53 protein-coding genes (1 of these 53 running past the window's edge) are annotated in these 57671 nt (G+C 57.7%); 31 read left to right on the plus strand and 22 right to left on the minus strand.

The window, feature by feature from the left end:
- Positions 1–302, minus strand: the 5' portion of a protein-coding gene (gene ppx / locus S7A_RS05675) for an exopolyphosphatase (RefSeq protein WP_009088767.1). Its footprint begins 1225 nt before the window's first position; only the first 302 of its 1527 coding nucleotides appear in the window; it begins with the start codon at positions 300–302; its stop codon lies off the left edge, out of view.
- Between the two features lie 5 nt (positions 303–307).
- Entirely contained in the window at positions 308–2368 is a 2061-nt protein-coding gene (gene ppk1, locus S7A_RS05680) for a polyphosphate kinase 1 (RefSeq protein ID WP_009088768.1), read from the minus strand.
- 150 nt (positions 2369–2518) lie between these two features.
- On the opposite strand from ppk1, the gene S7A_RS05685 reads away from it, so the two are divergent.
- The 3 genes from S7A_RS05685 to pstB are packed head-to-tail and all read left to right on the plus strand — an operon-like array spanning position 2519 to position 7017.
- Positions 2519–4606: an ABC transporter permease subunit gene (locus S7A_RS05685; protein ID WP_009088769.1), complete on the plus strand. Its 2088-nt coding sequence runs from the start codon at positions 2519–2521 to the stop codon at positions 4604–4606.
- Positions 4603–6237, plus strand: coding sequence for a phosphate ABC transporter permease PstA (pstA, locus tag S7A_RS05690; RefSeq protein ID WP_009088770.1), 1635 nt, complete (start codon positions 4603–4605; stop codon positions 6235–6237). Before S7A_RS05685 ends, pstA begins: the two co-directional genes overlap by 4 nt.
- A 12-nt stretch (positions 6238–6249) precedes the next feature.
- Positions 6250–7017 (plus strand): phosphate ABC transporter ATP-binding protein PstB, encoded by a 768-nt coding sequence (gene pstB, locus S7A_RS05695; protein ID WP_009088771.1) that lies wholly within the window; start codon positions 6250–6252, stop codon positions 7015–7017.
- Positions 7018–7198: 181 nt separating this feature from the next.
- On the opposite strand, the gene purN is transcribed toward pstB, so the two are convergent.
- Both purN and purM read right to left on the minus strand, forming a co-directional pair.
- The gene (purN, locus tag S7A_RS05700) at positions 7199–7837 is read right to left on the minus strand and encodes a phosphoribosylglycinamide formyltransferase (RefSeq protein ID WP_009088772.1); all 639 of its coding nucleotides are present in this window, start codon (positions 7835–7837) and stop codon (positions 7199–7201) included.
- Positions 7834–8874 (minus strand): phosphoribosylformylglycinamidine cyclo-ligase, encoded by a 1041-nt coding sequence (gene purM / locus S7A_RS05705; RefSeq protein WP_009088773.1) that lies wholly within the window; start codon positions 8872–8874, stop codon positions 7834–7836. Before purM ends, purN begins: the two co-directional genes overlap by 4 nt.
- Positions 8875–9102: 228 nt before the next feature.
- Here purM and upp point away from each other — a divergent pair, with 228 nt between their 5' ends.
- From upp to hda, 3 genes are all read left to right on the plus strand, one after another.
- On the plus strand, positions 9103–9729 hold the full coding sequence (gene upp / locus S7A_RS05710; protein ID WP_009088774.1) for a uracil phosphoribosyltransferase: 627 nt from the start codon (positions 9103–9105) through the stop codon (positions 9727–9729).
- A 143-nt stretch (positions 9730–9872) separates the two neighbouring features.
- Positions 9873–11156 carry a uracil permease gene (gene uraA, locus S7A_RS05715; RefSeq protein WP_009088776.1) on the plus strand — a complete coding sequence of 428 codons (1284 nt, stop codon included), beginning with the start codon at positions 9873–9875 and terminating at the stop codon, positions 11154–11156.
- A 107-nt stretch (positions 11157–11263) separates the two neighbouring features.
- Positions 11264–11965: a DnaA inactivator Hda gene (gene hda, locus S7A_RS05720; RefSeq protein WP_219854829.1), complete on the plus strand. Its 702-nt coding sequence runs from the start codon at positions 11264–11266 to the stop codon at positions 11963–11965.
- Here hda and arsC read toward each other — a convergent pair.
- Together arsC and S7A_RS05730 are read right to left on the minus strand one after the other, a co-directional pair.
- The gene (gene arsC / locus S7A_RS05725; protein WP_009088779.1) at positions 11962–12303 is read right to left on the minus strand and encodes an arsenate reductase (glutaredoxin); all 342 of its coding nucleotides are present in this window, start codon (positions 12301–12303) and stop codon (positions 11962–11964) included. The genes hda and arsC overlap by 4 nt on opposite strands.
- Positions 12304–12332: 29 nt before the next feature.
- Positions 12333–13796, minus strand: coding sequence for a M48 family metallopeptidase (locus tag S7A_RS05730; RefSeq protein WP_009088781.1), 1464 nt, complete (start codon positions 13794–13796; stop codon positions 12333–12335).
- A gap of 756 nt (positions 13797–14552) precedes the next feature.
- Here S7A_RS05730 and S7A_RS05735 point away from each other — a divergent pair.
- From S7A_RS05735 to S7A_RS05745, 3 genes are all read left to right on the plus strand, one after another.
- Entirely contained in the window at positions 14553–15158 is a 606-nt protein-coding gene (locus tag S7A_RS05735; RefSeq protein WP_009088784.1) for a DsrE family protein, read from the plus strand.
- Between the two features lie 31 nt (positions 15159–15189).
- Complete coding sequence (locus S7A_RS05740; RefSeq protein WP_009088786.1) at positions 15190–15798, plus strand: DsrE family protein; 609 nt, start codon at positions 15190–15192, stop codon at positions 15796–15798.
- Between the two features lie 381 nt (positions 15799–16179).
- Positions 16180–17745, plus strand: a complete 1566-nt coding sequence (locus S7A_RS05745) for a sensor domain-containing diguanylate cyclase (protein ID WP_009088788.1) — start codon at positions 16180–16182, stop codon at positions 17743–17745.
- 74 nt (positions 17746–17819) lie between these two features.
- On the opposite strand, the gene bcp is transcribed toward S7A_RS05745, so the two are convergent.
- Both bcp and S7A_RS05755 read right to left on the minus strand, forming a co-directional pair.
- Positions 17820–18287 carry a thioredoxin-dependent thiol peroxidase gene (bcp, locus tag S7A_RS05750; protein ID WP_009088790.1) on the minus strand — a complete coding sequence of 156 codons (468 nt, stop codon included), beginning with the start codon at positions 18285–18287 and terminating at the stop codon, positions 17820–17822.
- Between the two features lie 156 nt (positions 18288–18443).
- A complete protein-coding gene (locus S7A_RS05755) occupies positions 18444–19025 on the minus strand; it encodes a glycine cleavage system transcriptional repressor (protein WP_009088792.1) in 582 nt (193 codons plus the stop codon).
- Positions 19026–19167: 142 nt separating this feature from the next.
- Between S7A_RS05755 and dapA the strand changes: the two genes are divergently transcribed.
- The 6 genes from dapA (at position 19168) to ypfH (ending at position 25681) form a co-directional block, all read left to right on the plus strand.
- Positions 19168–20046 carry a 4-hydroxy-tetrahydrodipicolinate synthase gene (dapA, locus tag S7A_RS05760; protein ID WP_009088794.1) on the plus strand — a complete coding sequence of 293 codons (879 nt, stop codon included), beginning with the start codon at positions 19168–19170 and terminating at the stop codon, positions 20044–20046.
- A gap of 14 nt (positions 20047–20060) precedes the next feature.
- The gene (bamC, locus tag S7A_RS05765) at positions 20061–21092 is read left to right on the plus strand and encodes an outer membrane protein assembly factor BamC (RefSeq protein WP_009088796.1); all 1032 of its coding nucleotides are present in this window, start codon (positions 20061–20063) and stop codon (positions 21090–21092) included.
- Positions 21093–21237: 145 nt separating this feature from the next.
- Positions 21238–21951, plus strand: a complete 714-nt coding sequence (gene purC / locus S7A_RS05770) for a phosphoribosylaminoimidazolesuccinocarboxamide synthase (protein ID WP_009088797.1) — start codon at positions 21238–21240, stop codon at positions 21949–21951.
- 130 nt (positions 21952–22081) lie between these two features.
- Positions 22082–22945 (plus strand): neutral zinc metallopeptidase, encoded by an 864-nt coding sequence (locus S7A_RS05775; RefSeq protein WP_009088799.1) that lies wholly within the window; start codon positions 22082–22084, stop codon positions 22943–22945.
- A complete protein-coding gene (locus S7A_RS05780) occupies positions 22945–24927 on the plus strand; it encodes a tRNA(Met) cytidine acetyltransferase TmcA (RefSeq protein ID WP_009088801.1) in 1983 nt (660 codons plus the stop codon). The genes S7A_RS05775 and S7A_RS05780 overlap by 1 nt, the downstream gene beginning before the upstream one ends.
- Positions 24928–25000: 73 nt before the next feature.
- Entirely contained in the window at positions 25001–25681 is a 681-nt protein-coding gene (ypfH, locus tag S7A_RS05785; protein WP_009088803.1) for an esterase, read from the plus strand.
- Between the two features lie 30 nt (positions 25682–25711).
- On the opposite strand, the gene S7A_RS05790 is transcribed toward ypfH, so the two are convergent.
- The 6 genes from S7A_RS05790 to narQ all read right to left on the minus strand — a co-directional run bounded on the left by S7A_RS05790 (position 25712) and on the right by narQ (position 33669).
- Positions 25712–25900, minus strand: coding sequence for a YpfN family protein (locus tag S7A_RS05790; protein ID WP_009088805.1), 189 nt, complete (start codon positions 25898–25900; stop codon positions 25712–25714).
- A gap of 22 nt (positions 25901–25922) precedes the next feature.
- Complete coding sequence (gene dapE / locus S7A_RS05795) at positions 25923–27050, minus strand: succinyl-diaminopimelate desuccinylase (RefSeq protein WP_009088806.1); 1128 nt, start codon at positions 27048–27050, stop codon at positions 25923–25925.
- 1 nt (position 27051) lies between these two features.
- Complete coding sequence (locus S7A_RS05800) at positions 27052–27420, minus strand: ArsC family reductase (protein ID WP_009088808.1); 369 nt, start codon at positions 27418–27420, stop codon at positions 27052–27054.
- A 578-nt stretch (positions 27421–27998) separates the two neighbouring features.
- Entirely contained in the window at positions 27999–31115 is a 3117-nt protein-coding gene (gene acrD / locus S7A_RS05805; RefSeq protein WP_009088809.1) for a multidrug efflux RND transporter permease AcrD, read from the minus strand.
- A 167-nt stretch (positions 31116–31282) separates the two neighbouring features.
- Complete coding sequence (locus tag S7A_RS05810; RefSeq protein ID WP_009088811.1) at positions 31283–31912, minus strand: response regulator; 630 nt, start codon at positions 31910–31912, stop codon at positions 31283–31285.
- 68 nt (positions 31913–31980) lie between these two features.
- Positions 31981–33669 (minus strand): nitrate/nitrite two-component system sensor histidine kinase NarQ, encoded by a 1689-nt coding sequence (narQ, locus tag S7A_RS05815; protein ID WP_009088812.1) that lies wholly within the window; start codon positions 33667–33669, stop codon positions 31981–31983.
- A gap of 253 nt (positions 33670–33922) precedes the next feature.
- Here narQ and S7A_RS05820 point away from each other — a divergent pair, with 253 nt between their 5' ends.
- The 4 genes from S7A_RS05820 to S7A_RS05835 all read left to right on the plus strand — a co-directional run bounded on the left by S7A_RS05820 (position 33923) and on the right by S7A_RS05835 (position 37941).
- Positions 33923–34195 carry a YdgH/BhsA/McbA-like domain containing protein gene (locus S7A_RS05820; protein ID WP_009088813.1) on the plus strand — a complete coding sequence of 91 codons (273 nt, stop codon included), beginning with the start codon at positions 33923–33925 and terminating at the stop codon, positions 34193–34195.
- 279 nt (positions 34196–34474) lie between these two features.
- Complete coding sequence (gene ansP, locus S7A_RS05825) at positions 34475–35971, plus strand: L-asparagine permease (RefSeq protein ID WP_009088814.1); 1497 nt, start codon at positions 34475–34477, stop codon at positions 35969–35971.
- A gap of 135 nt (positions 35972–36106) precedes the next feature.
- On the plus strand, positions 36107–36685 hold the full coding sequence (nudK, locus tag S7A_RS05830) for a GDP-mannose pyrophosphatase NudK (protein WP_009088816.1): 579 nt from the start codon (positions 36107–36109) through the stop codon (positions 36683–36685).
- 182 nt (positions 36686–36867) lie between these two features.
- Positions 36868–37941: a DUF1176 domain-containing protein gene (locus S7A_RS05835; RefSeq protein WP_033736150.1), complete on the plus strand. Its 1074-nt coding sequence runs from the start codon at positions 36868–36870 to the stop codon at positions 37939–37941.
- On the opposite strand, the gene ampH is transcribed toward S7A_RS05835, so the two are convergent.
- Entirely contained in the window at positions 37938–39101 is a 1164-nt protein-coding gene (gene ampH / locus S7A_RS05840) for a D-alanyl-D-alanine-carboxypeptidase/endopeptidase AmpH (RefSeq protein WP_009088823.1), read from the minus strand. The two genes, S7A_RS05835 and ampH, sit on opposite strands and share 4 nt — an antisense overlap.
- Here ampH and S7A_RS05845 point away from each other — a divergent pair.
- Positions 39100–39279: a hypothetical protein gene (locus S7A_RS05845; RefSeq protein WP_033736151.1), complete on the plus strand. Its 180-nt coding sequence runs from the start codon at positions 39100–39102 to the stop codon at positions 39277–39279. The genes ampH and S7A_RS05845 overlap by 2 nt on opposite strands.
- A gap of 80 nt (positions 39280–39359) precedes the next feature.
- Here S7A_RS05845 and tkt read toward each other — a convergent pair whose 3' ends face one another.
- The 4 genes from tkt to hemF all read right to left on the minus strand — a co-directional run bounded on the left by tkt (position 39360) and on the right by hemF (position 44819).
- The gene (gene tkt, locus S7A_RS05850) at positions 39360–41360 is read right to left on the minus strand and encodes a transketolase (protein WP_009088825.1); all 2001 of its coding nucleotides are present in this window, start codon (positions 41358–41360) and stop codon (positions 39360–39362) included.
- Between the two features lie 57 nt (positions 41361–41417).
- Positions 41418–42368: a transaldolase gene (gene tal, locus S7A_RS05855; RefSeq protein WP_009088826.1), complete on the minus strand. Its 951-nt coding sequence runs from the start codon at positions 42366–42368 to the stop codon at positions 41418–41420.
- 497 nt (positions 42369–42865) lie between these two features.
- Positions 42866–43705 carry a class I SAM-dependent methyltransferase gene (locus tag S7A_RS05860; RefSeq protein ID WP_033736491.1) on the minus strand — a complete coding sequence of 280 codons (840 nt, stop codon included), beginning with the start codon at positions 43703–43705 and terminating at the stop codon, positions 42866–42868.
- Between the two features lie 199 nt (positions 43706–43904).
- A complete protein-coding gene (gene hemF / locus S7A_RS05865) occupies positions 43905–44819 on the minus strand; it encodes an oxygen-dependent coproporphyrinogen oxidase (protein WP_009088828.1) in 915 nt (304 codons plus the stop codon).
- A gap of 249 nt (positions 44820–45068) precedes the next feature.
- On the opposite strand from hemF, the gene S7A_RS05870 reads away from it, so the two are divergent.
- Positions 45069–45212, plus strand: a complete 144-nt coding sequence (locus S7A_RS05870; protein ID WP_237712306.1) for a hypothetical protein — start codon at positions 45069–45071, stop codon at positions 45210–45212.
- Positions 45213–45397: 185 nt separating this feature from the next.
- Here S7A_RS05870 and amiA read toward each other — a convergent pair whose 3' ends face one another.
- A complete protein-coding gene (gene amiA / locus S7A_RS05875; protein WP_009088831.1) occupies positions 45398–46246 on the minus strand; it encodes an N-acetylmuramoyl-L-alanine amidase AmiA in 849 nt (282 codons plus the stop codon).
- 208 nt (positions 46247–46454) lie between these two features.
- On the opposite strand from amiA, the gene S7A_RS05880 reads away from it, so the two are divergent.
- From S7A_RS05880 to S7A_RS05925, 10 genes are all read left to right on the plus strand, one after another.
- The gene (locus tag S7A_RS05880) at positions 46455–46880 is read left to right on the plus strand and encodes a GNAT family acetyltransferase (protein ID WP_009088832.1); all 426 of its coding nucleotides are present in this window, start codon (positions 46455–46457) and stop codon (positions 46878–46880) included.
- Positions 46870–47337: a DUF2919 domain-containing protein gene (locus S7A_RS05885; protein ID WP_009088833.1), complete on the plus strand. Its 468-nt coding sequence runs from the start codon at positions 46870–46872 to the stop codon at positions 47335–47337. The genes S7A_RS05880 and S7A_RS05885 overlap by 11 nt, the downstream gene beginning before the upstream one ends.
- A gap of 64 nt (positions 47338–47401) precedes the next feature.
- The gene (locus S7A_RS05890) at positions 47402–48019 is read left to right on the plus strand and encodes an RpoE-regulated lipoprotein (protein ID WP_009088834.1); all 618 of its coding nucleotides are present in this window, start codon (positions 47402–47404) and stop codon (positions 48017–48019) included.
- Between the two features lie 240 nt (positions 48020–48259).
- On the plus strand, positions 48260–49276 hold the full coding sequence (locus S7A_RS05895) for a sulfate ABC transporter substrate-binding protein (protein ID WP_009088835.1): 1017 nt from the start codon (positions 48260–48262) through the stop codon (positions 49274–49276).
- The gene (gene cysT / locus S7A_RS05900; RefSeq protein ID WP_009088836.1) at positions 49276–50109 is read left to right on the plus strand and encodes a sulfate/thiosulfate ABC transporter permease CysT; all 834 of its coding nucleotides are present in this window, start codon (positions 49276–49278) and stop codon (positions 50107–50109) included. Before S7A_RS05895 ends, cysT begins: the two co-directional genes overlap by 1 nt.
- On the plus strand, positions 50109–50984 hold the full coding sequence (gene cysW / locus S7A_RS05905) for a sulfate/thiosulfate ABC transporter permease CysW (RefSeq protein WP_009088837.1): 876 nt from the start codon (positions 50109–50111) through the stop codon (positions 50982–50984). Before cysT ends, cysW begins: the two co-directional genes overlap by 1 nt.
- A complete protein-coding gene (gene cysA, locus S7A_RS05910; RefSeq protein ID WP_009088838.1) occupies positions 50974–52062 on the plus strand; it encodes a sulfate/thiosulfate ABC transporter ATP-binding protein CysA in 1089 nt (362 codons plus the stop codon). The genes cysW and cysA overlap by 11 nt, the downstream gene beginning before the upstream one ends.
- An 81-nt stretch (positions 52063–52143) precedes the next feature.
- A complete protein-coding gene (gene cysM / locus S7A_RS05915) occupies positions 52144–53028 on the plus strand; it encodes a cysteine synthase CysM (RefSeq protein WP_009088839.1) in 885 nt (294 codons plus the stop codon).
- A 166-nt stretch (positions 53029–53194) separates the two neighbouring features.
- Positions 53195–53875 carry a response regulator transcription factor gene (locus tag S7A_RS05920; protein ID WP_009088840.1) on the plus strand — a complete coding sequence of 227 codons (681 nt, stop codon included), beginning with the start codon at positions 53195–53197 and terminating at the stop codon, positions 53873–53875.
- Positions 53872–55203: an ATP-binding protein gene (locus tag S7A_RS05925; protein ID WP_009088841.1), complete on the plus strand. Its 1332-nt coding sequence runs from the start codon at positions 53872–53874 to the stop codon at positions 55201–55203. The genes S7A_RS05920 and S7A_RS05925 overlap by 4 nt, the downstream gene beginning before the upstream one ends.
- Before the next feature lie 62 nt (positions 55204–55265).
- Here S7A_RS05925 and crr read toward each other — a convergent pair whose 3' ends face one another.
- Positions 55266–55766, minus strand: coding sequence for a PTS glucose transporter subunit IIA (crr, locus tag S7A_RS05930; protein WP_009088842.1), 501 nt, complete (start codon positions 55764–55766; stop codon positions 55266–55268).
- A 42-nt stretch (positions 55767–55808) separates the two neighbouring features.
- Positions 55809–57536: a phosphoenolpyruvate-protein phosphotransferase PtsI gene (gene ptsI / locus S7A_RS05935; protein WP_009088845.1), complete on the minus strand. Its 1728-nt coding sequence runs from the start codon at positions 57534–57536 to the stop codon at positions 55809–55811.
- Positions 57537–57671 lie beyond the last annotated feature (135 nt).

Genomic DNA, 57671 nt, shown 5'->3' on the forward strand with positions numbered 1-57671 from the left:
GTTTCGGCGTTTACCGCCTCACGCAGCGTATGGGTGCCGACAATCGTCACGTTGCTCGGGCTGAACCCCTGCAGGCGCTCGGCGAACAGCGCCAGGCAGGCTAAGCCGCGCTCCATCGCCTCTTCGCTGAGTTTGTGCTGAGCATCCAGCCCGTCAGCCAGATGGACGCGCTGCTTCAGGCGACCCAGCACCTGCATCGCACCGTCGACGACCCGCGCAATCACCATATGGAAACTGTTCGAGCCCAGGTCAATCGCCGCAAACTCCTGGGGTTTAGGCGTACTTTTATGAGAAATTGGCATAGGATTTAGTCAGGTTGTTCCAGTTTCTTGATGTAATCATAGATGGCCAGCTGCGAGCGCACTTTACGGCGATTGCCTCGCTGGACGTAATGGTTACTCAGCTCTTTGTCGACGATGCGGGCTTTCACCGTATCACTCAACTGAATGGCAATAATGTCGAGTATGCGTTGCCGGATGCGTGGATCGAGAATCGCCACCGCCACCTCGATACGGTAATCAATATTACGCGTCATCCAGTCAGCGGAGGAGAGGAACACCTTCTTATCGCCGCCATTCTCAAAAATATAGACGCGATCGTGTTCCAGATAGCGGTCAACAATACTGATGACGCGAATGTTCTCGCTGATCCCCGGCAGATCCGGGATCAGTGAGCACATGCCACGCACCAGCAGATTGACTTTTACCCCTACGCTGGAGGCTGTATAAAGCCGATCAACCAGCCCTTTGTCCACCAGATTGTTTATTTTCAGAGTAATGCCGGAGGACTTCTGCTGCTGGGCATTGGCGATTTCGGTGTCGATCAGTTCATACAGCATCCGGCGTGAGTTCTGCGGAGACACCATCAGGTGATCAAACGTCACGGGCCGGTAGGGGTTCTCAATAAAATTGAACACCCGACGCACTTCGTTGGTGATACGCGCATCGGCGGTCAGCAGGGAGTAGTCCGTGTAGAGCCGGGCGGTCTTCTCGTTAAAGTTGCCGGTGCCGATGTGGGCATAGCGCACAATCTCTTCCCCTTCACGGCGTGAAATCAGGAACAGCTTGGCGTGGATTTTCAGGCCAGGGGCGGAGAAAATCACATGCACACCGGCTTCGGTCAGGCGTTTAGCCCAGTAGATGTTGGCTTCTTCATCGAAGCGCGCCTGCAGCTCAACCACCACCGTGACCTTCTTACCGTTATACGCGGCGTGGATCATCGCATCCATGATGCGCGAGTGTTTGGCGACGCGGTAAATATTGATTTTGATCGCCAGCACGCTCGGGTCAAACGATGCCTGACGCAGCAGCTCCAGCACATGCTCAAAGGTGTGATAAGGATAATAGAGCAGCACGTCGCGGTCGCGGATCGCATCAAAGCCGTTGCGGTAGCCGTCAAAGCCGATGTGGCGGATCTGCGGCAGCGGACGATTTATCAGGTTGTTTTTGCCGACGTTCGGGAAGCCGATGAAATCTTTAAAGTTGTGATAGCGACCGCCGGGCAGAATCGAATCGAAGTTAGAGATAGAGAGCTTGTGGCACAGCAGTTCAACCATCGCCTCCGGCATATCGCGCTGATAGACGAAACGCACCGGCTCTGCCGTCAGTCGCTGCTTCAGGCTGGAGGACATCAGCTCCAGCAGGCTCGACTCCATCTCCGTCACCAGATCGTACTCGGCGTCACGCGTCATTTTCATGGAATAGGCGTTGAGCGCGTCGTAGTCGTAAAAGCCTTTGAAAATATCATCCAGGCAGTAACGTAAAATGTTGTCGAGCAGGATCATCGGCTTACGGCGACGCGGTGGCTCCGCCGGAAGATTGATAAAGCGCGGCACCTTGTCGGACGGGATCTCCAGCAGCGCATAGCGGATGTCGTCACCCCGGATAATCTCGACTGCCAGGTAGGTGTAGTCATCTTTAAGAAACTCGGTCAGGTCGGTTTCATGGGTGATCAGAATCGGCGAGATGTGCTGACGCAGCTCATGCTTAAAGTAGTGACGCAGCCACGCCTGCTGATTGGGCGACAGCTGACGTTCGTTGATCAGGAAGATCTGGTTGCGTGCCATCTCCAGCAGCAGCTCGTTATAGAGGGCATCGAACTCCTGATCGGACTTCATCACCCGCTGCTGAATTTTCTTAAACAGATGACGTGGCGTACTGGCGGAACCCTGCTCTTCACCAATCAGAATACGGCGTTTCAGGTCGGCAAAACGCACTTTATAGAATTCATCGAGGTTGTTGGAGTAGATACCCAGAAAGCGCATCCGCTCAATCAGTGGATTGCTTTTATCTGCCGCTTCCTGCAAAACCCGTTCATTAAAGGATAACCAGCTCAATTCTTTTTCAATATAAAGCTTTACCTGACCCATTCTCACTCCATTTAGCGGTTGCAGGACTGAAGATCCAGTGTCCCTGAACATTATGGCGAGAGTATGGCAGCGTTGTCCAACGCCAGGAGTTGTCTTATCAACCCGCTACGGGCAACATAGCGGCTTATTTCAGCCTGCTGCCGGAACCGCATGAGCGTAAACCACATTCCTGTCCAATTCAGCGATCGTAAGCGTCGTGCCATTGACCGCCTGACGCGGCGGCTGGTCACCTGCTGCGGCGTGGCGATCCTGCTGCTGATGCTGCTGCTGTTCTGCTGGCTGATTGGAGTGGTACTGCCGCTGTTTACGGCGCCGGGTCTGCAAATCGCCTCCAGCCAGCAACTCTGGGATCGTGCGCCTGCATTAGCGATGGGCAATCAGGGCAAGGTCGGCTGGCGTATCAGCGATCGCGGCGCGGCGCGCTTTATTCCGCTGGATGGGCAGCCTGCAGAACCGGCACTGGCGCTGACGCCGCCACCGGGTGCGATTGTGCAGAGTGCCGACGGGCAGACGCTGCTGCTCAATATTGAGGGAGCGCTGACGCTGCTGCAGCCCACAGCCGACCAGCAGTGGCGCTTTCCGCTGGGCGACAAACCCTTTCATTTACCCGCTGGCGCGGTGACGAAGATGGCGCTGGCAACCCGCCATGCCGATCAATGGCGTATCGCGGCGCTCACCCAGGCCGGACTTCAGGTGCTGACGATCGGCACCGATCGTCAGGCTGCTATTCTCTCGCTGCCTCAGCGTCAGCTTGATCTGCTGGCGCTTTCACCGACAGGCGATCTGCTCTACACCACGGAAGGCAATCTGCTGCGCGTCTGGCAGTTGGGTGATGCACAGGCGTCATTACGCGAAACGCACACCCTGCCGCAGCCGCCGCAAAGCCTGCACCTGCTGGTGGGCGGTGCAAGCCTGCTGATTCAGGATCGCAGCGGCGTGACACAGTGGTTTGCTGTGGCCGGCGAGCAGGGGCCGCGCCTGCAGCGCATAAAGACCTTCGCGCAGAGCGACGGTGAGACGCTTCTGGTGACGGAGCCGCACCGTCGCGTGTTCGCCACACTCAGCAGGCAGGGGCTGCTGCGGCTGTTCGCCAGCAAGCAGAGCGGCCCGATACTGGAGCGTCAGCTGGCGCCCGGCATCGTACAGGCGCAGTTTTCACCCCGCGGCGACAGCCTGCTGATTGAGCGGCCCGGACACTGGCAGATGCTGCGGCTCGATAACCCGTGGCCCGACGTCACGTGGCGTAATTTCTGGCAGAAAATCTGGTATGAGAACTATCCCGCGCCGGACTGGGTCTGGCAGTCGACCGCCGCGGGCGACGGCTATCAGGCAAAGTTCAGTCTGGTGCCGATGGTGACGGGCACGCTGAAAGCGGCCGGGTTAGCACTGCTGTTTGCCACGCCGCTGGCGCTGGCCGCCGCCATGTACACCGCGTGGTTTATGGCCCCCGGCCTGCGACGCTGGGTGAAACCGGCGATAGAGATGATGGGGGCGCTGCCGAGTGTGGTGGTCGGGCTGATTGCCGGACTCTGGCTGGCGCCGCACATTGGTCAGGCCCTGCTGGGGGTGCTGCTGCTGCCGCTCACCCTGGCGGGCGCGCTGCTGCTGTGCGGGGTATTCAGCGCCCGCTTACCGCCGCGCTGGCGTCAGCCCGGTCGCGAGGTGCTGATTCTGCTGCCGCTGCTGCTGTCAGTGACGCTGCTGACGCTATGGCTGCCCGCTCGGTTTATGCCGGATGCCGGCGACTGGCTGCCGCATTATGAACAGCGAAATCTGCTGGTGGCCGCGCTGGCGATGGGCTTTGCACTGGTGCCGCTGATCTTTACCCTCTCGGAAGATGCGCTCTTCAGCGTCCCTGCGGCGCTGGGACAGGGCTCGCTGGCGCTGGGCGCGACGCCGTGGCAGACGCTGACCCGCGTGGTGCTGCCCGGTGCCTCTGCCGGTATTTTTGCCGCGCTGATGGTCGGTCTGGGGCGCGCCGTGGGAGAAACCATGATTCTGCTGATGGCGACCGGCAACACGCCGCAAAGTGAAGGGGGCCTGTTCAGCGGCCTGCGTGCGCTGTCCGCCAATATCGCTATCGAGATGCCGGAAGCGGCGGCGGGCAGTGCTCACTACCGGGTGCTGTTTCTCAGCGCTCTGCTGCTGCTGCTGTTTACGCTGGTTATCAACACCATTGCAGAGCTGATCCGTCAGCGGCTGCGTCAGCGATACAGTCAGCAGGAGGAGCAGGCATGAAGGTGATGCGCCAGAACGATCGCTGGCGGTGGTTAACCGCCGGCGCGGTAGCCGTCTGCCTGCTCGCCTTTACGCTGCTGATTGGTTTGCTGGCCTGGCAGGGGGTGCATGCCTTCTGGCCGCAGCGCGTTGACCTTTACAGCTTCAGCCAGCCGGACGGCGGCGAGACGCGCCTGCTGGGTGAAACGCTGGAGCATCAGCGGCACTTTCCCGCCCCGGCCGATGAGCAGGGCAACCAGGGGGAGAAGGTTCATCGCTATCTGATTAAGACCGGTAACCGGGAGTGGGATGCGCCCGATTTCCGCGTGGTTTACAGCCGTCAGGCGGCGCAGGTCACTCAGCCCGCCGATGTCATGGTGCTGCAGCGGCGCGGCCACGGTCAGGCCTATGGCTGGTTTGTCGGGCTGCGTGAAGACAATGAAGAGTTAACCGCCAGAGACCCGGATGCGCTGCTGCATCAACGGCTCGGGCAGGTGCAGACCCTGGTGCGCCAGGCCAGCCAGATCCGCCGCGTCGATATGGCGCGTCTCAACAGCCAGCGGGAGCAGTTAGACGAGCAGGCGGAGGCACGACGGGCCGCCGGACGCTTTGATCTGCAGACCGAGTCGGAATTTCAGGCCAATCAGGCCGCCCTGCAGCGCCGTTTCAATCAGCTGAGTGAGACGCTGGCCTCTCTGCAGCAGCAGAGTCAGCGCGATCTGCTGATCCTGCGGGATGTACACGGCACCGAACATGCGATTCCGCTGACCGACATTGTGGACAGCTGGAAGCCCAATGCGATGACGGCAGGCGGCAAAATGCTGCATTTCCTGCATCAGCTGTGGCGCTTCGTCAGCGACTCCCCGGCGGAGGGCGAGAGTGAATCGGGCGCGTTTCCGGCCATTTTCGGCACGGTGCTGATGGTGCTGCTGATGTCGGTGGTGGTGATGCCGTTGGGCGTGATCGCGGCAATCTGGCTGCATGAATATGCCGGACGTCATGCGCTGACCCGGCTGGTGCGGATCGCGGTGGTCAATCTGGCGGGCGTCCCCTCGATTGTCTATGGCGTCTTTGGCCTGGGCTTTTTCGTCTGGCTGGTGGGCGGCACGATCGACCAGCTCTTCTTCGCCAGCGCACTGCCCAATCCGACGTTTGGCACGCCAGGGCTGCTGTGGGCCTCACTGACGCTGGCGTTACTGACGCTGCCGGTGGTCATTGTCGCGACCGAAGAGGGGCTGTCCCGTATTCCCAACAGTCTGCGACAGGGTTCGCTGGCGCTGGGCGCAACGCAGGCGGAAACCCTGTGGAATGTGGTGCTGCCTATGGCGGTGCCCGCGATGCTGACCGGTCTGATCCTGGCGGTGGCGCGGGCGGCCGGGGAAACCGCACCGCTGATGCTGGTGGGGGTGGTAAAAATGGTACCGGAGCTGCCGGTAGACGCGGTGTTTCCTTATCTGCATCTGGATCGCAAGTTTATGCATCTGGGCTTCCAGATTTACGATCTGGCGTTTCAGAGCCCGAATATTGAAGCTGACCGGCCGCTGGTGTTTGCCACCGCGCTGCTGCTGGTGCTGATTATTCTGTCGCTTAATCTGCTGGCGATGGCCCTGCGTCACCGTCTGCGTGAACGCTATCGCCTTATGACTCAATAACAGGCTATGACTATGACGTCCGACACGGATATGGCGCTTACCGTTAACCATCTGTCGCTGTGGTATGGCGAGCGCCAGGCGCTGCAGGATATTTCGCTGCAGGTGCCGAAAAACAGGATCACCGCACTGATTGGTCCCTCAGGCTGTGGTAAATCGACGCTGCTGCGCTGCTTTAATCGCATGAATGATGTGATCGATCACTGCCGGGTTGAGGGAGATGTGCTGCTGGGCTCGCTGCCGATACTGCGACCGGAGCAGGATCTCTCCGCGCTGCGGCGTCGGGTCGGGATGGTGTTTCAGCGGCCGAATCCGTTTCCCAAGTCGATCTATGAGAATGTGGTTTACGGGCTGCGCCTGCAGGGGGTACGCGACCGGCGGGTGCTGAACGAAGCCTGTGAGCGTGCGCTGCGTGCGGCGGCGCTCTGGGGCGAGGTGAAAGATCAGCTGTCTCAGAATGCGCTGACGCTCTCGACCGGACAGCAGCAGCGGCTGGTGATTGCCCGCGCTATTGCGATTGAACCGGAGGTTCTGCTGCTGGATGAGCCGACCTCTGCGCTGGACCCCATCTCGACGCTGGTGATTGAAGAGCTGATGACCACGCTGAAGCAGCATTTTACGCTGGTGCTGGTGACGCACAACATGCAGCAGGCCTCTCGCGTGTCAGATTACACCGCATTCATGCATCAGGGCGTGCTGGTGGAGTTTGATGAGACCGACCGTATCTTCACCGCGCCGAAACAGCGCCGGACCGAAGATTATATTACGGGGCGTTACGGCTGAGTCCGCAACGGGAAAGGGGCGCTCTGTCACCGGCTCAGGGGGCCTGTGTCCTGCGTAAAGACGCAAAAGACGCCCTCCATGGCGGGCTCAGCGCGGGCCCTCCATGGCCCGCTATGCTTTACTCCGGACACAGGCCCCCATCGCTTCAGGTTTAACAGCCGTCTGTGGGCGTTCCCGTGTATCAGTCGTTAGCATAGCCCTGCGGTGGCAACGGTTCGCCATCCAGCCAGGCCTTACCGTCACGCATCGCCAGCCGTCCCTCAACAAACCAGTCGATGACCAGCGGATAGATGGCGTGCTCCTGATGCTGCACCCGCTCCGTGATCTCCGCCTCCGTGTCGTCGGCAAAAATCGGCACTTTTGCCTGCAGGATCACCGGCCCGCCATCCAGCTCGTCAGTGACAAAATGCACTGACGTGCCATGCTCGCTGTCACCGTTCTCCAGCGCCTGACGGTGCGTATGCAGGCCCGGATATTTCGGCAGCAGGGAAGGGTGAATATTCAGCAGGCGATCGTGAAAATGGGCCACGAATGCACTGCTGAGAATACGCATATACCCCGCCAGGACGACAAGGTCGGGCGAGTACGCTTCAATCTCAGCGATCAGCTGGCGATCAAAGGCGTCCCGGTCGGTGAAATCGCTGGCGGCCAGCGCGTGAGCCGGGATGCCCGCCTCACGCGCCCGCGTTAAGCCAAAGGCAGCGGCGCGGTTGCTGAACACGGCAGCCACGCTGCCGTGAATGCGCCCGCTGGCGCTGGCGTCAAGGATGGACTGAAGATTGCTTCCGTTGCCGGAGATCAGTACAACCAGCTTTTTCATCCGTTGATGACCACTCGCTCTTCCGCCTCTGACGCTTTGATCACGCCGAGCTTCCAGGCTTTCTCTCCGGCCGCTTCCATCAGCGCAATCGCTTTATCCGCGTCGGCCGGGCTCAGGGCGATGACCATCCCGACGCCGCAGTTAAAGGTACGGTACATCTCGAAACGGCTGACGTTACCGGCCTGCTGCAGCCAGCTGAAGACGGCCGGCCACTGCCAGCTCTTCTCATCAATCACCGCCTGGGTGTTGTCGGGCAGCACGCGTGGAATATTTTCCCAGAAGCCGCCGCCGGTCAGGTGTGCGATAGCATGCACATCGACCTGTTCAATCAGGCTCAGGATATTTTTCACGTAGATGCGGGTCGGTTCCAGCAGATGATCAGCCAGCGGTTTGCCTTCCAGCTGTTCGGTCAGCGGATCGGTGTTGCTGACTTCCAGAATCTTGCGCACCAGCGAATAGCCGTTGGAGTGCGGGCCGCTGGAGCCGAGGGCGATCAGCACGTCGCCATCCTGCACCTTGCTGCCATCAATGATTTCTGATTTTTCCACCACGCCCACGCAGAAACCGGCCACGTCATAATCTTCGCCGTGATACATGCCTGGCATCTCGGCCGTTTCACCGCCGACCAGCGCACATCCTGACTGCAGACACCCTTCGGCGATGCCGGTGATCACCGCAGAGGCAGTGTCCACGTCCAGTTTGCCGGTCGCGTAGTAATCCAGGAAGAAGAGCGGCTCAGCACCCTGTACCACCAGGTCGTTAACGCACATCGCCACCAGGTCAACACCAATGGCGTCGTGACGTTTGAGATCCATCGCCAGACGCAGCTTGGTACCAACGCCATCGGTGCCGGAGACCAGCACGGGTTCACGGTATTTTTGCGGCAGCGCGCAAAGCGCACCAAAACCGCCCAGTCCACCCATCACTTCCGGGCGACGCGTCTTTTTCACTACGCCTTTAATACGGTCAACCAGGGCATTACCAGCATCAATATCAACACCGGCGTCTTTGTAACTGAGAGAGGTTTTGTCGGTCACTGCGAGGTCCCCACGCGAGTTGCGGTTGGTGGTTAAAATAAAGCGCGGCAATTCTAACAGTGCAGGCAAACGTTTGCGAGTCCGGGATTGCGCATCGGACAATTTTCATTAATCCTTGTTTTATCCCGGCCAGACTCGCGGCTTTGCGCAAGGACAGGTGGCGCAGAGCGGAAAAGGCGGTATAATCCCGCGATTTTTTTTAGCTCAACTCATTCCGGGAGAACACCAATGAAGATCGTGGAAGTCAGACACCCGCTGGTCAAACATAAACTGGGCCTGATGCGTGAGCATGATATCAGTACAAAGCGCTTTCGTGAGCTGGCGTCTGAAGTGGGCAGCCTGCTGACCTACGAAGCGACCGCCGATCTGGAAACGGAGCGCGTCACCATTGAGGGCTGGAACGGCCCGGTTGAAATCGATCAGATCAAAGGCAAAAAGATTACGGTGGTGCCGATTCTGCGTGCCGGTCTTGGCATGATGGAAGGGGTTCTGGAGCACGTTCCCAGCGCCCGTATCAGCGTGGTTGGGGTTTACCGTGATGAAGAGACGCTGGAGCCGGTTCCCTATTTCCAGAAGCTGGTTTCTAACATCGAAGAGCGCCTGGCGCTGGTGGTAGACCCGATGCTGGCGACCGGGGGCTCAATGATCGCCACCATCGACCTGCTGAAAAAAGCGGGCTGCACCAGCATTAAAGTGCTGGTACTGGTTGCCGCCCCGGAAGGGATCGCTGCACTGGAGAAGGCACACCCTGACGTTGAGCTCTACACGGCGTCCGTGGATCAGGGACTGAATGAGAAGGGTTACATCATTCCCGGACTCGGCGATGCCGGGGACAAGATTTTCGGAACCAAATAAATCGCATAGCCGACCAGAGAGTCGGCTTTTTTTTGCAAAAAAAACTCTCCGACCGGGGCGGGTTTGCCGCAGGGCTGACCCGCGTGCCTGAGGCTGTGCCTGAAGCGCGCACCCGCGGGGAAGATAACATAAGGGGATAAATGATGACTCGTCGCGCCATTGGCGTCACTGAACGACCGCCGTTACTGCAAACCATTCCACTCAGCCTGCAACACCTGTTCGCCATGTTTGGTGCCACGGTGCTGGTGCCGATTCTGTTTCACATCAACCCGGCGACGGTTCTGCTGTTTAACGGCGTCGGCACGCTGATCTACCTCTTTATCTGTAAGGGCAAAATCCCCGCCTATCTCGGTTCCAGTTTCGCCTTTATCTCGCCGGTACTGCTGTTACTGCCGCTGGGCTATGAGGTGGCGCTGGGGGGATTTATCCTCTGCGGGGTGCTCTTTTGCCTCGTGGCGCTGATTGTTAAACGCGCGGGAACCGGCTGGCTGGACGTGATGTTTCCGCCAGCGGCAATGGGCGCGATTGTCGCCGTAATCGGTCTGGAGCTGGCGGGCGTAGCGGCCAATATGGCGGGCCTGCTGCCGGCAGAAGGCAGTGCACCCGACAGTAAAACGGTGCTGATTTCGCTGGTGACCCTGGCCGTCACGGTATTTGGTTCGGTGCTGTTCCGCGGCTTCCTGGCGATCATCCCTATCCTGGTCGGCGTGGTGGCGGGTTATCTGCTCTCCGCGTTTATGGGCATCGTGGACTGGCGCGGCGTGGTCAATGCCCCCTGGTTTGCTTTGCCGACCTTCTATACGCCGCGCTTTGAGTGGGTGGCGATGCTGACGATTCTCCCCGCCGCGCTGGTGGTGATTGCCGAACATATCGGGCATCTGGTGGTCACGGCTAACATCGTGAAGAAAGATCTCATCCGCGACCCTGGCCTGCATCGCTCAATGTTCGCCAACGGCTTATCGACGGTGATCTCCGGCTTCTTTGGCTCCACCCCGAACACCACCTACGGCGAAAACATCGGCGTCATGGCGATTACCCGTGTCTACAGTACCTGGGTGATTGGCGGTGCGGCGATTCTGGCGATCCTGCTCTCCTGCGTCGGCAAACTGGCGGCGGTGATCCAGGCGATCCCGGTGCCGGTTATGGGCGGCGTGTCGCTGCTGCTGTATGGCGTGATCGGCGCATCGGGTATCCGCGTCCTGATCGAATCGAAAGTCGATTACAACAAAGCGCAAAACCTGATCCTGACCTCGGTGATCCTGATCATTGGCGTCAGCGGCGCGAAGGTGCACATCGGCGCGGCAGAGCTGAAGGGCATGGCGTTAGCGACGATCGTGGGCGTCGGACTCTCATTGATCTTCCGGGTGATCTCGCTGCTGCGTCCGGAAGAAGTGGTACTGGACGCCGAAGAATCCCGCGAGCCCTGATCGCATCGTGACGGACAGGATCGGGGCAGGGACGCCCCATTCATCTCTTTCTGAAAACTGTGGTAGACTTCCCCCGATTTTTTGCTTGTTCTCTTGCTGAGGTGCTTCTGAACACGCCGGCACAATTGTCATTGCCACTCTATTTACCTGACGATGAAACCTTCGCCAGCTTCTGGCCGGGGGAGAACCCGTCGCTGATTGCCGCGCTGAAAGGCGCTCTCAGCCAACAACATGGCAGCTATCTCTACTTCTGGTCACGCGAAGGCGGCGGGCGGAGTCATCTGCTGCACGCCGCGTGCGCCGAAATGTCCGCACGCAGTGAAGCGGTGGGGTATGTGCCGCTGGACAAACGCACCTGGTTTGTACCGGAAGTGCTGGAGGGGATGGAGCAGCTGTCACTGGTCTGCATCGATAACATTGAGTGCATTGCCGGTGAGCCGGAGTGGGAGATGGCGATCTTCGATCTCTATAACCGCATTCTGGAAACCGGCAACACGCGGCTGTTCATCACCGGCGATCGTCCACCGCGCCAGCTGAATCTGCAGCTGCCGGATCTCGCCTCGCGCCTGGACTGGGGGCAGATCTATCGCCTGCAGCCGCTCTCCGATGAAGATAAACTGCAGGCGCTGCAACTGCGCGCCGGGTTACGCGGCTTTGAGCTGCCGGAGGATGTGGGACGTTTCCTGCTGAAGCGACTGGATCGTGAAATGCGCACCCTGTTTGAGACGCTGGATCGGCTGGATCGTGCCTCGATCAGCGCCCAGCGCAAGCTCACCATCCCCTTCGTTAAAGAGACGCTCGGCCTTTAAAGAATGTCGAGCACCGCTTCCGGCGGACGTCCGATTCGCGCCCGATCGCCCTTGATCACAATCGGCCTTTCAAGCAGTTGCGGATGGGCGGCGAGCGCGTCCAGCAGCGCACTTTCCTCTTTATCACTCAACGCCAGTTCGCTGTAGAGCGCTTCTTTCGTCCGCATCAGCTGGCGTGCGCTCTGCATCCCCAGCTTCTGCAGCAGACTCTGCAGCGTCTCGCGGTCAGGCGGCGTCTGCAGATAGAGCACCACTTCCGGTGTCAGGCCGCGGGCGTTCAGCAGGGCCAGAGTTTCACGGCTCTTGCTGCAACGCGGGTTGTGGTAAATCGTCACCATGTCAGGCTCTCCCTTTCCGGCTGTTATGCTCAGCCTTTCTGATATTGTTTGAAACGCTGCTGCAACTGACGCAGCTGATCGATACGGGCATCGTAGCGCGCCTGTTTCAGGCTGCCGAGCGGCACCTGGGCGCTGGCGCTACTCAGTGCGCTAATCGCCTGATCGAGCTGACCATTCAGTGCCAGACTCTCGGCCCGCGCTGAGAGCTCCTCATCATTCAGCCCCTGCTGAGCAGAAGCCTGCGCCAGTAAATCCCAGCCGTTGGGATCATCCTTGTTTGCCCAGGTGTAGCGATTCAGAATGCGGCTGGCGCTGGCATATTGTTTCGCTTCTACATAGGCATTCGCCAGGTTGAGCTGCACCACCGGGCTGTTTTTCGCCCCGGTAGCCGCGGTGAGCAGGGCAATCGCCTGCTGCGGCTGGTTCAGACCGATATCGATATCGGACATGATGTCGAGGAACCAGACATTACCGGGCTGCTTCGCCAGCAGCGGGGTCATAATCCGCTTCGCGTCGGCAAAACTCTTCGCCTGCAAAAACTGTATCGCTTTGCCATATTGTGAGGCCAGCTGCTCACGCGAATTGCCGCTGGCATACTGGCTCAGCAGTTCGTCAGTAAGCTGATTGCGCCCGGTGGAGTACATGCCCAGCGCCCGGACCTTCGCCAGATAAAAATCTTCCGTCGACTGCACGACTACTGGCCGCATCTGGTTGGCGCGGTTTCGGGCATCCGCCAGACGGCTGTCGGGCAGGGGGTGCGTCAGCAGAATTTCCGGTGGCTTTGACGAGAAGCGGCTCTGATCGGCCAGCTTCTGCAAAAAGTTCGGCATCGCCTGCGGATCGAATCCGGCGCGCTGCAGCACCTGAATCCCGATGCGATCTGCCTCCTGCTCATTGCCCTGGGTAAAGCTGATGATCCCCTGCTGGGTGCCCGCCAGCGTACCGGTCAGTGCGGCCATGCCCGCCTGCGGACTCGCCATCGCCAGCAGAATGGAGCCCAGCGCACCGACCCAGGTCAGCGGCGCATTGCGCTTCTGATCTTCCATCGCGCGCGCCAGATGGCGCTGGGTAACGTGAGAAATCTCATGCGCCATTACCGACGCCAGCTGGCTTTCATTCTCGGTAAAGCGGAACAGCGCGGAGTGCAGCACCACATTGCCGCCAAAAAAGGCAAAGGCGTTCAGCTCATCGTTCTGTATCAGAAAGAAGTGGAACGGCGTTTTCACCGAGTCAGCGTGCGCAACCAGGCGCTGGCCGAGCTGATTGATGTACTGATTAAGAAGCGGATCGTTGATCAGCGGTGCGCTGGCGCGAAGCTGGCGGACATAGAAGTCGCCCATCTGCAGCTCCTGATTAATCGACAGCGTCGAACCGGCCGTGGTGCCAATATCGGGAAGAGAATCACTGACATCAGCGTAAGCCGGTGACAGCGTGGACAGAATGAGCGTCGGCAGAAGCGCGGCGATCAGCGTTTTTTTTAACCGGTTCAACATGCCTTAATCCTGTAGAGAGGCTCTGAAAAGAGACAGGTGCGCAGCGGGTAGGTTCCCTTTTCCGCAGATAACGACGGTTTGCGCCTATCTTAACCAGTGCCCGAAAAGAAAGAAATGCTGTTTTCGGGGCCAGCCGGCGGCGCGGTTTGTGCAAGATCAGCGAATATGACGAAAAAATTTGAACATCCCTGAAACCTAAACCGTAGTTAAACGGATAAGCCGGGGCAGGGGATTGCCCGCGGCGGCGCGCAATTATACAACGGCTTATTTACCCTGCTGATTGAGTCCGGCATGAATAAAGCAGAATCTTCTGTCGGTCTTCTGACGTTAATCCGCATTCCTTTTTAAAGTTATGTAAATTCACTCAAAAAAACTGAATATGGCATGATTTTTTCCAGGCCAAATCTGAAAAAAACAGCGAAACGCATGGGTTTAATCCTTTTTTTACATTGATAAATTCAATCGTTATTCCGGCCATATTTGTTTTTTTCTATTTAACGCTGGCTGTTATTTTTTAAATCTTTCCCCTGTCGCCATAAATAAGGCGGCCCTTATCGCGGGCCAGTGATAAGAAGACGGTTTTTAGTCGCTAATGAAATTTTTCGATTAATTCAGGCGGTGAATCATTTCTGCTGTCATCAGCAGCGTGCCTGCCCGCCTTTCCTTCAGGAGAGAATCACGTCCGCGCTGTGATATAGATAGCCGACCTGATTCAGTCCTGAATCGGCCAGAGATTATTTGCCGGAGAGAAGTGTTATGCGTTCAGCTATTTCGTACGCGTTAATCGCCATTATCGGTGGCGTAGTGGGTGCGGCTGTTACACAGAGTGGCACTATTTATGACAAAGTCACACGCCATTTTGCCTCAGAGCCTCAGGAACCCGCCGGATTCTGGAGTACACCGGCGATTGAAGGCTACGGCAAAATTCATTATGAGCCTGATGCCGCTTTTAAGCCGGTGCCGGGTCTGAGCAATAAAATCGTTTTCCAGATCACCCGCAGCGATGGCGCGATGACCGCACCCAATCTGGGACTGGAGCGCGTCGCGCGGGTAGTGAATCTTTATATCGCCTCTGGCGTTCCGGCCGATCAGCTGAAATTTGTGGTTTCGGTTACCGGTGACGCGACCCCCGCCATGCTGGATAACGCCCATTTCAAACAGTTTTATGGCATCGACAATCCCAACCTGAAGCTGATTAACGAGCTGAATCAGGCGGGCGTCAAAGTCTCCGTGTGCGATCAGTCGGTGGCCTTCCACCACTATCCCAACAACTGGATTGATAAATCCGTTGTGCATGCGCTTTCCAGTCCAACCACGGTCTCAACGCTGCAAAACCAGGGGTATGCGTGGCTGGCAATGTAATTAACGTTTTATTTAATCGGGAGAATATCTGATGCGTCCAGCAGCTTTAGTGGTGGTGGCAGCCGTCGCGGGATTTATTGGCGGCAATGTTTTACAGCTGCCCGCTTTATTTGGTAAGGCCAGCGATAAACTGGCGGAGAATAAAACCGAGCCTGCCGACTTCTGGAGTACACCGGCAATTGAGGGGTATGGCAAAATACATTATGTCGATACGCCAGCCTTTAAACCCGGCACAACGACGGGCCTGAGTAATAAAATCGTCTTTCAGATCAACCGCAGTGAAGGGGATATTCGTAAGCCGAATCTCGGTCTGGAGCGCGTCGCGCGTGTAACCAACCTCTATTATGCGGCGGGTGTTCCGCTCGACCAGCTGAAATTTGTGGTATCCATTAACGGCGACGCGGTTTCATCTGCCCTGAATAATGCGCAGTTCAGCAAAGCCTACGGTGTCGATAACCCGAACCTGAAATTAATCAGCGAACTGAAAAAAGCGGGTGTGCAGGTCACTATCTGTGACCAGTCAGTGGCGTTTCATCAGCTGGAGCGTGACTGGATCGACCCGATGGTCACCCACACGATCTCCAGCGGCACCACAGTCGCCACCCTGGAAAACAGCGGTTACGCCTTCCTGATGCTCTGATCCTCCTGACAGCGGCATCATCGCCGCTGTCATCTGCTGTGCTTTGCTTTTCCTGTAAGGCGGACCGGCCTTACTCCTTTCTTCTCACCGGATGCGCCCTGTCGCTTCAGGCTGGCCTTAATTGCCGCGGCTCCTACGATAAAACGTCATGTTTACCGGAGTTCGGGACCACTATCTATCGTGCTTTTTCCCTGTCGGCAGAGAAGCCCTGATCATTAAATCAGTGCCAGGATAATTTGTATTTAGTCGGCTGAAATTTGTCTTAATGCTGCTCAAAAAGGCCAGCAGGGTGTAGACTTAAGCCCGGATTATCAGCTGGCTTTCATTAAAAAAATAATCAGGCATTCATGACATGACTTCCTTCTTCGGGGCGGTAACGCCATGCTAAAGCTGTTTCGGCCTAAAGCCGATTTGCGCAATCTGATCGCCCTGTTGGTCATTGTCAGTATTGTCATTACGCTCGCCAACACACTTTACGCCACCTGGCGGGTGCAGCGGCAGGTGCTGATCGATTCCACGCTTGAAGCTAACCGCGCCTATGCTGCCAAGCTCGCCTCTACCAGTGAAATCTTTTTTCAGCTGGCGCAGTCACAGCTGCACTTCAGCGCCAATCAGCTCAGCCGTGACTTCAATAATGATGCGTTGCTGAGCAGTGAGGTCAACCGCCTGCGTGAGCAGACTACCAGTTTTAACTCGGTGGTGGTGGTAGACGGGCAGGGCGTGGTCAAAGCGATCTCGCCTGAGTCCCTGACCCTGAAAGGCATGCATCTCACCAGTGATGCCTCGCGCGAAGCGCTGACGCTGCGGCAGCCGGCAATCAGCAAACCGACGCTGTCACCGGCTAATAATCTGCTGGTGTTTGTCTCGTGGCCGATCTGGAGCGAACAGGGCGACTATCTGGGCTACGTCGGCGGCACCATCTATCTGAAAAAGAAAAGTATTCTGAATGCGCTGCTGGGTGAACAGTTCTACCGCGATGGCACCACGGTCTATGTGCTCGACAGTAATAATGAGGTGCTGTATCACCAGAATCGTCAGCTGGTGGGCAAAACCCTGCCTGCTATCGTCAGTCCCAACGGTGAGGAGACTAACGGCTCGCTGATGATGACCGGTGCGGGAGAATCCACGCAGCTGGCCGGCTATGCCGTCGTTCCGACCACCGGCTGGACGGTGGTGGCCCTGAAGCCCATCAATGCCACGCTCGACCCGCTTTCCGGGCTGTTAATGAAAGTGCTGAAAAACTCGGTGCCGTTTGCGCTGCTGACCCTGCTGGTGGCTGTGGTGCTGGCGCGACTGATCGCCCGCCCGCTGTTTCAGCTGGCGCGCAAAGCCAGCCGGATGGATGCGCAGGGCGTCTCTAAGGAGATTGGCGGTATCAGCGCCTGGTATTTTGAGGCCGCACAGGTGAAGCGCGCGCTGCTCACCGGTATCGGCCTGGTGCAGGATAAAATCGGCCGTCTCAGCTCAGAAGCGCAGACCGATCCGCTCACCCAGCTGCTGAATCGCCGCGGGCTGAACGCGGTCCTGGAGTATTACCGCACGCTGCGCCAGCCTTTCGCGGTGCTGGCGCTGGATATCGACCATTTCAAAAACGTTAACGACAGCTGGGGCCATGACGTCGGTGATCGGGTGATTCAGCAGGTGGCCAGCACGCTGCGTGCCAGCGCCCGTCACTCGGATGTGGTGTGCCGCAACGGTGGGGAGGAGTTTCTGATGCTGCTGCCAGGAACGTCGCTGGATGAAGCGCAGGTCATCGCAGAGCGGGTGCGGCAGGGCATTGCAGAAGCCTGGCTCAGGGATGTGGGGCGGATTACCCTCTCTATCGGCGTCGCGGCCTGGAAAGGAACGCAGGATGCCGGGCTGGAAGTGAGCCTGAAACAGGCGGATGCCGCGCTTTATGAGGCAAAGAATGCCGGGCGCAACTGCGTTATCGTTGTCCGATCTTAACGGTTCGGGAAGCGGGGAGGGCGGGGAAAGAGAAAGAAGAAGGGCGCGGCACCCAGGCTACCGCGCCCTTACGATCAGGCGGACTTAACGTAATCCAGCACCATGTCGTGGTGATTCGAGGTCTTGAAGTTATCAAACACTTTCTCAACCTTGCCCTCTGCATCCACCAGGAAGCTGATGCGATGAATGCCGTCATAGGTTTTACCCATAAACGTTTTTTCACCCCAGACGCCAAACGCCTGGCAGACTTCATGGTTTTCATCTGAGAGCAGGGTAAAGTTCAGCAGCTCTTTTTCCGCAAAACGTGACAGTTTTTCCGGTTTGTCGGTGCTGATACCCAGCACTTCCACACCCGCTTTTTTCAACTCATCCATGTTGTCACGCAGACCGCACGCCTGCACGGTGCAGCCTGGCGTCATCGCTTTCGGGTAGAAGTAGACCAGAACGCGCTGTCCCTGGAAGTCGGTCAGATTCACTTGTTCGCCGTCCTGATCGGGCAGGCTAAATGCGGGTGCGGTGTCACCGGCTTTCAGTGGATTCATCACATCTCTCCATTTTTTTATTCAGGCTGTGGGTAATACACCATCCAGCGAAAAACAACCAGAGGGAACGTTACCATCAGGGGGTATTTCACCACATAGCCGGTCACGTTTCAGTGGCAGTAATGTGGAGAAATAACTCCGGTTTATTTGCAAAGTTTAGCGCACCGCGCTGACAGATTCGCTGCTGTCGGCGTCTGACACACTGTAGAGGCGCAGCGTGCCCTGGGCATTCAGCTCCTGACACAGCGCATTGAACGCCTGCTCAAAGGTGGTGCCGCTGGTGCGTGTCGGACTGTGTGCCGTCATCTGAATATAGAGTGTCGGCGGCAAACTCTGTTGCGCGGGGGTGATGCGCGACACCAGTTCCGCCACGTTCATCTGATGCTTATCAATGAGATCGGTAAAGCGCTCGATGATGTGCGGTGAATCGGCGACCTCAACCTGGATAAAGGCGGTATCCGGCATCGGCGGGCGTAACCGCGCGTTGGTACGCTTCATGACGATCAGCAACTCCAGCTCTGCCCCTTTCAGCGGCAGCGTCGATTCAATCAGCGTGATCGCATTCCAGCTGCCGGACAGCAGCATGATAAACGTGAACTCATCCCCGAGCATGGCAAGACGGCTGTCTTCAATATTGCAACCACAGCTGCTGACGTGTCGGGTAATGGTGTTGACGATACCCGGACGGTCAACACCGAGGGCGGTGATCACCAGATGATGGGGCTGAGATTGCGACAAAATGGCTTTTCCTCTGCTTTCGCTAATAACCATAAGGTAAACATAAAAAAACTGCTGACAAGCGCGGGAATGGCGTGGCTTGCTTGCTTTTCCCTAAGCGTAAAACGTACCATGAAGCACTTGTTTGTCGAGGGGATCGCCAATGTTTACGGGAAGTATTGTTGCACTCGTTACGCCAATGGATGACAGCGGTAATGTCTGCCGGTCGAGTCTGAAAAAACTGATTGATTATCACGTCGCCAGCGGCACCGCGGCGATCGTTTCCGTCGGCACCACAGGCGAGTCTGCCACCCTGAGTCATGAAGAGCATGGCGATGTGGTGATGCTGACCCTGGAACTGGCCGATGGCCGTATTCCGGTAATTGCCGGAACCGGGGCTAATGCCACCGCTGAAGGCATCTCCCTGACGAAGCGTTTTGAACATTCCGGCGTGGTGGGTTGCCTGACCGTCACCCCTTACTATAACCGCCCGACACAGGAAGGGCTGTTCCAGCACTTTAAAGCGATTGCTGACAGCACCAGCCTGCCACAGATGCTCTATAACGTTCCCTCACGTACCGGTTGTGACATGCTGCCGGAAACCGTTGCCCGCCTGGCCGAAATCAAAAATATTATCGGAATCAAAGAGGCAACCGGGAACTTATCGCGGGTTAGTCAGATCCAAGAGCTGGTTAATGAAGATTTCATTCTGGTGAGTGGCGATGACGCGACGGCACTGGACTTTATGCAACTGGGCGGCAAAGGCGTCATCTCGGTGACCGCGAACGTGGCTGCGCGCGAAATGGCGGAAGTCTGCCAGCTCGCACAGCAGGGCAATTTCGTCGAGGCACGCCGCCTGAATCAGCGTCTGATGCACCTGCACCAGACGCTTTTCTGTGAACCCAATCCTATCCCGGTGAAATGGGCAGCGAAGCAGCTGGGATTAATCGCTAACGACACGCTGCGTCTGCCAATGACGCCACTGACAGCAGCCAGCCAGCCGAAAGTGGAACAGGCGCTGGTGAAAGCGGGTTTGCGATAATTTAGGGAGTTTGAATGAATTACTCAGTAAAGCGGTCAACAATTGCCACAGTGGTGGGGCTTTCTACCCTGATGCTGTTGTCGGCCTGTTCAACCGATCAGCGTTATAAGCGCCAGGTCAGCGGCGACGAATCCTATCTTCAGGCCAGTGAACTGCATGAGCTGAAAGCGCCTGCCGGGATGATCCTGCCGGTGCAGCGTGGCGACTATGATGTGCCCCGCACCGCCAGTCAGGGCCCTACCGGCAAGCAGCTGGACATCCGTCCGCCAGCACAGCCGCTGGCACTGATGAACGGCACCCGCGCGCAGTTCAGTAACAACACCGGCGCGCTGATCATTGATAACAGCCGTGGCTCGGTCTGGTCGCAGGTCGTCAATGTGGTGCAGTCCTACAAATTCCCGATCGCCTCCCGCAATGATGCCGGTCAGCAGCTGACGACCGACTGGGTTCAGTGGAACCGTGCGGATGAAGATCAGCAGTACCGCGGTCGCTACCAGATCAGCGTGCAGTCGCAGAGCTATCAGCAGCTGCTGACCGTGCGTCTGCTGGAGCTGCAGCAGGATGGGAAAACCATCACTTCACCTGCCCAGATCCAGCGTTACACCGCGCAGATGCTGAATGACATCAGCACCGGCATGGACAAGATCGATACCGCCAGTGAAAACGCGGCATCCGGCCGGGTGAACGGCGCGATCGATGTGCAGAGCGGTGCCGATGATACCGGTCTGCCTATGCTGATCCTGCGAACGCCTTACAACGTGGCCTGGCAGCGTCTGCCAGACGCAATGAAACGCGTTGGCATGGAGGTGACTGACACCACCCGCTCCACCGGCAGCATGAAGGTGACCTACAAGTCACTGAGCAGCAGCGACTGGGATTCCGTGGGCGCGAAAGATCCGGAATTGCCGAACGGCGATTACAAAGTGCAGGTCGGCGATCTCGACAACCGCACCAGTCTGCAATTCATCGACCCGAAAGGGCATGTGCTGACCCAGTCGCAGAACGATGCGCTGGTGGCCGTGTTCCAGGCGGCGCTGAACAAATAAAGTTGCCTCAGGCCGGAGATTCTCCGGCCTTTTTATTTTGTTTTTGGCATAATAGCGCGCGGCGAAGTAAACGATTGCGTCAAGGCAATCGCCGCAGCGGCGCTGGCCGCTGAACACCCGTTATTTCAAGTCTGGAGTGAACAAGATGCAAAAGCGAGCTGAGTTGTATCGCGGTAAAGCGAAAACCGTATACAGCACCGATAACCCGGATCTGCTGATACTCGAATTCCGCAACGATACGTCAGCAGGTGATGGCGCCCGAATCGAGCAGTTTGATCGTAAGGGAATGGTTAACAATAAGTTTAACCACTTCATCATGACCAAATTGCAGGAAGCGGGTATCCCGACCCAGATGGAAGCGCTGCTGTCCGATAACGAGGCGCTGGTCAAGAAGCTGGAGATGGTACCGGTAGAGTGTGTGGTGCGTAACCGCGCCGCAGGATCGCTGGTAAAACGTCTGGGCGTGGAAGAGGGCATGGTGCTTAATCCGCCGCTGTTTGATCTTTTCCTGAAAGATGATGCAAAGCATGACCCGATGGTCAACGAATCCTACTGCGAAACCTTTGGCTGGGTCAGTAAACAGAACCTGGCGCGGATGCAGGAGCTGACCTTTAAAGCTAACGAGGTGCTGAGCAAGCTGTTCGACGAGGCGGGACTCATTCTGGTCGACTTCAAACTGGAGTTTGGTCTGTTCAACGGTGAAGTGACGCTGGGCGATGAGTTTTCCCCGGACGGTGCGCGCCTGTGGGACAAAGAGACGCTGGATAAAATGGACAAAGACCGTTTCCGCCAGAGCCTGGGGGGTGTAGTGGAAGCCTATGAGGCGGTGGCACAGCGACTGGGCGTTAAACTCGACTGAGTCTGACGACCGTGCAGAACATAAAAAGGAGAGCCCCGGCTCTCCTTTTTTCATTTTGGCGTAAAGCTGGTGATTGCTTCGTCGCACAACTAAAATCATGCCATCTGAAGATTATCAAAGGGAGTAGAGCATGCGCTGGCAAGGGCGTCGCGAGAGCGACAATGTAGAGGACCGTCGCGATCAGTCATCCGGTTTTGGCGGCGGCGGACGCCAGATTCGTCTGCCACGTGGTAAAGGCGGCATCGTGCTGCTGATTGTGGTGGCGGTAGCAGGCTATTACGGTTACGACCTTACCGGACTGCTGACCGGCGGCGACGTGGCACCGACCAGTCAGCAGCAGCGCAGCGTCAGCGCCAATGATGATGAGGCGGCGAAATTCACGAAGGTGATTCTGGCTACCACTGAGGATACCTGGGGCAAACTGTTCCAGCAGATGAACAAGCAGTATGTGGCCCCGAAGCTGGTGATGTATCGCGGCGCAACCCGCACCGGCTGTGGCACCGGCCAGTCCGTGATGGGACCGTTTTACTGTCCTGCTGACCAGACCGTCTACATTGACCTCTCCTTCTACGACGAGATGAAGACAAAACTGGGCGCGGGCGGAGACTTTGCTCAGGGGTACGTGGTCGCTCATGAAGTGGGTCACCACGTGCAGAAGCTGCTGGGCATTGAGCCAAAAGTGCGTGAAATGCAGCAGGGCGCCAGCCAGACACAGGTCAATCAGCTCTCCGTCAAAATGGAACTGCAGGCTGACTGTTTTGCCGGTGTCTGGGGACACTACATGCAGAAGGAAAACATCCTGGAAGCGGGCGACCTGCAGGAGGCGCTGAATGCTGCCGAGGCGATTGGTGATGATCGCCTGCAGCAGAAAGGTCAGGGGCGCGTGGTGCCGGACAGCTTTACCCACGGTACCTCTGAGCAGCGCTACACCTGGTTCAAGCGCGGATTTGATGGTGGCGATCCGGGACAGTGCAACACCTTCGCCAGCAACTGATGTCTCTGCCACAGCAGACGCAGCTAATGCAGCAGGCCGGTGTCCGTCGTCTGGCGGTGATCAGCGGCGACCCGGCCTGGTGTGTGAGGCGGGCCGCAGAGTGGCGTGAAATGCTCCCGGGCGACTGGCTGCAGGTGAGTCCTGAACCGCTGTTTACAGGTTCCTCTGATGCTCCCGAACCGCATAAACCGCCCGGAGCGCTGCGAACGCTGCTTGGCCGCGAGTTTCATCACGCCATTTTTGACGCCCGACAGGGCTTTCATGCCGAGGCTTTCGCTGCGCTGGCGGGGACGCTCAGCGCCGGTAGCTGGCTGTTACTGCTGGTGCCGCCCTGGGGGCAGTGGTCGCAGCAGCCTGACGCCGATAGCCTGCGCTGGGCAGATGTTGCGGAACCGATCGCGACGCCCGGTTTTGTTCGCCATCTGCAACAGCTGATAATCGGCGATAAGCAGGTGCTGCTGGCGCGTCAGCATCATCCTGACCGTTTTCCGCCTCCACCGGACTGGCCGCACTGGCACTGTCAGGCACCGCAACAGCAGCAGGCGATACTCGATCAGCTGGCGACGATGCCTTCCGGCGTCGCGGTTCTGACGGCCGCCCGCGGACGGGGCAAATCGGCGCTGGCGGGCATGCTGGCCCGGCAGAGCGGGCAGTGTCTGGTGACCGCCCCGGCCAGAGCCTCCACGGAAGTGCTGGCGACCTTTGCTGCTGAGGCTTTCCATTTTATGGCCCCGGATGCCCTGCTGGCGTCGGATCCCGTACCAGCGGCGTCGTGGCTGATCGTGGATGAAGCGGCGGCCATCCCGGCTCCGCTGCTGCAGGCGCTGGTCAGCCGCTATCCCCGCGTCCTGCTGACTACCACCGTGCAGGGCTACGAGGGGAGCGGGCGCGGGTTTATCCTTAAATTCTGTGCCGGGCTGCCGCAGGCACGCTACTTCACGCTGGATGAGCCGCTGCGCTGGTCGCGTCACGATCCGCTGGAGCAGTGGCTGAATGCGGCGCTGCTGTTTGAGGATGCTGCTGCCACAACGCCCGCTTCTGCCGTGACGCCACACCCGGTCCCGCGTCACGATTTCCCTATGCTGGAGGCCGCCTATCGTCTGCTGACCAGCGCGCATTACCGCACCTCGCCGCTCGATCTGCGCCGCCTGCTGGATGCACCGGGTATGCAGCTGTGGCGGGCAGGGGAGCCGCCGGGTCTGCAGGGGGCGCTCTGGCTGGTGGAGGAGGGCGGGCTGGAGCCCGCCCTGGCGCAGGCGGTCTGGGCGGGCACCCGGCGACCGCGCGGCAATCTGGTGGCGCAGTCACTGGCCGCACACGCGGGTCTGGCTGAGGCGGCGACCCTGCGCTCGCTGCGCATCAGCCGGATTGCCGTGGCGGCGGAGAGCCGCCGTCGGGGAATGGGGCAGCAGCTCGTGGCCGCCGCCGCCCGCGCCGCCGCCGATCGCGACTACCTCTCGGTCAGCTTCGGCTACACTGAATCTCTCTGGTCATTCTGGCGCGCCTGTGGTTTTACGCTGGTACGGATTGGCAGTCAGCGTGAGGCCAGCAGCGGCTGTTATGCGGCGATGGCCATCCTGCCCTGTTCTGCAGCTGGCGAGGCATTGCAGCGTCGCGCGGCAGAACAGCTGGCGCGTGACTGGCCGCTGTTACGCCAGCACATCGCGCTGGAGCTGCAGCTTGAGGCGAAGTGTGATGATGGATGGCGTGCGCAGGACATCCCGCTGGCCGCGGGTTTTGCCTGGGCGCAGCGCCCACTGGAAGCGAGCCTGCCGGTGTTGCAGCGTCTGGTGGCGGCCAGTGCGGCCCCAGACTCACTGCTGGCCGCAGCGGTAAGCACACCGGATGCGTTAAGCGGGCTGGCACACCAGGCGGGCATAAGCGGACGCAAGGCGCTGATTACAGTACTGCGTCAGCAGGCGGCAGCTGCACTGGAGAGTCTGGGCATTCGGCAGGATGCGCTGCACCCGTCGTTGAAATAATTCGACCAGCGGGTTCAAATAATCCTCATATCATTCTTTGCCAGCTGGCGTAGAGTGAATAACGGAGGTCACTATGACACTGAAATATGTAATCGTTCAACAACCTGCCACCACGGCTCAGCTGTTTCTGCTCTACCATGGCGTAGGCGATAACCCGGATTCTATGGGTGAGATTGGCAGCTGGTTTGCCCGGACATTTCCTGAGGCGCTGGTGGTTTCTGTTGGCTCGCCGGCTGCGGGCCGTCAGTGGTTCAGCGAGGCTGAACTGCACGATATGACGCTACAGCAGCGGGTTAACGCGGCGATGCCACAGTTTGTAGAATCCGTGCGTCACTGGCAGAAAAAAAGCGGTGTGCGCCCGGAAGCGACGGCGTTAATCGGTTTTTCCCAGGGCGGCAGTATGGTGCTGGAAGGGGTAAAAGCCCATTCCGATCTGGCCGGCCGCGCGGTAGTGTTCAACGGCCGGTTTATTACCCTGCCGGAGAAAGCCAGCACCCGTACCACGGTTCACCTGATCCACGGTGATTATGATGAGCAGATTCCGGTGTTTCATGCGCAGCAGGCGGAGCAGCGACTCACCGCCAGCGGGGGCGACGTCACGCTCGATATCGTCGACGATCTGGCGCACGCTATTGATGACCGCAGCATGACGCTGGCGCTGAATCATCTGCGCTACACGGTGCCAAAACGCTACTTCGATGAAGCGTTAAGCGGGGCAAAACCCGGTGACGATGATGTCATTGCGATGATGTAAAAATGCCCCTGCAGAGCAGGGGCATTTTCGTTACTTCTTCTTCGGCCAGTCGTCTTCGTCATCCCACTTATCGTTAAAGTCACGGTGGGGCGGCAGGTCAGGTTTGTTATCCATGAATTTTTTATGGTCGATCCGTTTCAGATCTTTATAGACATTCATCAGCACGCCAACCATCAGCAGGATCACCAGGATCCACCAGTAATCTTTGATAAATTCCATTTGCTGCTCCTTAACATCGCCATCAGGCGATCAGTTGTTCCATGATGCGTTGGTACATCCGGCTTAGCATCTGCAGGTCGGAAGCTTTCACACACTCATTGATTTTATGAATGGTGGCATTCACCGGCCCCAGTTCCACCACCTGCGCTCCCATCCGGGCGATAAACCGGCCATCGGAGGTGCCGCCCGTCGTCAGCAGCTGCGGCTTAATTTCATTATAGTGCGCTACCGCTTTCACGACGGCATCAACCAGCTTTCCGCGTGAGGTCAGGAAGGGCTGACCTGAAAGTTTCCACTCAATGGTGTAACGCAGCTGGTGACGATCCAGCAGTTCTGCGACCCGCTGGCGGATCATCTCATCGGTGAGTTCGGTGCTGAAGCGGAAGTTGAACTGCACAAACAGCTCGCCGGGGATCACATTGTTGCTGCCGGTGCCCGCCTGGACGTTGGCAATCTGCATACTGGTGGCCGGGAAGAACTCATTACCCTGATCCCACTCCGTCGCCACCAGCTCATTCAGGGCAGGCATCGCGCGGTGAACCGGGTTGTCAGCCAGATGCGGATAGGCAACGTGACCCTGCACGCCATGTACCATCAGGTTGGCGGTGATCGAGCCGCGTCGGCCATTTTTTACCACGTCACCCACCACTTCGGTGCTGGAAGGCTCACCGACCAGGCAGTAGTCGAGGCGTTCCCGGCGCGCCATCAGCCGTTCCACCACTTTCACCGTGCCGTTGGCACCGCTGGCCTCTTCGTCAGAGGTGATCAGAAAGGCGAGTCGCCCTCTGTGATGGGGACGGGCTGCCACAAAACGCTCGGCCGCGACGACCATGGCCGCCAGCGATCCTTTCATGTCGGCCGCACCGCGACCAAACAGCATGCCGTCGCGGATGGTGGGTTCAAACGGCGGGTTAATCCAGCGGCTGGCATCGCCCGGCGGTACCACATCGGTGTGACCGGCAAACGCCAGCGTTTCCCCTTCGCCACGGGTGGCCCAGAAGTTCAGGGTATCGTCGATGTTCATCGTCTCAATCTGAAAGCCAATGGCTTCAAGACGGGCGATCAGCAAAGCCTGACATCCGGCATCATCGGGGCTGAGAGAGGGACGACGAATAAGCTGCTGCGTCAGCTCAATGACCGGGCAAAACATATTATGGCTTCTCCTGAATAGCATTCTGATAGGTGGCTTCGCTGAAACCGGCGAGCAGGCTGCCATCCGGGGCGCGCAACAGCGGACGCTTAATCATGGCGGGATGCGCCAGCATCAGCGCTTTGGCGCTGCGGGCATCGGTCACCGCGTCGCGGTCAGCCTCGGGCAGTTTACGCCAGGTAGTGCCGCGGGTATTGAGCAGGGCTTCGTAGCCCAGCGCATCGATAAATTCCTGCAGCAGTGCATCGCTCAGGCCGTCGGCCCGGTAATCGTGAAAGTGATAATCAACGCCTGCATCTGTTAAAAAGCGCCGGGCTTTTTTTATGGTGTCGCAATTTTTTATCCCGAACATCACCCACTGCGTGCACATCGCCTGATCCTTATTGTTATGAAGCGCGTTAAGCTGAAAAAGCAGCCAAAGCGCGAGTTTAGCATAGTGTGATCCGTTGCGGCATCTGCCCCGACGGCTGATCGTGCGTAAAGCGAGCCTCAGGCAGAGGATCATTTCCCCCCGGGTAAACGCTATCAATTCAGCGGGCAATCATTACCCTGCTCATCATTTCGCGATTAAGAATTTCGCCATGTTGAAAAAATCGTCTACCGCTGGGTTAATAGCGAAATATTTCCTGCATAGTTAGGAGGTTGCTGAAATGTGCGTCAGCTTACAAAATCCGCAATATTCATGTTTTCATCGCTGCTGCCGATAGTGATAACAGGTGTAAACGTATTCACCTGGCGAAAAAAAACGCGTAATATTGCCAGCACAATAAGAGAGGGCATTATGATTGACACTGAAATGGGAACCTGGAAAGAATTCATCGAAGCGATGTTACGCAGCAAGTAACACGTGGAGATTAAAGCAGGACATTCCCGCTTGCTGACATTCTTACCACACACAGAAATAAGGCGGCCGCTGATCTCAGGGGCCGCTTTTTATTGGCTCCGCATTCAGTCATGCGGCTTCTCTTTCAGCGGGAAGCGACGGCGTACCAGCACAAAGAACAGCGGCACGAAATAGATCGCCAGCAGCGTCGCGGAGATCATGCCGCCCATCACGCCGGTTCCCACGGCATGCTGGCTGCCGGAGCCTGCTCCGCTACTGATCGCCATAGGCAGCACGCCAAAGATAAAGGCCAGTGACGTCATGATGATGGGCCGCAGGCGCTGACGCGACGCCTCCAGCGTAGACTCCACCAGCTCACGCCCTTTGCTGTTCATCTCACTGGCAAACTCGACAATCAGGATGGCGTTTTTCGCCGACAGGCCGATCACCGTCAGCAGGCCCACCTGAAAATAGACATCATTTTCCAGCCCGCGCAGCCAGGTGGCGATCAGCGCCCCGACGACGCCGAGCGGCACCACCAGCATCACCGAGAAAGGAATAGACCAGCTCTCATAGAGCGCGGCCAGGCAGAGAAAGACCACCAGCAGCGAAATGGCATAGAGCGCCGGGGCCTGTGAGCCGGAGAGGCGCTCCTGATAAGAGGCGCCACTCCACTGGAAGCCGACACCCAGCGGCAGGGCGTTAACCAGCTTCTCCATCTCATCCATGGCAGCGCCGCTGCTCACGCCACTGGCGGCTTCGCCCACGATCTCCAGCGATGAGTAGCCGTTATAACGCTCAAGGCGTGGCGAACCGGTCTCCCAGCGGCTGGTGGCAAAGGCGGAGAAGGGCACCATTTTGCCGCTGCTGTTGCGGACATACCATTTGTCAATGTCGTCCGGCAGCATGCGGAACGGAGCGGCGGCCTGCACATAGACCTTTTTCACCCGGCCGCGATCCAGAAAATCGTTGACATAGCTGGAGCCCCACGCGGTGGTCAGGGTGTCGTTGATGGTATCCAGTGACACGCCCAGCGCCTGCGCTTTGCGCGCATCCACATCGATCTGCAACTGCGGGCTGTCATCCAGGCCATTGTGCCGCACCCGCGACAGCGCCTTATCGTTGCCCGCCATCTCCAGCAGCCTGTCGCGCATCGCCATCAGCTGGGTATGACCGATGCCACCGTGATCCTGCAGCTGCAGGTCAAAGCCGGAACTGCTGCCCATACCGGTGATCGCGGGGGGACTGCTGGCTATCACCCGGCCCTCTTTGATCTGCTGAAAAGCTCTGGTCGCGCGCTCGATAATCGCAAAGGAGGTGCGATCGTCACCGGGCCGCTCCTCCCAGTTTTTCAGCCGCACAAACAGACGCGCGACGTTCTGTCCGTTGCCGCCCGGGCCTGCACCGATGGTGGAGAAGACCGACAGTACGTTCGCTCTCTCCTGAGTCAGATAGTAGTGCTCCACCCTGGCGACCACGCGAGCGGTCTGTTCCAGCGTCGAGCCCGCCGGCAGCTGCACCTGCGTCAGGAATACGCCGCGATCTTCCAGCGGCAGAAACGAGGTGGGCAGGCGCAGAAACAGAAAGGCCATCAGGCCGATAAGGCCGAGATAGAGCAGCAGCCAGCGACCGCCGCGGCGCAGAATCGCCGCGATCCCGCGCTCATAGCGGTCAGCATTGCGGTTGAAGTGACGATTGAACCAGCCAAAAAAGCCGCGCGCCGCATGCTGTTCGCCCTGTGCCACCGGCCTGAGCAGCGTGGCGCAGAGTGCCGGCGTCAGGATCATCGCCACCAGCACCGACAGCACCATCGCCGACACGATGGTGATGGAGAACTGACGGTAAATCGCGCCGACGGTTCCGCCAAAAAATGCCATCGGCACAAACACGGCTGACAGCACCAGCGCGATACCGACCAGCGCGCCCTGAATCTGGCCCATCGATTTCCGGGTGGCGGCCCGCGGCGAGAGTCCCTCTTCGCGCATGATACGTTCCACGTTTTCCACCACCACGATGGCATCATCCACCAGTAACCCGATCGCCAGCACCATGGCAAACATGGTCAGGGTGTTGATGCTGAATCCGCAGGCGTAGAGCACGCTGAAGGTGCCAAACAGCACCACCGGCACCGCAATGGTCGGAATGAGGGTGGCGCGAAAATTCTGCATGAACAGATACATCACGCCAAACACCAGCACGATCGCCTCCAGCAGCGTCTTCACCACATCGGTAATTGACGCTTTAACGAATGGCGAAGTTTCATAGGCCACTTTTGCTTCCAGCCCGTGCGGGAAGTAGTGCGACAGCTCCTCAATGCGCGCCCGCACCAGCTTATCGGTGTTCATCTCGTTGGCGCCGGAGGCGAGCTTTACCCCCAGCCCCGAGGCGGGCTGACCATTGTAGCGGCTCAGATAATCATATTTCTCCGCCCCCAGCGCCACGCTGGCGACATCGCCCAGCGTCACCACGGAACCGTCAGGATTGTTCTTCAGGGTGATGGCCCGGAACTGCTCCGGGGTCTGCAGCATCGACTGCGCATTGACCGTGGCGTTCAGCGCCTGCTTCTCCACCGAGGGCAGGCCTCCGACCTGACCCACGGCAACCTGTGTGTTCTGCGACTGAATAGCGCTGACCACATCCCCGGTGGTCAGGGCATAGGCGATCAGCTTGTTGGGATCGAGCCAGATGCGCATCGCATATTGCGAGCCGTAGGCGTCCACCTGGCCGACGCCATCAATGCGGCTCAGGGGGTCCTGAATGTTGCTGGCGACATAGTCTGCAATATCCTGCTTATCCATGCTGCCATCGGTGGAGACGAAAGCCACCATCAGAATGTTACTGTCACCGGTTTTGTTCACCGTGACGCCCTGTGACTGCACCGCCTGTGGCAATTTGCGCAGCGCAGACTGCAACTGGTTCTGCACCTGCTGACGCGCTTCATCAGGATCGGTTCCGGCGGTAAAGGTGAGGGTGATTTGCGCCTGGCCGGTGTTGCTGCTGTTGGAGGACATGTACATCAGGTTATCGATGCCGGTCATGTTCTGCTCGATCACCTGGGTGACCGTGTTTTCCAGCGTCTGGGCCGATGCGCCCGGATAGTTAGCGGTGATACGAACATTGGGCGGGGCCAGGTCGGGGTACTGCTCAATGGGCAGTGACCTGATCGACAGCGTGCCGCACAGGCACAGCAGAATCGCCAGCACCCAGGCAAAGATGGGGCGGTCGATAAAGAAATTCGACATTAAACCGACACTCCTCACGACAGTTAAAATCGACCAGGCCTGCCCGCTACGGGCGCACTGACAGACAAATCGGATGTGCTTTGCCACGATTCGCCGCCGCCATTCACTCTACGTGCGGCAGCGGGGGAAATCGTGGAGAAATTGAGGAGAAAGTGTAAATTCGTTGGCTATTTGCGGCTTTCCAGCCACATCACCGTGGCGGCGACGCGCGAACGCACATCCAGCTTGCGCAGCAGATTGCGGATATGCACTTTTACCGTCTCTTCCGAGATGTGCAGAATAGCGGCAATCTCCTTATTTGACAGGCCGCGCGCGACCTCCTGCAGCACATCCCGCTCGCGATCGGTGAGCTGACGCAGCGGATCGGCGCTGTGCTGGCGATTCGTCAGATAGCCGGCGACGCCTTCACTGAAGACTTTTTCGCCTCGCGAAGCCTGCAGAATATGCGCCAGCAGGATCTCCGGTTCGCTGTCCTTGAGCAGATAGCCATCGGCACCGGCATCCACCATCGCAAAAATGTCACTGCGGGCATCAGAAACGGTCAGCACCAGAATGCGGGCGCTGATCCCTTCATGGCGCAGCGCCTTCAGCGTGTCCAGCCCGGACATGCCTTTCATATTCAGGTCGAGCAGAATGATGTCGGGCTCCTGACGGCGCGCCTCGGCCAGCGCCTCTGTGCCGTTATTCGCTTCGGCGACCACCGTCAGTTGCGGCTCCAGCGCCAGCAGCTGACGAATACCGCGACGCATCAGCGGGTGGTCATCCACAATCATCAGGGTTAATGCGGGTTGTTGCATAGTCTCTCCGTTTATCGGTTCAGTGAAACCGACAGTCTGTTCTGGCGAGTAAACCAGGCGGCGGCCCGTTACTCCAGCGGGCGGGCAGGCTGCGGCGGAAAGCGCAGTTCGACCCGGGTGCCCCGCGGTTGCGCGTGGATGGTCAGATTGCCGCCCAGGCGCTGAGCGCGTTCCGCCATAATGGTCAGGCCATAGTGGCCGGGGGGTTCGTCGGTGCTGTTCATGCCCACACCATCGTCCGTAATCGTCAGTAAGTGCTCACCTTTTTCACTGTGCTGATACTCCACCCGGATGACCTCTGCGCTGGCGTGACGTATCGCGTTCAGCAGCGCCTCACGGGCGATCTGCAATACATGCACCTGCTGCTGCGCTTCCAGACTCAGCAGCCCGGTCTGATAGTGAAACTGTATCTCTGCGCCACTCTTCTCCTGCAGCGAGGCGATCATCGCCTGCATCGCCGCGACCAGATCTGCCTGCTCAATGGTCAGGCGGAAGGTGGTCAGCAGTTCACGCAGCTGCCGGTAGGCATCAGCCAGCGCCCGATCGAAGTCGGCAATGATAGTGTGCGCTGCGCTATCCTCTTTATCGACGGTGCGGCGCAGCAGGGTCAGCTGAATGCGTAAAAAGGAGAGCGACTGCGCCAGCGAATCATGCAGTTCACGGGCGATGGTGGTGCGCTCTTCGATCAGCAGCATCTGCTGATACTGCTGCTGCGCCTGCCAGATCCAGATAGCGCGTCCGAGCATCGCCGCGAGGCTGCGCATCAGCTCATCCGGGGGAGAGGCACCGGCTGTCTGCCAGCGCAGCTCGCCCATCGGCTGATCGGCCTGCCGGACCGGCAGCCGCTGCCACTGACCCCCGGCCTCTTCATCACCGGCGCAGAACTGAAACTGATCGCTGTCGAGCCGGATAGCCGTCAGTTTTTCACGCGTCAGCACGCGGCTTAAGACGGCTTCAAACAGGGCCGGATGCAGCGGGCTGGCCGTCAGCATCTGTGAGCTGTCATAGAGCAGAGACAGGGTGCGGTTCGCCTGGGTTAAATCTTCGGTCTTTTCACGCACCGTGCTTTCCAGCAGCTTATAGTGCGAGTGCAGGCGTGCCGCCATGCCGCTAAAGGCGTGAGACAGTACCCGCAGCTCATTCTGCTGTTCGACCTGCAGCGGCGGAAAAGCAAAATTGCCGCTCTCAACGTAGCGACTGGCGGTGACCAGCGCATTGAGAGGCCGTACCACCTGCAGGCGGGTAAAGCGAATCGTCATCAGCGCCAGTGCCACAATCGCAATCACCCCCACCAGGCTGCTGCCCGCCACCAGATGCATTTTCAGCTCGGTGTAACGCTGTAAGCCCAGCACAAAGCGGTCGATCTCGGCGACGTAAACCGGGATCTGATGTTGCCAGGTGACGGTATCGCCCTGCAGCAGCTGCTGTTGCAGGTCGGGCCAGGCGGCGCGCAGACGTTGATAGCGAGTACTGACTTCACGCGGAACCCAGGGGCGATCCAGCTTCTGAAACACCGGGGAGTCGAGCGTCTGCTGATAGAGCGCCAGATGCTGCGGCAGATTCTGCGGCTGACGGCTGGCATCCCAGGCCATGCGGTAACTCTGCATACGCAGTGAACCGGCCAGATTGATCGCCTCTGCGTCGCGCTGACTGCTGAGCAGCGTGACCAGGGCCAGACCTGTTGTGAGCAGCGACAGCAGGACAATGGCACTGAGCGCCTGCGCGATGCTTTGAGTTACGGAACGTTTAACAATCACATGAATGGCCCTGTGGTGAGTGCGGGATTATAAAAGAGCAATCCCCTGACGCAAATGATCCTGCTGCGGTTTATCGCACCCGTCGTGTCGGACCGAACAAAAAATGACCGCAACTGACAGTTCCCAGGATCGACGACGGTTCTGTGGTTAAAAAACAAACAGCTTTACACCGCACCGATGTTGCTTTTCATTGCAGCGCTAATAATTCTTCCAGTCACTGACTTACCCCCGATTACAGATTAAGGAGCATCCCATGAAAAAACTGAATGCTGTTCTGGCGGGCGCCTTACTGACTACCGCCTCATTTGCCACTTTCGCTGCTGCACCGGTCGATCAGGCCCAGGCGCAGAACCTGCAGAGCATTGGCAGCGTCTCGGTCTCCGGCGTGCGAGGCTCGCTGGATGATGCCAGCCGCCATCTGTCGCAAAAAGCGGAAGAGATGGGTGCCAGCCACTACCGTGTTATCGGCGTCGATAACCCAGGCGACTCCAGCCTGTGGAGCGGCACCGCAGAGATTTATCGCTAGCTATACCCTCCTGTTTCCATCCCTGTAGCTCTTACCGGCCTGAAAATGGCCGGTTTTTTATTTTTGTGCATCATGACGGATTCTTACAAATCAGCCTGTGCATCCGCCCGGTATATTTTGCTTCGTTCCTGCATAACGGGTAGGATTCATCGCCGTAAATTCCCGCCTTGCCTGGCACTCACTCACAGGCAAGCGCACAGAGGAAAATACCCCATAACTCAGGGCATGACACCTGCATGGGGGAAGCGACGACTGATGGTCAGGACAAACAGGAAAGCTATGAAATCTAAAAAGAAAACCCCAGGCGAGTTGCGCGCTGCGAAACGACGCTGGCTCAATTCTCATGACGCGGGCTACCAGAAGGCTATGGGTAACCGGCACGTACAGATGATCGCAATCGGTGGTGCCATCGGCACCGGTTTGTTCCTGGGCGCAGGTGGCCGTTTGCAGGCTGCGGGCCCCGCCTTAGCCATCATCTATCTGGTGTGTGGCATTTTCTCCTTCTTTATTCTGCGTGCGCTGGGTGAGCTGGTGTTACACCGTCCCAGCAGCGGCAGCTTTGTCTCTTACGCCCGTGAGTTCCTCGGCGAGAAAGCCTCCTACGTGGCGGGCTGGATGTATTTCGTCAACTGGGCCATGACCGGTATCGTGGATATCACCGCCGTCGCGCTCTACATGCACTACTGGGGCGCGTTTGGTGATGTGCCGCAGTGGGTCTTCGCCCTGGGTGCGCTGGCGATTGTTGGCACCATGAACATGATCGGCGTGAAGTGGTTTGCCGAAATGGAGTTCTGGTTCGCGCTGGTGAAAGTGCTGGCCATCGTGGTCTTCCTCGTGGTGGGCGTGGTGTTCCTTGGCACCGGCAAACCGCTGGATGGCAACAGCACCGGCTTCCATCTGATTACCGACAACGGCGGCATCTTCCCGCACGGCTTACTGCCTGCGCTGGTGCTGATTCAGGGGGTAGTGTTCGCCTTTGCCTCGATCGAACTCGTCGGAACGGCGGCGGGCGAATGTAAAGATCCGCAGACCATGCTGCCGAAAGCCATTAACAGCGTGATCTGGCGTATCGGTCTGTTCTACGTCGGTTCGGTGGTCCTGCTGGTGCTGCTGCTGCCGTGGAACGCCTATCAGGCCGGTCAGAGTCCGTTCGTGACCTTCTTCTCAAAGCTGGGCGTACCTTACATCGGCAGCATCATGAACATCGTGGTGCTGAGCGCGGCGCTCTCCAGCCTGAACTCCGGCCTCTATTCGACCGGACGTATTCTGCGTTCCATGTCGATGGGCGGTTCTGCACCGAAGTTCATGTCTAAGATGAACGGTCAGCAGGTGCCTTATGCCGGGATTCTGGTCACCATCGGCGTTTATGTCATTGGTGTGGTGCTTAACTACTACGTGCCGTCGCAGGTGTTTGAGATCGTCCTGAACGTCGCCTCACTGGGTATTATCTCCTCCTGGGCCTTTATCGTGGTCTGCCAGCTGCGTCTGCGTAAGGCGATCAAAGAGGGCAAGGCGGATGATGTGAGCTTCAAGCTGCCGGGCGCGCCGTTTACGTCCTGGCTGACCCTGCTGTTCCTGTTCAGCGTGCTGGTGCTGATGGCGTTCGACTACCCGAACGGCACCTATACCATCGCCTCTATTCCGCTGATTGCCGTGGTGCTGGTGCTGGGATGGTTTGGCGTGCGTAAGCGAGTTAACGCTATCGCCGAAACCGAGCATGATCATCATGAAGAGGAGGCAAAGCCGACCCAGCTGGCGGATGAATCCTCCCGCTGATCGCCATTGCCATCATCAGGCCAGCCTCCGGGCTGGCTTTTTTTTGGGCGCAAACCGGCGCCGCGAATTAGGATAGTTTTCCCGCCTCCTTGCCCCTATGATGAAAGGCTCCCTTTATGCGGTAGCGGAGTCTGCATGTCGTTTAAGATCAACATCATCAAAGATAAACTCCTGTCTGAAAACTGGTTTGTGCTGCGTAACTACACCTATGAGATAACCGACCGTCAGGGTGAGGTGATCCGCCACAAGCGTGAAGTCTATGACCGCGGCAACGGGGCGACCATCCTGCTCTATAACCGTGAAAAAAACAGTGTGGTGCTGACGCGCCAGTTCCGCATCGCCACCTACGTCAACGGTAACGACAGCGGCATGCTGATCGAAGCCTGCGCGGGTTTGCTGGATGATGACACGCCGGAAGATTGCATCCGCAAAGAGGCCATTGAAGAGACCGGCTACGCCGTGGGTAAGGTGGAAAAACTCTATAGCTGCTACATGTCACCGGGCGGCGTGACCGAGCTGATTCACTTTTTCGCGGCGGAATATCACGACGCGCTGCGTGACAATGCGGGCGGGGGCGTTGATGATGAGTCGATTGATGTACTGGAGCTGCGCTTCCCGGATGCGCTGGCGATGGTCGCCGATGGCCGCATTCGCGACGGTAAAACCATTATGCTGCTGCAGCATGCCCGTATCGCAGGCTGGCTGACACCATAATCGTGCCCTGAACGGCCCGCCGCGCGACAGCCCGGGATGCAATGCGGACACTGTCTCCAGGTTATGCACGCTTTTTAAGCAGTTAACTGCGCTTTTTGCACGGGTTCACAGAATGCGAACCCTGTCTGGCCCATTGATGCGCTATCCTCTCCACTCTGGGTTTTTGGGGATCGATTTTCTTAATGTCGTACTGGATGAAATCGCTGTGGCTGTCGACGTCTCTATGGGTGACCTGTGTTCAGGCGGAACCGTTGCAAAAGTCATTCAACGACTGGCAAATCACCTGCAACAACGAAGCCTTCTGCGTGGCCCGCAATATCCCCGGCGATAAAGGGCTGGTGATGACGATTTCGCGCCATGCGGGCGTTAACGATCGCCCCTTACTCCGCATCGACTACGGCAGTGCCTATACCGGCGCGCTGCCTGGCGGCCCGCTGCAGGATAATCTGCTGCTCGACCAGCGGCGTCTGAAACCGGACCTCAAACACTGGACGGCAGAACCGCACCATCTCGCCACCAGCAATGCTATCGCCATTGATGAATTTCTTGATCTGGTGATGGAAGCCAAAACCCTGCAACTGACCTACGATGCCAGTGCCGCGATCTCCCTGCGCGGTATGAAAGCTGCACTGCTGCTGATGGATGACAGGCAGGGGCGGGTGAACAGCATGAGCGCATGGATTAAACGTGGCGACCGCGCCAGCTGGGAGGTTCCGCCGCCGCCAGCATTGCCACAGCTGCCTCCCGCCGTGAGGCCGCCTGCGCCCCTGACGCGCGAAGAGACCAGCGGATTAATTGATTACGGCACCTGGCGCATCAATACCGACTCCTGCTCACTCGACCCGCTGCGGCGTGAGGTCAGCGTTGCGCCTCTCACCGATCAGCATGCGCTGTTGCTGGTCAGTTGTGAAATGGGGGCATATAACGTCATCGATCTGGCGTTTGAAGTGACGCGCAGCCCGCCCTACGTGGCCCGGGGCATCACGCTGACGCTGCCCTTTACTCCGCCGAGAGCGAGTGACCGCCAGCTTGAGCTGATTAACGCTGAGTATGATGCGGCCAGCGGCCAGCTTTATACTTTTGGCAAGGGGCGGGGGCTCGGTGACTGTGGCAGTGCCACACGCTGGCAGTTTGATGGTACCCGCTTTGTGCTGGCGGAATATGCGGAGGAGTCGACCTGCGATGCCTGGCACAGCAGTGATGACTGGCCAACCCTGTGGGTCAGCCAGTCAGACGGTGGCGTCCAGCAGCGTTAGCGGATGACCTGCACCATCATCGGAGAGCCGGTCTGGTTGCCGACCAGCTCAGCCAGCATGTTGTTTACGCCGTCGCTCATTGGCGTGAAGCGGGTCAGCGGCGAGCGCGTCACCACGACAAACACGCCCACGTTATGCTGCGGCACCATCGCCATATAGGTAATGAAACCCCCGCCACCGCCGGTTTTCTGAATAATCCCGGGACGACCATTCTTTGGTCCCATGTAGACCCAGCCCATCCCCAGCGCATCCGCTTTCCCTGGCACATCCATGCCTTCCACGCGGGTCAGCTGATCGCGGCGATAGATCAGCGTTTGCAGCCGATCGATCTGCGGGGTGCGATGGTTAACCGACGAGTTAAGGAACTGCTGCATCCAGCGGCCCATATCATCCGGCGTGGAGTAAACGCCGCCGCTGCCAATCGCCGCCAGGGTGTTGTTGCAGGGGCTGGCCCCTTTCTCAGCCACCATCAGGCGACCACACTGCTCAGGCGAAGGCGTAAAGGTGGTGTCTTTCATACCCAGCGGACGGGTGATCAACTGCTGAAACAGGGCCTGGTAGGGCGTGCCCGCCGCGCGCGACAGCGCATCGCCCAGCAGATCGTAACCCAAGTTGGAGTAGGCGGCACTGCTGCCCGGTGCGGCTTTGAGGTTCGCCCGTGACAGCCACGTCCAGCGTTCACTGCGCGTCGGCCAGACAAACACCGGCCGCTGCGCCTTGCCGCCAGGCTGTTCACGCGGCAGTCCGCTGGTATGGGTGGAGAGGTTGATCAGACGAATGGGCTGTCCGTTATAAGCAGGCACGCGGCTGCCCGGCGGCGCATATTTACTCAGCGGATCGTCGAGGCGAATCTGTCCGCGCTCCGCCAGCTTGACCATCACTTCACTGGTCATCAGCTTACTCAGCGAAGCGATACGAATCAGCGAATCTTTTTGCGGGCGCACATTGTTGCCTGGCCGGGTTTCACCAAAGCTGGCGAAGACCCGCTGATTGCCATCAATCGCGACCAGTGCCATACCGGTTGCACCGCTGCCATAAAAGATATGCTCCGCATAGCGGTCAACAATCTGAGAGGCGAGCAGCGGATCGGGCGCGACCTGCGCCATGCTTTTTAATGGAAGCAGTGAAACCATCAGGGCCAGAAAATAGGGTGTGCGCATGTTCAACGGAAATGGCTTCGCTATAGAGATCGGAGGAGATCTGCCTTCACGCATCGGACAGACGCGGGCAGCACATCGCGTTATTCCGGCAGAAGAGCAGCAGGAACAGGCGGGCAGCCAGGGCGCAGGCAGCATTAACTATGACGGCTCTATAGTAATCAGTTTGTGCGGGGCGTGAAGAGGGGAGACGAGATTTTTTTCTGTTTCGGGCTATGTGATGAAATGGCCCTTCCCGGTGTGCCGGGAAGGGCAAAAGCATTACACCGGCTTGAGTAATGCTTCAGCGTGACTGACGATATTCTCTACCGTGAAGCCAAACTCCGGGAACAGCTTGCCAGCTGGCGCTGATTCACCAAAGGTGGTCATACCGACAATCGCGCCTTCCAGACCCACATACTTGAACCAGTAGTCGGCGATTCCGGCTTCCACCGCCACGCGCGCCTTCACGCCGACAGGCAGAACGGATTCGCGGTAGGCAGCATCCTGCGCATCAAACAGGTCAGTTGAAGGCAGTGAAACCACCCGCACCTTGTGACCGCCTGAAGTGAGCTTATCGGCTGCACCCAGGGTGATCTCAATTTCTGAACCGGTGGCAATCAGGATCACTTCGGGGGTGCCGTCGCAATCTTTCAGCACATAGCCGCCGCGTTTGATGTTCTCGATCTGCTCCGGGGTACGTTCCGGCTGCAGCAGATTCTGACGGGAGAGGATCAGCGCAGTCGGGCCATGATGGCGTTCGATAGCCGCTTTCCACGCCACAGCCGTTTCCACCTGATCGCACGGACGCCATACGCTCATGTTGGGCGTCAGACGCAGGCTGGCGATCTGCTCAACGGGCTGGTGGGTCGGGCCATCTTCGCCCAGACCGATGGAGTCATGGGTGTAGACCAGAATCTGTCGCGCCTTCATCAGCGCCGCCATGCGTGCTGCGTTACGCGCATATTCGACAAACATCAGGAAGGTGGCCGTGTAGGGGACGAAACCGCCATGGTGCGCGATACCGTTACCAATCGCCGTCATCCCGAACTCACGCACGCCGTAGTGAATGTAGTTGCCGGCCGGATCTTCTTTGATCGATTTGGAGCCAGACCAGATCGTCAGGTTACTGGGCGCCAGGTCTGCAGAACCGCCGAGGAACTCCGGCAGTAATTTGCCGTAGGCTTCCAGCGAGTTCTGTGAGGCTTTGCGGCTGGCAATTTTCTGCGGGTTAGCCTGCAGCTCCTGAATGAAACGGGTGGCTTCGCTTTCCCACGTGGACGGCATCTCGCCATTCATGCGGCGCTCATACTCTTTCGCCAGCTCAGGATGTGCCTCTTTATAGGCTGCAAATTTTGCATCCCAGGCTTTTTCCCGTTCCGCACCGGCGGCTTTGGCATCCCACTGCTGGTAGATTTCAGCCGGGATCTCAAACGCCGGATAGTTCCAGCCGAGTTGCTTGCGGGTCAGGGCGACTTCTTCCTCACCCAGCGCTGCGCCGTGCGACTCCTCTTTACCGGCTTTGTTCGGGGAACCGAAACCGATAATGGTGCGGCAGATAATCAGCGAAGGCTTATCGGTAACGCTTTGCGCCTCTTTGATCGCCTCGCGAATGGCGTCCGCGTCATGGCCGTCGATGTCGCCGATGACGTGCCAGTTGTAAGACTCGAAGCGCTTATGGGTGTCGTCGGTAAACCAGCCTTCGGTTTCACCATCGATCGAGATACCGTTATGGTCATAGAAGCCGATCAGTTTGCCGAGACCCAGGGTGCCCGCCAGGGAGCAGACTTCGTGCGAAATCCCTTCCATCAGACAGCCATCACCCATAAAGACATAGGTATGGTGGTCGACAATCTCATGATCCGGACGGTTAAACTGCGCGGCCAGCGTGCGCTCTGCAATCGCCAGACCAACGGCGTTCGCCAGACCCTGACCCAGCGGGCCGGTCGTTGTTTCCACGCCCGGCGTGTAGCCGATTTCCGGGTGGCCCGGCGTTTTGGAGTGCAGCTGACGGAAGTTTTTCAGCTCTTCAATCGGCAGGTCGTAACCACTCAGGTGCAGCAGGCTGTAGAGCAGCATTGAGCCGTGGCCGTTGGAGAGGATAAAGCGGTCGCGATCAAGCCAGGCGGGATTGGTCGGATTGTGCTGAAGGAAGTCGCGCCACAACACTTCGGCGATATCGGCCATTCCCATTGGCGCACCGGGGTGGCCGGAATTTGCCTTCTGAACCGCATCCATGCTCAGTGCACGAATCGCGTTTGCCAACTCTCTGCGTGAGGACATAAAGTTCTCCCTTGTTATGCATCAGGGCGGGAAAGTCCCGCCCGACTAAAATGAGGACTACAGACGTGCGGCCAGTACATCTTCCAGCTTCTGCTGGTCAACAGCGAACTGGCGGATACCATCAGACAGTTTCTCAACCGCCATCGGATCCTGATTATGCTCCCAGCGGAACTCCGCCTCGGAGAGCGGTGATGGCTGATGGAAGCCTTCGGTAGACGGCTCCAGCTTGCGCTCCAGCGGCGCGTCGCTGTTCTGCAGCTCTTCCAGCAGGTTAGGGGAGAGCGTCAGGCGATCGCAGCCCGCCAGCGCCACAATCTGCTCCACTTTTCGGAAGCTGGCACCCATGATGATGGTGCTGTAGCGGTGCTTTTTGTAGTAGTCGTAGATGCGACGCACGGATTTCACGCCCGGATCTTCATCCGCCACGTAGGGTTCCATCGGCTTGCGTGAGTTATACCAGTCGTAGATGCGACCCACGAACGGCGAGATCAGGAACACGCCCGCTTCCGCGCAGGCACGCGCCTGCGCGAAGGAGAAGAGCAGGGTCAGGTTGCAGTGGATACCATTCTTCTCCAGCTCTTCCGCAGCGCGGATACCTTCCCAGGTTGAAGCCAGCTTAATCAGCACGCGTGAGCGGTCGATACCCTGCTCTTCGTACATCCGAATCAGTTTTTCTGCTTTGGTCACACACATGCCACGATCGAAGGAGAGGCGCGCATCCACTTCGGTCGAAACACGGCCCGGTATGCTTTTCAGGATTTCCATACCGAGATTGATTGCCACTTTGTCGCTGGCGTTGATGATCTGGGTCTCTTTGCTGCCGCCCTGTTTTTTAGCGTACTCAATCGCGTCATCCATCAGGTGTTTGTACCCTTCAAGACCGGATGCTTTCAGAATGAGTGAAGGGTTGGTGGTGGCGTCTTCCGGGTGGTAATGACGAATCGATTCGATATCGCCACTGTCCGCCACCACGGTGGTGAACTGTTTTAGGGCTTCTAGCTGGTTCATCTCTAAACTCCTTGAAAAGAAAAATGAAAGCGAACAGGGATCACCTCAGGCCTCGCAGCCGGTCTGTGGCATGTGCTGCTAGCGGGAACGCGAACCCATAACATTGCAACAGACACTTTCTGATGAAAATGCGGTTTCTCTGATTGTTGCGCTGCGAGGCGGTGCGAAGGAGCCGTCATGCGGTGTAACCCGAGGGGTGCGCCATATTCCACCCTTAAGCATAGCAGTCGGGGAAAATGACGCAGGCAACACTGTAGCAATCCGTGCCCTCTCCGCATCAAAGCGGCGTGACGACACTCACTCTCGTCATACGCCGGGAGCAGATAACGGTGCGGTGAATCGGAAAGTAAAAACGCGGGGACGGTAAAAGCGCTGCCACAGTGAAATGTGGCGGGGCAGGCTGAATGCTAAACAGGGGGGATGTCTGAGCCTCCCCGGGAGAGGCGTTTTAAAACAGGCCGCGATGAGAGTACAGGCGGCCCGAATTCCGCGCTGCGCTATTGCCGCTCAAAAAATTGCGCCAGCGTTATTTTGGGGTGCGGGTAGTAAAATTTATTATGCGTCAGCGGGATATACATCCCTTCGGGTTCACCCGGCATAAAATAGTTGCCCTGCCAGCGGTTCGGTTCACAAACCGGCCCGTCGTGATAGACGGTGCCCAGCGGCGCATAAGTGACATCCCGACCGAAAATAGAATAGACGGCGGCATCGACAAAATTGAAAGATTCCGGAACGCCACGCAGATGGGTATCCTGAATCAGTAAGCTGTGCAGTTTATCTTTGATATAAAAGAGGCTGCCGAGGTCACGAATCACCTGTTCGAAATCGTGCGCGCCATCATGATGAATGATGACGTTTCCGCCTTCTTCTTTCATCAGCACATCCCTGACATACTCCGGAAGGGTGCCATGGTACATCCTGACCCGGCTTTCGACGGTTTCCGGATAGGCTCTTCTTGCGCGCTCTCTGGCGAACTGTAAATGGTCCGGGCTGATGTCGATCAAATCGAGTTCAATACCCAGATAGTGTGCACAGCCAGCCAGAACAGAGGTGCTGCCTCCCATAAAGACGCCCACTTCAACGATTCTGCTGACTTCACCCAGTGCCGACTTAATGGTATTAAAAATATCAAAGTAATATTTCCCGGAGCATTGATCTTCGTAGTGACCTTCAGTCGCCGCTCTCTTTGCGATGATGTCGTCGAAGATAATATTTCTGCCCAGCCAGGGAGAAAGGTCGGGTTTGAAACCACTGTATATTTCGATGTTAAGCCGTTCCGCTATTTCCGCAAAACTCAGTGTTTCAAGGTTTTTATCGGGGTCTGTGAATGAAGCCATCATTGGTGTCCTTATCCTGAATATGGCCTAGTGTATCAATGAAATTCAGGGCACTAATGAATGAGAAACAAACGGAACTGAACCCTTTTTATCGGTTATCAGGTCGGGTGGGAGCGGCAGGAAGATGAACGGTTTCAGGCGGTTGAGACAGCGTAATGAACCGCAACGCAGGCAGAGAGCCACGTTGCGGTCCGGGGGATTATGACGGCAGATTGAGCCAGTTCTTCACCGGCAGGAAGTCGCGATAGAGGGCCGCTTCAGGCGAGTCTGGTTCAGGCTGATAATCATATTCCCAGCGCACCAGCGGCGGCATCGACATCAGGATCGATTCCGTGCGGCCGCCGGTCTGCAGGCCAAACAGGGTGCCACGGTCCCACACCAGATTGAACTCCACATAACGCCCGCGGCGGTAGAGCTGGAACTGGCGCTCGCGATCGCCCCATGGATGATCTTTGCGGCGTGCCACAATCGGCCGGTAGGCATCAATAAAGCCGCGTCCCACCGCCTGCATAAAGCTGAAGCTCTGCTCAAAATCGGGCGTGTTGAGATCGTCAAAAAACAGGCCGCCAATGCCGCGCTGCTCATCGCGGTGTTTCAGATAGAAATAGTCGTCGCACCACTTTTTATATCGCGGATAAACGTCGTCGCCAAAAGGCTGACAGAGGTCGGCGGCAGTCTGATGCCAGTGCAGTGCATCTTCTTCGAAGCCGTAGAACGGCGTGAGATCAAACCCGCCGCCAAACCACCACACCGGATCGGCACCGGGTTTCTCCGCGATAAAAAAGCGCACGTTGGCGTGGCTGGTGGGCACATAGGGATTGTTCGGGTGGATGACCAGCGACACGCCCATCGCTTCAAAGCTGCGGCCCGCCAGTTCCGGACGGTGCGCCGTAGCCGAAGCCGGCATCTTATCGCCATGCACGTGCGAAAAGTTTACGCCCGCCTGTTCAAACACCGCACCGTTTCGCAGTACGCGGCTCTGACCGCCGCCGCCGCCCGGACGCTGCCAGCTATCTTCTGCGAACGCTGCGCCGCCATCTTCAGCCGCCAGCTGGTTACAAATCTCATCCTGCAGAGCGAGCAGGAATGCTTTTACGCGGGAAATATCAGCCATCTTTTCGCTTATCGTCGGTTTTAATTTAGGGCGATTATACGCAAAATCGGCCTGCTTGCATGAGTGCGGCTATCCAGGCAGGCATACAATGGGAAATTTTCATGTCTGAAGAACCCTTGCAGAATTTTATAAAAATGGGTGAAGCGCTGCGCAAAAATCCATCGGCCGCGGAGGAGTTTATTAATGCTATCGAAAACTATTAGGCTAATCCGTAAGCTGATAGCCGAGGTGTCAGGCGGACTTGTGCTTATGGCGATAGTGATTGGCATATTTCTGACCGCAACGCTGAATGAAGGGGCGATGCGTATTGTCGGGCCGCTGCTGGTGCTTGTTGCTGGTCTGGTGATTTATGGGCTGACTTATCTTATCGCGGATAAGTCTGACCGCCGATAACCCTCTGCCACGATTAACTTCCGGCAGAGAGGCAGACAGAAGGCCGTTAATACGGCCTTACTTAAAACATAATTCAGGATGGTCTCCGCCGCTCGCTTCGCCTGAACGTTACGTCGGATGGAGCATTTCTCAGGTTCACATGCGTTTATTCAAGCTTCTGCACTGAGTCATTGTTACTTTCCGCATCAGGCATTACGGCGATCAAACTCATCAAAGTAGTTGACGATGCCGCTGGCAATGGCGGCGGCAATTTTCTGACGAAACGCCGTGGTGCCGAGCAACTGCTCTTCGTGCGGATTGGTAATAAAGGAGGTTTCAACCAGCACCGAAGGAATGGAGGGCGACTTCAGGACCGCGAAAGCAGCCTGTTCCGTGTGCTGGCTATGCAGATGATGAACCGGGCGAATCTGATCCAGCACATGTTTGCCCAGCGTCAGGCTGTTTTTGATGGTGTCGGTCTGAACCAGATCGAACAGGATCTGCTGCAGATAGTGATCCTGCTGCTGCGCCTTCACGCCGCCCAGTTTGTCCGCATCGTTCTCACGCTGAGAGAGATAACGCGCCATTGAACTACTGGCACCGCGATTGGAGAGCGCAAATACCGAGGCGCCGCTGGCATCGGGGCTGGTAAAGCCGTCGGCATGGATCGACATGAACAGATGCGCGCCATGCTGATGAGCAATCTCCACCCGCTGGTAGAGCGGAATAAAATGGTCGCTGTCACGGGTCAGACGCACTTCAATGCGCGGATGGCTCTGCAGTTGCCGTTTCACGTTACCGGCAATCTCCAGCACGATGTGCTTCTCTTCTGAACCCTCCTCGCCGACCGCGCCGGAGTCGATGCCCCCGTGGCCGGGATCAATCATCACAATGCGCTTTCCGTTACTGGCTGGCGGAGCAGGGCGTGCATGGCGGCCTGTTCCTGTAAGCGCTGAAGGCTCTCTGGCCTGAACCGCGCGCGGCGATAAAACGGCCAGAGCCAGACCGGAAAGGAGTAACTGACGGCGATGAATCAAACGTTTAAGCAGGTGCATGTGCGGGTCCGGTAACAGAAATCCTGCCGGTGTTATAGCCTAAGGCTCTGTTGTCTGCGATCACATAACCATTTCAGGGCATTACTTTGTATTGCAGGCCGCGAACAGAAAATTTGCGCTTTTTTATTTGCCGCCGTTCAGCCGAGGGTTGCGTGCGGCAGAGAATGCGTGATAATCAGCAAATTGTGCTTAATTGCAGGTGAAGAAGATGGAAATCCGCACCTTCCGCCAGGAAGATTTTGAAGAAGTGATCACCTTATGGGAACGTTGCGATTTGTTACGGCCCTGGAACGATCCGGAGCTGGATATCGAACGCAAAATGCATCACGACCCCGATCTCTTTCTGGTCGCTGAAGTCGGCGGCGTGGTCGTCGGCACCCTGATGGGGGGCTACGATGGTCATCGCGGTGCGGCCTATTATCTGGCGGTGCATCCTGACTATCAGGGACGCGGCTTTGCGAATGCGCTGATGAATCGTCTGGAGAAGAAGCTCATCGCTCGCGGCTGTCCGAAGCTGCATCTGATGATCCGCGAAGAGAACGATCAGGTGGTGGCCTTCTACGAGAAGCTCGATTATGAGCCGGTCGATGTGCTGCTGTTTGGCAAACGTCTGATCGAAGATCGTGAATACTAAACCGTCCCCTGACTATCAGCCGGACCACTATGACGCCAGAGGGCAGCTGCGGCTGCCGTTTCTTTTTTGGCTGATCCTGTTACTGCAGGCGCGCACCTGGTTACTGCTGGTGATGGCCGGGGCGTCACGGCAGCAGGGTAACGATCTGCTGGCGCTCTTCTATCCGGATCGCCAGGCGTTCTGGATCGGTCTTGCCCTGGGATTACCGGCGCTGGCAGGTCTGCTGCTGACCGGTTACCGGCTACGGCTGCCGCGACTCTGGCAGCACTGGCGCAGCGTGCTGTCGCTGTCATTTTTAGTGAATCTTATCTGGCAGGGGCTGCAGTTTGTGCAGGGTGATCTGCTCAGTTCGCCGCTGCCCTTGTTGCTGACGCTGTTTGACCTGCTGGCACTCATCTGGCTGCAGACTGACCGTCGCTGCCGCGACTGCTTTCTGCCTGAACATCATCTTAAATAAACTTTTTGGCGCTTTGCGACTCCAATCAGTTCCGCCTTCCGGCATCGTATTTACAGGAGTTCTCATGAAAGCTGTTCGTTCCACGCTACTGATCGCCGCCGTTGCACTGAGCGGCTGTGCCAGTTCGGGTTCCGGCACTGACAGCAGCCAGCAGGCCAGCTGGTGGAATCCGCTGACGTATCACTGGTCCTCGGCGCTGCCGTGGAACTGGTTCGGTTCATCGCTCACCGCGACGGAGCAGGGCGTAGGCGGACTGACCGCCTCGACGGCCATGAAAGAGGAGGCGATCAAAGCCGGCCTGAATGGGGATTACACCCTGCGCCAGGGCATGCGTGGCGAAAACGGTCAGGTGGTTGCGTTCTGGCAGGCGCTGGATGACGACAAGGTGAAGCTGGTGATTTACGGGCAGTCGCAGGTTGAACGCATTGAGGTGATGGACAGCCAGATTGCCAGCAGCGACGGCAGTAAAGTGGGCGATGCCTTCAGCAATAAGTTCACCAAAGCCTTCAGCAACTGCACCCTGGCCAGCGGAACGGATGCGCGAGACGTAGCATGCCGGGCCCCTGGCAGTCAGCATCTCACCTATCTCTACCATGGCGACTGGCATGGACCGGAAGGACTGATGCCTTCTGACGACACGCTGAAAACCTGGAAACTCAGCAAAATCGTCTGGCAGCGTTAACACTGCCTGCTAAACGCCATGCGCTGACGCGCCTGGTCACCCCCGCAGGCTGGTGCTCAGCGGGGGTTATCCTCTCTGCGGCTTTTGCTGATTTCTGCATAAACTCTGCCGCTGTCTTATGCTTTTTTCGACTTTGAAATCATCAAACGATATATAAAACCGTTACTGGTTTTCCCTGAGTTATAAATAAACTGATGTTTCAGCGGGTGAGATCCGCATCAAATTTTTTCAGGGTGCCAAATGACATTACAAGCGATGAAAAAAGTCGTGAGCGGTATCGCGTTGTCGCTGAGCCTTGCTGGCGCAGCCAATGCCACTGAACTTCTTAACAGCTCTTACGATGTGTCCCGGGAGCTGTTTGTTGCCCTGAATGCCCCTTTTGTTAAACAGTGGGATGCCAGCCATCCTGCCGACCCGCTGACCATCAAAATGTCCCATGCCGGTTCATCTAAACAGGCGCTGGCTATCCTGCAGGGACTCCGCGCCGATGTTGTCACTTACAACCAGGTGACGGATGTGCAGGTCCTGCATGATAAAGGCAACCTGATTGCCGCAGACTGGAAAAGCCGTCTGCCAAATAACAGTTCACCGTTCTATTCCACCATGGCGTTTCTGGTGCGCAAAGGAAACCCAAAGCAGATTCATGACTGGTCAGATTTGACCCGTAACGATGTGAAGCTGATTTTCCCTAACCCGAAAACGTCCGGCAATGGTCGCTATACCTATCTGGCCGCCTGGGGGGCTGCTGATAAAGCGGACGGTAACGATCAGGCTAAAACCCGTGCCTTTATGACGCAGTTTCTGAAAAACGTTGAAGTTTTCGATACCGGGGGCCGTGGTGCGACCACGACCTTCGCTGAGCGTGGTCTGGGCGACGTGCTGATTAGCTTTGAGTCGGAAGTAAACAATATCCGCAATCAGTACGGCAAAGATGAGTATGAGGTGATCGTGCCGAAAACCAACATTCTGGCGGAGTTCCCGGTGGCGTGGGTAGATAAAAACGTTGCCGCTAACCATACCGCGGATGCGGCCAGTGCCTATCTCCGCTACCTCTACACACCGGAAGCGCAGACGATTATTACGCACTACTACTATCGCGTGAACAATCCGCAGCTGATGGCAGAGCAGAAGGATCGCTTCCCGCAGACCAGCCTGTTCCGGGTTGAAGAGGCCTTTGGCGGCTGGGACAACGTGATGAAAACGCATTTCGCCAGCGGCGGTGAGCTGGATAAATTGTTAGCGGCGGGGCGTGGATAATGTTTGCAGCAAGTCATAAACGCGTGTTGCCCGGCTTTGGACTGAGCCTGGGCACCAGCCTGCTTTTTACCTGCCTGATTCTGCTGCTGCCCATCAGCGCCGTGATCATGCAGCTGTCACAGATGACCCTTCAGCAGTACTGGGATGTGGTGACCAACCCGCAGCTGGTTGCGGCCTACAAGGTTACGCTGCTCTCCGCCGGTGTCGCCTCGCTGTTTAATGCGGTGTTCGGCATGCTGATGGCGTGGATCCTGACCCGCTACCGCTTCCCGGGCCGCACGCTGCTGGATGGCCTGATGGATCTGCCGTTTGCGCTGCCGACCGCCGTTGCGGGCCTGACACTGGCCGGACTCTTTTCGGTCAACGGCTGGTATGGACAGTGGTTTGCTCATTTCGATATCAAAATCTCCTACACCTGGATCGGCATCGCCATCGCCATGGCTTTCACCAGCATCCCGTTTGTGGTGCGCACGGTACAGCCGGTGCTGGAGGAGTTAGGCCCGGAGTACGAAGAAGCCGCTGAAACGCTGGGTGCCACACCGTGGCAGAGCTTCCGTCGGGTTGTGTTACCGGAAGTCGCTCCCGCGCTGCTGGCGGGCACGGCGCTCTCCTTTACCCGCAGCCTGGGTGAGTTTGGTGCGGTGATCTTTATTGCCGGTAACATCGCCTGGAAAACGGAAGTGACCTCGCTGATGATTTTTGTCCGGTTGCAGGAGTTTGACTATCCGGCCGCCAGCGCCATCGCCTCGGTGATCCTGGCCGCCTCGCTTATCCTGTTATTTGCGATTAACACCTTACAGAGCCGCTTTGGCCGTCGACTGGGAGGTCACTAATGGCTGAGGTCTCACAACTGAATCATGCGGATCGCCAGCCGGTGAACTGGGGCAAATGGCTGCTGATTGGTATCGGTGCGCTGCTCTCTATTCTGCTGCTGCTGGTGCCGATGATCTCCATCTTCTGGGAGGCGCTGAATCAGGGGCTGCTGGTCTCCCTGAGCAACTTGGCTGACCCCGATATGCTGCACGCCATCTGGCTGACGGTGATGGTGGCGCTGATCACCGTTCCGGTTAACCTGGTGTTCGGCACGCTGCTCGCCTGGCTGGTGACCCGCTTTACCTTTCCGGGGCGTCAGCTGCTGCTGACCCTGTTTGATATTCCGTTTGCCGTGTCGCCGGTGGTGGCCGGTCTGATGTATCTGCTGTTCTGGGGCGTCAACGGTCCGGCGGGCGGCTGGCTGGATGCGCATAACATCCAGGTTATGTTCGCCTGGCCGGGCATGGTGCTGGCGACCGTGTTTGTGACCTGTCCGTTTGTGGTGCGCGAACTGGTGCCGGTGATGCTGAGCCAGGGCAGTCACGAAGATGAAGCGGCGGTGCTGCTGGGCGCTTCAGGCTGGCAGATGTTCCGTCGTGTGACATTGCCGAACATTCGCTGGGCGCTGCTGTATGGCATCGTGCTGACCAACGCCCGTGCGATTGGTGAGTTTGGTGCGGTCTCGGTGGTATCGGGATCGATTCGCGGTGAGACCTATACGCTGCCGCTTCAGGTTGAATTATTGCATCAGGATTACAATACGGTCGGCGCCTTCACCGCTGCCGCGCTGCTGACCCTGATGGCCATTGTAACGTTGTTTCTGAAAAGTATTGTGCAGTGGCGTCTGGAGCAACAGCACAAGCACCTGCAACAGGAGGGAAATCATGAGCATTGAGATTAACAAGATCAACAAATCCTTTGGTCGCACCTCGGTGCTGAACGATATCTCTCTGGATATTGCCTCGGGTGAAATGGTGGCGCTGCTTGGCCCATCCGGCTCCGGTAAAACCACGCTGCTGCGCATTATTGCCGGGCTGGAGCATCAGAACAGCGGCCAGATCCGTTTTCATGGCAACGATGTGAGTCGTCTGCATGCGCGCGATCGTCAGGTTGGATTTGTTTTCCAGCACTATGCGCTGTTCCGCCATATGACGGTGTTCGACAACATCGCCTTTGGCCTGACGGTGCTGCCGCGTCGGGAACGTCCTTCTGCGGCCGAGATCAAACAGCGTGTTACCCGTCTGCTGGAGATGGTGCAGCTGGCCCATCTGGCGAACCGCTTCCCGGCTCAGCTGTCGGGCGGGCAGAAACAGCGTGTGGCGCTGGCGCGTGCGTTAGCGGTAGAACCGCAAATCCTGCTGCTGGATGAACCTTTTGGCGCGCTCGATGCGCAGGTGCGTAAAGAGCTGCGTCGCTGGCTGCGTCAGCTGCATGAAGAGCTGAAATTTACCAGCGTGTTTGTGACCCACGACCAGGAAGAAGCGATGGAAGTGGCAGACCGCGTGGTGGTGATGAGCCAGGGTAATATCGAGCAGATCGGCACGCCAGATGACGTGTGGCGCGATCCGGCAACCCGCTTTGTGCTGGAGTTCCTGGGTGAAGTGAATCGCTTTGATGGTGAGATCCACGGGTCGCAGTTCCATGTCGGCGCGCATCACTGGCCGCTGGGGTATACCTCGGCACATCAGGGCCCGGTTGAGCTGTTCCTGCGTCCGTGGGAAATCGACGTGTCCCGCCACAGCAGCCTGGAAACCCCGCTGCCGGTGCAGGTGCTGGAAGTGAGTCCGCGTGGACACTTCTGGCAGCTGGTGGTGCAGCCCGCTGGCTGGCAGAGCGAGCCGTTTTCGCTGGTATTTGAAGGTGAACAGACCGCCCCGATTCGTGGCGAACGCCTGTTTGTTGGCCTGCAGCAGGCGCGTCTCTATAAGGGTGATACCCCGCTGCGCGCTGTTGCCTTTGCCCAGAGTGCCTGATATTTTCTGATCAACACCGGGCGGGAGTGTGACTCCCGCCTTTTTTTTGCCTTCTGTTTGCATTAAGCCAGGAACCTTACCGTGACGACTCTTGAAAATACCATCGGCAATACCCCGCTGGTCAGGTTACAGCGCCTGACGCCCGCTAACGGCAGTGAGGTCTGGCTTAAGCTGGAAGGCAACAATCCGGCGGGTTCGGTCAAGGATCGTGCGGCCTGGTCGATGATCAATCAGGCGGAGCTGCGGGGGGATATCACGCCCGGCGATCAGCTGATCGAAGCCACCAGTGGCAACACCGGCATTGCGCTGGCGATGATCGCCGCGATGAAAGGCTACCGTATGCGCCTGCTGATGCCGGACAACATGAGTCAGGAGCGGCAGGATGCGATGCGTGCTTATGGGGCAGAGCTGATACTGGTGCCGCGCGAGCAGGGAATGGAAGGGGCGCGCGATCTGGCGCAGGCGATGGCGGCACGCGGCGAGGGCCGGGTGCTGGATCAGTTCAACAATCCCGATAATCCGCTGGGCCACTATCAGACCACCGGCCCGGAGCTGTGGCAGCAGTCGAATCAGCGTATGACCCATTTTGTCTCCAGTATGGGCACCACCGGCACGATCACCGGCGTGGGACGCTACCTGAAAGAGCACAACACCGGCGTGCAGGTCATTGGCTTACAGCCCAGCGAGGGCAGCAGCATTCCGGGCATCCGTCGCTGGCCGCTGGCCTATCTGCCGGGGATCTACCGTCCCAATCTGGTGGATGACGTCATCGATATGACGCAGAAGGAAGCGGAGGAGACCATGCGGGCGCTGGCACGCCGTGAGGGCATCTTCTGTGGCGTCAGTTCAGGCGGCGCGGTGGCGGGTGCACTGCGCATCGCCGAGGCAAATCCGGGAAGCGTGGTGGTGGCGATCGCCTGCGATCGCGGCGATCGTTATCTCTCGACCGGTCTCTATCACGCGTAACCGCTGTAGATGCGAAACCTGGCCTGTGAAGCGTCTGCTGCCCACAGGCCTTTTTTTTGCCCGGTTTACTGTGCCAGCGAGTGTGAATCTGTAAGGATCACGTAAATCAGGCTGCGCCGTTCAGCCGCACAGGTGAAAATAGCGCCCGTTCTCCGGAGAAATGACCATGAAAATTCTGCTTGTTGATGATGATGTAGAGCTCGGCACGATGTTAAGCCAGTACCTGATTGCGGAAGGCTTCGATGCTCAGCTGGTGCTGACCGGCAGCGCCGGGATTCAGGGCGCGCTCTCCGGCCAGTTCACCGCGATGATCCTGGACATCATGCTGCCCGACATGAGTGGCATTGACGTTCTGCGCCAGGTGCGTCAGAACAGCCGCATACCAGTGATTATGCTGACCGCCAAAGGCGATAACATTGACCGCGTAATCGGTCTGGAGATGGGGGCCGATGACTACATGCCCAAGCCCTGCTATCCGCGCGAGCTGGTGGCGCGTCTGCGGGCGGTGCTGCGGCGTTTCGAAGAGCAGGCTCCGCAGCCGGATAGCCAGGAGCCGCTGCGCTGGGGGGCGCTGACCCTCAATCCCGCCACCCGTATCAGTGAATGGCAGGAGAAAGCCTTCGATCTCACCGCCTCGGAATTTAATCTGCTGGAACTGCTGATGCGCGCTCCGGACAGGGTGGTCTCAAAAGATGAGCTGTCGGAGAAGGGACTTGGTCGCCCGCGCGAGGCGTATGATCGCAGCGTCGATGTGCATATCAGCAACATCCGTCAGAAGCTCAGTGCCTTAACCGCTGACAGCATCACGATCGAAACCGTTCGCAGTATCGGTTATCGCATTCGATGAGGCACTACCGTGGACGCCTGTTCTGGAAGATCTTTATCGGCTTCTGGATCGTCTTTGTCATCATCAGTCAGCTTATCTGGCTCGGCTTTTCGCTCTCCGGTAGACGACACGAGCCGCCTGAGCTGGTGGCGGTCCGCCGCGTGGCCGATCTGCAACTCACCTCGGCGGCGACGGTGCTGGCGCAGAACGGGCCTGAGGCGCTGAACGCGATGCTGTCGGGCTGGGACAAACGTGACCGGCAGTTTTTCCACATCCTGCCACAGGCGCAACCGTCGCCTGCACAGGCTAACCCGGATGGGGAGGCGCATCGGCCCGCCGAAAGTAAACGCTGGGTGCGCGGCGCCGATGGAAAAGGGTATCAGCTGCACTATGACATCGATGGCATGCGAAAAGAGAGCATGATGAACAGCATGCCGCGCAAATTCCTCAATATCCCTGAACCGATGTTTGTTTTCGCCGGTTCGGTAGGATTACTCTTCAGCCTGCTGCTCGCCTGGAATCTGACGCGACCCATGCGTCAGCTGCGCGAAGGGTTCTCCCGGGTCGCAGAGGGCGATTTAAGCGTGCGGCTTTTTCCGGTGATGCGTAAACGGCATGATGAGATTTCTGATGTCGCCCGGGCCTTCGATACCATGGCTGAGCGGCTGGAGACCCTGGTCCACGCGCGCGAAGAGCTGCTGCACGATATCTCACACGAGCTGCGTTCACCGCTGGCGCGCCTGCAGCTGGCGACCGGGCTGGCCAGACAGACGCCAGAAAATGTGCACAGTTCGCTCGATCGTATCGACGAAGAGGCGCGCCGGCTGGATAAGATGATCGGTGAACTGCTGACGCTGTCGCGCGCTGAGCATGAAAGTATTCCGGATGAGCAGTACTTTGACCTCACCGGCCTGCTGGAGGCGGTGATCACCGATGTCCGCTATGAAGCGCAGCTCCCCGGTGTGCAGGTGGCGTTTCAGGTGGACAATCGGGCCGACTACACCGTGCGTGGCAATGCCGAACTGATACGGCGCGCCACCGAGAATGTGTTACGCAACGCGCTGCGCTTTTCCCTGCCAGGCCAGCGGATCGAGGTTGAACTGCGCACCGCGCAGCAGTGGCTGGAAATTCAGGTGCGCGATCAGGGGCCGGGTGTCGATGAAGAGAAACTCTCCAGCATCTTTGACCCGTTTGTGCGGGTCAACTCACCGCTGATGGGAAAGGGCTATGGCCTCGGGCTGGCGATCGTCCGCAAAGTGGTGCTGGCGCATCAGGGTGAAGTCGAGGCACGGAACCGGCCGGAAGGAGGGCTGGAACTGACGCTGAGGCTGCCGCACTGGCCCTCCTGAAAAGCGCAGAGAGCAGAAACGAAAACGGCACCCGAAGGCGCCGTCAGAGCAGGAACAAAGCCTTATTTTCTGATGCGAATCACCGGCGTTTCGCCGACGGTGACCTGGCCAGAGAGCTTAATCAGTTCCTTGATTTCATCCATGTTGGAGATAACAACCGGAGTCAGGGTTGATTTCGCTTTCTCTTCCAGCAATGGCAGATCGAACTCGATAACGACGTCGCCTTTTTTGACCTTCTGGCCTTCTTCAGCGATGCGTTTGAAACCTTCACCTTTCAGTTCAACCGTATCGATGCCGAAATGCACAAACAGCTCAATGCCGTTGTCCGATTCGATTGAAAAAGCATGGTTGGTTTCAAAAATCTTACCGATAGTGCCATCCACCGGCGCAACCATTTTGTTGCCAGTCGGTTTGATCGCGATACCGTCGCCCACGATTTTTTCTGCAAACACCACATCTGGTACGTCTTCAATATTCACAATTTCGCCTGACAGAGGCGCTACGATATCGATTGTCCCAGCGCTATCCGTTTTTTCGCCAAAAAGTTTAGAAAACAAACCCATGATCTTCTCCTAAGCAGTAATTTGGGGCCAGCATCATGCAGATTAGCAGAGCGTTTTTTCTTTAATGAACTTGTTCACCAGGTTCATTAAATCTTCCGCTGTCGGTTGAGCCAGTGCCTGCTCTGCCAATGCCTTCGCATCTTCAAAATTAGTATTACGAATGATTTTCTTGATGCCAGGGATAGAAATGGCACTCATGCTGAACTCGTCCAGCCCCATTCCCAGTAACAGTAGTGTAGCACGTTCATCACCTGCCAGCTCACCACACATGCCGGTCCATTTACCTTCAGCGTGAGATGCATCAATGACTTGCTTAATTAAGTTAAGCACAGACGGCGTCATTGGATTGTACAGGTGCGAAATCAAATCGTTACCACGATCGACCGCCAGAGTATACTGCGTCAGGTCGTTTGTCCCAATACTGAAGAAGTCGACTTCTTTCGCCAGATGACGTGCAATCACCGCTGACGCCGGGGTTTCCACCATAATACCGACTTCGATGGACTCGTCGAACGCTTTGCCTTCTTCACGCAGCTGCGCTTTCAGCAGTTCCAGTTCCGCTTTCAGCGAACGCACTTCTTCAACGGAAATGATCATCGGGAACATAATGCGCAGTTTGCCGAAGGAGGAGGCGCGCAGGATAGCACGCAGCTGCGCATGCAGAATCTCTTTGCGGTCCATGGCGATACGGATAGCGCGCCAGCCGAGGAAAGGGTTTTCCTCTTTCGGCAGGTTCATGTAAGGCAGATCTTTGTCACCGCCGATATCCATGGTACGGACGATAACGGCCTGTGAACCCATGGCTTCAGCGACGGCTTTATACGCCTGGAACTGCTCTTCTTCGGTCGGCAGCGCGTCACGGTCCATGAACAGGAACTCGGTGCGGTAAAGACCCACGCCTTCTGCGCCGTTGCGCTCTGCGCCGGCGACGTCGCGCACGGTGCCGATGTTGGCGCAGACTTCAACCTGATGACCATCCAGCGTGACCGCAGGCAGGTCTTTCAGCTTGGCTAATTCGTGTTTTTCCGACAGATACTGGTTCTGTACGGCTTTCAGCTCTTCCTGAACGGCGTCAGAAGGATTGACGTGAATCGCATTGTTCACACCATCCAGGATCAGGAAGTCGCCGTTTTTAACCGTGACGGTGACATTGCCGGTGCCGACAATGGCTGGGATCTCCAGCGAGCGCGCCATGATTGAGGTATGGGAGGTACGGCCACCCAGATCGGTAATAAAGCCCAGCACCTTTTTCAGGTTCAGCTGTGCGGTTTCTGACGGCGTTAAATCTTTTGCTACCAGAATGGATTCATCCGGAATGGCGCTCAGGTCAACGATATGCAGACCGAGGATGTTTTGCAGCAGACGCTTACCGATGTCGCGCACGTCAGCCGCACGCTCTTTCAGGTACTCATCGTCTAACTCTTCCAGCGCTTTCGCCTGACCATCGATAACCGAGTCGACAGCAGCATCGGCAGAGGCGTGATCTTTTTTGATCAGGTCGATGATTTCCTGCTCCAGCTCTTCATCTTCCAGCAACATAATGTGGCCTTCGAAGATCGCAGCTTTCTCTTCACCGAGGGTTTCACCCGCTTTGACGCGAATCGCTTCCAGTTGCTGTGCCGCTTTACCGCGACCATCGAGGAAGCGCTGAACTTCCTGCTCAACCTGGTCATCAGAAATTTTTTTACGGTTGATGACGATCTCGTCTTCTTTCAGCAGCAGTGCTTTGCCGAAAGCGATACCTGGTGATGCTAAAATGCCTGAAATCATAACGCTACCTTTTAATCACGATGGCTGATGGGACTCTTTGCGGTGCCATTGTCGCGGGACACGTACTCTACGAAAGCAATAACGCGGACAGATTGTCCGCGATCAAGATGTTTGCACTCAATGGCGCAGAGGAGT

The organism is Pantoea sp. Sc1 (genome assembly GCF_000255315.1).
GTDB classification, from domain to species: domain Bacteria; phylum Pseudomonadota; class Gammaproteobacteria; order Enterobacterales; family Enterobacteriaceae; genus Pantoea; species Pantoea anthophila.

Excerpts from the sequence above, each read along its gene's own strand:
- S7A_RS05895 (WP_009088835.1), top strand. The coding sequence starts at position 48,260 with ATGACATTACAAGCGATGAAAAAAGTCGTGAGCGGTATCGCGTTGTCG.
- S7A_RS05685 (WP_009088769.1), top strand. The coding sequence starts at position 2,519 with ATGAGCGTAAACCACATTCCTGTCCAATTCAGCGATCGTAAGCGTCGT.
- ptsI (WP_009088845.1), bottom strand. The coding sequence starts at position 57,536 with ATGATTTCAGGCATTTTAGCATCACCAGGTATCGCTTTCGGCAAAGCA.
- S7A_RS05735 (WP_009088784.1), top strand. The coding sequence starts at position 14,553 with ATGCGTTCAGCTATTTCGTACGCGTTAATCGCCATTATCGGTGGCGTA.
- upp (WP_009088774.1), top strand. The coding sequence starts at position 9,103 with ATGAAGATCGTGGAAGTCAGACACCCGCTGGTCAAACATAAACTGGGC.
- dapE (WP_009088806.1), bottom strand. The coding sequence starts at position 27,050 with ATGTTTTGCCCGGTCATTGAGCTGACGCAGCAGCTTATTCGTCGTCCC.
- S7A_RS05745 (WP_009088788.1), top strand. The coding sequence starts at position 16,180 with ATGCTAAAGCTGTTTCGGCCTAAAGCCGATTTGCGCAATCTGATCGCC.
- S7A_RS05880 (WP_009088832.1), top strand. The coding sequence starts at position 46,455 with ATGGAAATCCGCACCTTCCGCCAGGAAGATTTTGAAGAAGTGATCACC.
- ppk1 (WP_009088768.1), bottom strand. The coding sequence starts at position 2,368 with ATGGGTCAGGTAAAGCTTTATATTGAAAAAGAATTGAGCTGGTTATCC.
- S7A_RS05790 (WP_009088805.1), bottom strand. The coding sequence starts at position 25,900 with ATGGAATTTATCAAAGATTACTGGTGGATCCTGGTGATCCTGCTGATG.
- cysT (WP_009088836.1), top strand. The coding sequence starts at position 49,276 with ATGTTTGCAGCAAGTCATAAACGCGTGTTGCCCGGCTTTGGACTGAGC.
- S7A_RS05845 (WP_033736151.1), top strand. The coding sequence starts at position 39,100 with ATGTTCAACGGAAATGGCTTCGCTATAGAGATCGGAGGAGATCTGCCT.
- acrD (WP_009088809.1), bottom strand. The coding sequence starts at position 31,115 with ATGTCGAATTTCTTTATCGACCGCCCCATCTTTGCCTGGGTGCTGGCG.
- purN (WP_009088772.1), bottom strand. The coding sequence starts at position 7,837 with ATGAAAAAGCTGGTTGTACTGATCTCCGGCAACGGAAGCAATCTTCAG.
- amiA (WP_009088831.1), bottom strand. The coding sequence starts at position 46,246 with ATGCACCTGCTTAAACGTTTGATTCATCGCCGTCAGTTACTCCTTTCC.
- arsC (WP_009088779.1), bottom strand. The coding sequence starts at position 12,303 with ATGGTGACGATTTACCACAACCCGCGTTGCAGCAAGAGCCGTGAAACT.
- S7A_RS05920 (WP_009088840.1), top strand. The coding sequence starts at position 53,195 with ATGAAAATTCTGCTTGTTGATGATGATGTAGAGCTCGGCACGATGTTA.
- pstB (WP_009088771.1), top strand. The coding sequence starts at position 6,250 with ATGACGTCCGACACGGATATGGCGCTTACCGTTAACCATCTGTCGCTG.
- S7A_RS05740 (WP_009088786.1), top strand. The coding sequence starts at position 15,190 with ATGCGTCCAGCAGCTTTAGTGGTGGTGGCAGCCGTCGCGGGATTTATT.
- tkt (WP_009088825.1), bottom strand. The coding sequence starts at position 41,360 with ATGTCCTCACGCAGAGAGTTGGCAAACGCGATTCGTGCACTGAGCATG.
- cysW (WP_009088837.1), top strand. The coding sequence starts at position 50,109 with ATGGCTGAGGTCTCACAACTGAATCATGCGGATCGCCAGCCGGTGAAC.
- tal (WP_009088826.1), bottom strand. The coding sequence starts at position 42,368 with ATGAACCAGCTAGAAGCCCTAAAACAGTTCACCACCGTGGTGGCGGAC.
- S7A_RS05820 (WP_009088813.1), top strand. The coding sequence starts at position 33,923 with ATGAAAAAACTGAATGCTGTTCTGGCGGGCGCCTTACTGACTACCGCC.
- bcp (WP_009088790.1), bottom strand. The coding sequence starts at position 18,287 with ATGAATCCACTGAAAGCCGGTGACACCGCACCCGCATTTAGCCTGCCC.
- bamC (WP_009088796.1), top strand. The coding sequence starts at position 20,061 with ATGAATTACTCAGTAAAGCGGTCAACAATTGCCACAGTGGTGGGGCTT.
- uraA (WP_009088776.1), top strand. The coding sequence starts at position 9,873 with ATGACTCGTCGCGCCATTGGCGTCACTGAACGACCGCCGTTACTGCAA.
- S7A_RS05775 (WP_009088799.1), top strand. The coding sequence starts at position 22,082 with ATGCGCTGGCAAGGGCGTCGCGAGAGCGACAATGTAGAGGACCGTCGC.
- S7A_RS05835 (WP_033736150.1), top strand. The coding sequence starts at position 36,868 with ATGTCGTACTGGATGAAATCGCTGTGGCTGTCGACGTCTCTATGGGTG.
- S7A_RS05810 (WP_009088811.1), bottom strand. The coding sequence starts at position 31,912 with ATGCAACAACCCGCATTAACCCTGATGATTGTGGATGACCACCCGCTG.
- dapA (WP_009088794.1), top strand. The coding sequence starts at position 19,168 with ATGTTTACGGGAAGTATTGTTGCACTCGTTACGCCAATGGATGACAGC.
- cysA (WP_009088838.1), top strand. The coding sequence starts at position 50,974 with ATGAGCATTGAGATTAACAAGATCAACAAATCCTTTGGTCGCACCTCG.
- ansP (WP_009088814.1), top strand. The coding sequence starts at position 34,475 with ATGAAATCTAAAAAGAAAACCCCAGGCGAGTTGCGCGCTGCGAAACGA.
- ypfH (WP_009088803.1), top strand. The coding sequence starts at position 25,001 with ATGACACTGAAATATGTAATCGTTCAACAACCTGCCACCACGGCTCAG.
- S7A_RS05925 (WP_009088841.1), top strand. The coding sequence starts at position 53,872 with ATGAGGCACTACCGTGGACGCCTGTTCTGGAAGATCTTTATCGGCTTC.
- nudK (WP_009088816.1), top strand. The coding sequence starts at position 36,107 with ATGTCGTTTAAGATCAACATCATCAAAGATAAACTCCTGTCTGAAAAC.
- pstA (WP_009088770.1), top strand. The coding sequence starts at position 4,603 with ATGAAGGTGATGCGCCAGAACGATCGCTGGCGGTGGTTAACCGCCGGC.
- S7A_RS05800 (WP_009088808.1), bottom strand. The coding sequence starts at position 27,420 with ATGTGCACGCAGTGGGTGATGTTCGGGATAAAAAATTGCGACACCATA.
- S7A_RS05730 (WP_009088781.1), bottom strand. The coding sequence starts at position 13,796 with ATGTTGAACCGGTTAAAAAAAACGCTGATCGCCGCGCTTCTGCCGACG.
- hemF (WP_009088828.1), bottom strand. The coding sequence starts at position 44,819 with ATGGCTGATATTTCCCGCGTAAAAGCATTCCTGCTCGCTCTGCAGGAT.
- S7A_RS05890 (WP_009088834.1), top strand. The coding sequence starts at position 47,402 with ATGAAAGCTGTTCGTTCCACGCTACTGATCGCCGCCGTTGCACTGAGC.
- S7A_RS05780 (WP_009088801.1), top strand. The coding sequence starts at position 22,945 with ATGTCTCTGCCACAGCAGACGCAGCTAATGCAGCAGGCCGGTGTCCGT.
- ampH (WP_009088823.1), bottom strand. The coding sequence starts at position 39,101 with ATGCGCACACCCTATTTTCTGGCCCTGATGGTTTCACTGCTTCCATTA.
- purC (WP_009088797.1), top strand. The coding sequence starts at position 21,238 with ATGCAAAAGCGAGCTGAGTTGTATCGCGGTAAAGCGAAAACCGTATAC.
- S7A_RS05860 (WP_033736491.1), bottom strand. The coding sequence starts at position 43,705 with ATGGCTTCATTCACAGACCCCGATAAAAACCTTGAAACACTGAGTTTT.
- S7A_RS05870 (WP_237712306.1), top strand. The coding sequence starts at position 45,069 with ATGGCGATAGTGATTGGCATATTTCTGACCGCAACGCTGAATGAAGGG.
- crr (WP_009088842.1), bottom strand. The coding sequence starts at position 55,766 with ATGGGTTTGTTTTCTAAACTTTTTGGCGAAAAAACGGATAGCGCTGGG.